Origin of the sequence: Xanthomonas sp. PPL134, assembly GCF_040595915.1 — a bacterium.
Taxonomy (GTDB): domain Bacteria; phylum Pseudomonadota; class Gammaproteobacteria; order Xanthomonadales; family Xanthomonadaceae; genus Xanthomonas_A; species Xanthomonas_A indica.
Genome location: NZ_JAMDLL010000007.1, coordinates 1 through 57,671 on the forward strand (window position 1 = coordinate 1; position 57,671 = coordinate 57,671).

General features: G+C 70.2%; 44 protein-coding genes, 1 pseudogene and 1 riboswitch (1 of these 46 running past the window's edge). Of the genes and pseudogenes, 9 read left to right on the forward strand and 36 right to left on the reverse strand.

What is annotated here, in order from left to right:
• Window positions 1-99 precede the first annotated feature (99 nt).
• From M3U25_RS13515 to M3U25_RS13525, 3 genes are all read right to left on the reverse strand, one after another.
• Entirely contained in the window at window positions 100-1,317 is a 1,218-nt protein-coding gene (locus tag M3U25_RS13515; protein WP_355502068.1) for a histidine-type phosphatase, read from the reverse strand.
• Between the two features lie 44 nt (window positions 1,318-1,361).
• Window positions 1,362-2,375 carry a Ca2+-dependent phosphoinositide-specific phospholipase C gene (locus M3U25_RS13520; protein WP_355502044.1) on the reverse strand — a complete coding sequence of 338 codons (1,014 nt, stop codon included), beginning with the start codon at window positions 2,373-2,375 and terminating at the stop codon, window positions 1,362-1,364.
• Between the two features lie 149 nt (window positions 2,376-2,524).
• Window positions 2,525-5,311 carry a TonB-dependent receptor gene (locus M3U25_RS13525; RefSeq protein ID WP_355502041.1) on the reverse strand — a complete coding sequence of 929 codons (2,787 nt, stop codon included), beginning with the start codon at window positions 5,309-5,311 and terminating at the stop codon, window positions 2,525-2,527.
• On the opposite strand from M3U25_RS13525, the gene M3U25_RS13530 reads away from it, so the two are divergent.
• Window positions 5,310-5,489, forward strand: a complete 180-nt coding sequence (locus M3U25_RS13530) for a hypothetical protein (RefSeq protein WP_355502038.1) — start codon at window positions 5,310-5,312, stop codon at window positions 5,487-5,489. The genes M3U25_RS13525 and M3U25_RS13530 overlap by 2 nt on opposite strands.
• 178 nt (window positions 5,490-5,667) lie before the next feature.
• Here the strand turns inward: M3U25_RS13530 and M3U25_RS13535 are convergent, their stop codons facing one another.
• The 5 genes from M3U25_RS13535 to M3U25_RS13555 form a co-directional block, all read right to left on the reverse strand.
• Window positions 5,668-7,602 carry an alpha/beta fold hydrolase gene (locus M3U25_RS13535; RefSeq protein WP_355502065.1) on the reverse strand — a complete coding sequence of 645 codons (1,935 nt, stop codon included), beginning with the start codon at window positions 7,600-7,602 and terminating at the stop codon, window positions 5,668-5,670.
• Window positions 7,603-7,604: 2 nt separating this feature from the next.
• Window positions 7,605-8,585 (reverse strand): DUF4105 domain-containing protein, encoded by a 981-nt coding sequence (locus M3U25_RS13540; protein ID WP_355502062.1) that lies wholly within the window; start codon window positions 8,583-8,585, stop codon window positions 7,605-7,607.
• A gap of 59 nt (window positions 8,586-8,644) precedes the next feature.
• On the reverse strand, window positions 8,645-9,220 hold the full coding sequence (locus M3U25_RS13545; protein WP_355502035.1) for a helix-turn-helix domain-containing protein: 576 nt from the start codon (window positions 9,218-9,220) through the stop codon (window positions 8,645-8,647).
• An 82-nt stretch (window positions 9,221-9,302) separates the two neighbouring features.
• Window positions 9,303-12,017, reverse strand: coding sequence for a phosphoenolpyruvate carboxylase (gene ppc / locus M3U25_RS13550; RefSeq protein ID WP_355502032.1), 2,715 nt, complete (start codon window positions 12,015-12,017; stop codon window positions 9,303-9,305).
• Window positions 12,018-12,180: 163 nt separating this feature from the next.
• Window positions 12,181-14,742: a prolyl oligopeptidase family serine peptidase gene (locus tag M3U25_RS13555; protein ID WP_355502029.1), complete on the reverse strand. Its 2,562-nt coding sequence runs from the start codon at window positions 14,740-14,742 to the stop codon at window positions 12,181-12,183.
• A gap of 131 nt (window positions 14,743-14,873) precedes the next feature.
• Window positions 14,874-14,974: riboswitch (S-adenosyl-L-homocysteine riboswitch) on the forward strand.
• Between the two features lie 33 nt (window positions 14,975-15,007).
• Between M3U25_RS13555 and ahcY the strand changes: the two genes are divergently transcribed.
• Together ahcY and M3U25_RS13565 are read left to right on the forward strand one after the other, a co-directional pair.
• Window positions 15,008-16,453, forward strand: a complete 1,446-nt coding sequence (ahcY, locus tag M3U25_RS13560) for an adenosylhomocysteinase (RefSeq protein ID WP_355502026.1) — start codon at window positions 15,008-15,010, stop codon at window positions 16,451-16,453.
• A gap of 225 nt (window positions 16,454-16,678) precedes the next feature.
• Window positions 16,679-16,777, forward strand: a pseudogene (locus tag M3U25_RS13565) (type II toxin-antitoxin system RelE/ParE family toxin); the annotation flags it as partial.
• Window positions 16,778-16,793: 16 nt separating this feature from the next.
• Here the strand turns inward: M3U25_RS13565 and M3U25_RS13570 are convergent.
• Window positions 16,794-16,925: a hypothetical protein gene (locus tag M3U25_RS13570; protein ID WP_355502023.1), complete on the reverse strand. Its 132-nt coding sequence runs from the start codon at window positions 16,923-16,925 to the stop codon at window positions 16,794-16,796.
• 140 nt (window positions 16,926-17,065) lie between these two features.
• On the opposite strand from M3U25_RS13570, the gene M3U25_RS13575 reads away from it, so the two are divergent.
• Window positions 17,066-17,833, forward strand: a complete 768-nt coding sequence (locus M3U25_RS13575; protein WP_355502020.1) for a TonB family protein — start codon at window positions 17,066-17,068, stop codon at window positions 17,831-17,833.
• A gap of 80 nt (window positions 17,834-17,913) precedes the next feature.
• Here M3U25_RS13575 and M3U25_RS13580 read toward each other — a convergent pair whose 3' ends face one another.
• The 8 genes from M3U25_RS13580 to M3U25_RS13615 form a co-directional block, all read right to left on the reverse strand.
• Window positions 17,914-19,068, reverse strand: coding sequence for a cytochrome c peroxidase (locus tag M3U25_RS13580; RefSeq protein ID WP_242160686.1), 1,155 nt, complete (start codon window positions 19,066-19,068; stop codon window positions 17,914-17,916).
• Window positions 19,069-19,139: 71 nt separating this feature from the next.
• Window positions 19,140-21,896 carry a TonB-dependent receptor gene (locus M3U25_RS13585; RefSeq protein ID WP_355502016.1) on the reverse strand — a complete coding sequence of 919 codons (2,757 nt, stop codon included), beginning with the start codon at window positions 21,894-21,896 and terminating at the stop codon, window positions 19,140-19,142.
• Between the two features lie 59 nt (window positions 21,897-21,955).
• Window positions 21,956-22,951, reverse strand: coding sequence for a FecR domain-containing protein (locus M3U25_RS13590; protein ID WP_355502013.1), 996 nt, complete (start codon window positions 22,949-22,951; stop codon window positions 21,956-21,958).
• Entirely contained in the window at window positions 22,941-23,435 is a 495-nt protein-coding gene (locus tag M3U25_RS13595; RefSeq protein WP_355502010.1) for a sigma-70 family RNA polymerase sigma factor, read from the reverse strand. The genes M3U25_RS13590 and M3U25_RS13595 overlap by 11 nt, the downstream gene beginning before the upstream one ends.
• Window positions 23,436-23,655: 220 nt before the next feature.
• Window positions 23,656-24,438 carry a TorF family putative porin gene (locus M3U25_RS13600; protein ID WP_355502007.1) on the reverse strand — a complete coding sequence of 261 codons (783 nt, stop codon included), beginning with the start codon at window positions 24,436-24,438 and terminating at the stop codon, window positions 23,656-23,658.
• A complete protein-coding gene (locus tag M3U25_RS13605; RefSeq protein WP_355502004.1) occupies window positions 24,435-26,978 on the reverse strand; it encodes a methyl-accepting chemotaxis protein in 2,544 nt (847 codons plus the stop codon). The genes M3U25_RS13600 and M3U25_RS13605 overlap by 4 nt, the downstream gene beginning before the upstream one ends.
• A 515-nt stretch (window positions 26,979-27,493) precedes the next feature.
• On the reverse strand, window positions 27,494-28,051 hold the full coding sequence (locus M3U25_RS13610) for a DUF3228 family protein (RefSeq protein WP_160948087.1): 558 nt from the start codon (window positions 28,049-28,051) through the stop codon (window positions 27,494-27,496).
• A gap of 193 nt (window positions 28,052-28,244) precedes the next feature.
• Window positions 28,245-29,165 (reverse strand): M14 family metallocarboxypeptidase, encoded by a 921-nt coding sequence (locus M3U25_RS13615; protein ID WP_242160681.1) that lies wholly within the window; start codon window positions 29,163-29,165, stop codon window positions 28,245-28,247.
• A gap of 332 nt (window positions 29,166-29,497) precedes the next feature.
• Between M3U25_RS13615 and M3U25_RS13620 the strand changes: the two genes are divergently transcribed.
• The 3 genes from M3U25_RS13620 (at window position 29,498) to M3U25_RS13630 (ending at window position 32,839) form a co-directional block, all read left to right on the forward strand.
• Entirely contained in the window at window positions 29,498-30,868 is a 1,371-nt protein-coding gene (locus M3U25_RS13620; RefSeq protein WP_242081846.1) for an alpha-amylase family protein, read from the forward strand.
• 362 nt (window positions 30,869-31,230) lie between these two features.
• Window positions 31,231-32,073, forward strand: a complete 843-nt coding sequence (gene metF / locus M3U25_RS13625) for a methylenetetrahydrofolate reductase [NAD(P)H] (protein WP_242160680.1) — start codon at window positions 31,231-31,233, stop codon at window positions 32,071-32,073.
• 160 nt (window positions 32,074-32,233) lie between these two features.
• The gene (locus tag M3U25_RS13630; protein ID WP_355501999.1) at window positions 32,234-32,839 is read left to right on the forward strand and encodes a DUF4124 domain-containing protein; all 606 of its coding nucleotides are present in this window, start codon (window positions 32,234-32,236) and stop codon (window positions 32,837-32,839) included.
• 215 nt (window positions 32,840-33,054) lie between these two features.
• On the opposite strand, the gene M3U25_RS13635 is transcribed toward M3U25_RS13630, so the two are convergent.
• From M3U25_RS13635 to M3U25_RS13650, 4 genes are all read right to left on the reverse strand, one after another.
• On the reverse strand, window positions 33,055-34,017 hold the full coding sequence (locus tag M3U25_RS13635; protein ID WP_355501996.1) for a Nudix family hydrolase: 963 nt from the start codon (window positions 34,015-34,017) through the stop codon (window positions 33,055-33,057).
• A gap of 273 nt (window positions 34,018-34,290) precedes the next feature.
• Entirely contained in the window at window positions 34,291-34,665 is a 375-nt protein-coding gene (locus tag M3U25_RS13640; protein WP_355501993.1) for a glyoxalase, read from the reverse strand.
• Between the two features lie 243 nt (window positions 34,666-34,908).
• Window positions 34,909-37,650 (reverse strand): preprotein translocase subunit SecA, encoded by a 2,742-nt coding sequence (secA, locus tag M3U25_RS13645; protein ID WP_355501990.1) that lies wholly within the window; start codon window positions 37,648-37,650, stop codon window positions 34,909-34,911.
• Window positions 37,651-37,810: 160 nt separating this feature from the next.
• On the reverse strand, window positions 37,811-38,758 hold the full coding sequence (locus M3U25_RS13650; protein ID WP_160948096.1) for a M23 family metallopeptidase: 948 nt from the start codon (window positions 38,756-38,758) through the stop codon (window positions 37,811-37,813).
• Window positions 38,759-38,768: 10 nt separating this feature from the next.
• Here M3U25_RS13650 and M3U25_RS13655 point away from each other — a divergent pair, with 10 nt between their 5' ends.
• Complete coding sequence (locus tag M3U25_RS13655; protein ID WP_242160674.1) at window positions 38,769-39,245, forward strand: DUF721 domain-containing protein; 477 nt, start codon at window positions 38,769-38,771, stop codon at window positions 39,243-39,245.
• Between the two features lie 146 nt (window positions 39,246-39,391).
• Here M3U25_RS13655 and lpxC read toward each other — a convergent pair whose 3' ends face one another.
• The 15 genes from lpxC to mraZ form a co-directional block, all read right to left on the reverse strand.
• The gene (lpxC, locus tag M3U25_RS13660; RefSeq protein WP_160948098.1) at window positions 39,392-40,306 is read right to left on the reverse strand and encodes a UDP-3-O-acyl-N-acetylglucosamine deacetylase; all 915 of its coding nucleotides are present in this window, start codon (window positions 40,304-40,306) and stop codon (window positions 39,392-39,394) included.
• A gap of 369 nt (window positions 40,307-40,675) precedes the next feature.
• Complete coding sequence (gene ftsZ, locus M3U25_RS13665; protein ID WP_010340120.1) at window positions 40,676-41,902, reverse strand: cell division protein FtsZ; 1,227 nt, start codon at window positions 41,900-41,902, stop codon at window positions 40,676-40,678.
• Window positions 41,903-42,197: 295 nt separating this feature from the next.
• Window positions 42,198-43,433 (reverse strand): cell division protein FtsA, encoded by a 1,236-nt coding sequence (ftsA, locus tag M3U25_RS13670; protein WP_010340121.1) that lies wholly within the window; start codon window positions 43,431-43,433, stop codon window positions 42,198-42,200.
• Entirely contained in the window at window positions 43,430-44,284 is an 855-nt protein-coding gene (locus M3U25_RS13675) for a cell division protein FtsQ/DivIB (protein ID WP_242160673.1), read from the reverse strand. Before M3U25_RS13675 ends, ftsA begins: the two co-directional genes overlap by 4 nt.
• Window positions 44,285-44,405: 121 nt before the next feature.
• Entirely contained in the window at window positions 44,406-45,347 is a 942-nt protein-coding gene (locus M3U25_RS13680; RefSeq protein ID WP_355501982.1) for a D-alanine--D-alanine ligase, read from the reverse strand.
• The gene (gene murC / locus M3U25_RS13685; protein WP_355501979.1) at window positions 45,344-46,780 is read right to left on the reverse strand and encodes a UDP-N-acetylmuramate--L-alanine ligase; all 1,437 of its coding nucleotides are present in this window, start codon (window positions 46,778-46,780) and stop codon (window positions 45,344-45,346) included. The genes M3U25_RS13680 and murC overlap by 4 nt, the downstream gene beginning before the upstream one ends.
• Window positions 46,777-48,042 carry an undecaprenyldiphospho-muramoylpentapeptide beta-N-acetylglucosaminyltransferase gene (murG, locus tag M3U25_RS13690; RefSeq protein WP_355501976.1) on the reverse strand — a complete coding sequence of 422 codons (1,266 nt, stop codon included), beginning with the start codon at window positions 48,040-48,042 and terminating at the stop codon, window positions 46,777-46,779. Before murG ends, murC begins: the two co-directional genes overlap by 4 nt.
• The gene (ftsW, locus tag M3U25_RS13695; RefSeq protein ID WP_048490518.1) at window positions 48,039-49,361 is read right to left on the reverse strand and encodes a putative lipid II flippase FtsW; all 1,323 of its coding nucleotides are present in this window, start codon (window positions 49,359-49,361) and stop codon (window positions 48,039-48,041) included. Before ftsW ends, murG begins: the two co-directional genes overlap by 4 nt.
• Window positions 49,361-50,446, reverse strand: coding sequence for a phospho-N-acetylmuramoyl-pentapeptide-transferase (gene mraY, locus M3U25_RS13700; RefSeq protein WP_010344435.1), 1,086 nt, complete (start codon window positions 50,444-50,446; stop codon window positions 49,361-49,363). The genes ftsW and mraY overlap by 1 nt, the downstream gene beginning before the upstream one ends.
• On the reverse strand, window positions 50,436-51,929 hold the full coding sequence (murF, locus tag M3U25_RS13705; protein ID WP_355501972.1) for a UDP-N-acetylmuramoyl-tripeptide--D-alanyl-D-alanine ligase: 1,494 nt from the start codon (window positions 51,927-51,929) through the stop codon (window positions 50,436-50,438). Before murF ends, mraY begins: the two co-directional genes overlap by 11 nt.
• Window positions 51,926-53,410 carry a UDP-N-acetylmuramoyl-L-alanyl-D-glutamate--2,6-diaminopimelate ligase gene (locus tag M3U25_RS13710; RefSeq protein ID WP_355501968.1) on the reverse strand — a complete coding sequence of 495 codons (1,485 nt, stop codon included), beginning with the start codon at window positions 53,408-53,410 and terminating at the stop codon, window positions 51,926-51,928. The genes murF and M3U25_RS13710 overlap by 4 nt, the downstream gene beginning before the upstream one ends.
• Entirely contained in the window at window positions 53,407-55,275 is a 1,869-nt protein-coding gene (locus M3U25_RS13715; protein WP_263391487.1) for a penicillin-binding transpeptidase domain-containing protein, read from the reverse strand. The genes M3U25_RS13710 and M3U25_RS13715 overlap by 4 nt, the downstream gene beginning before the upstream one ends.
• On the reverse strand, window positions 55,272-55,535 hold the full coding sequence (gene ftsL, locus M3U25_RS13720) for a cell division protein FtsL (RefSeq protein WP_010344441.1): 264 nt from the start codon (window positions 55,533-55,535) through the stop codon (window positions 55,272-55,274). The genes M3U25_RS13715 and ftsL overlap by 4 nt, the downstream gene beginning before the upstream one ends.
• Window positions 55,532-56,644 carry a 16S rRNA (cytosine(1402)-N(4))-methyltransferase RsmH gene (gene rsmH / locus M3U25_RS13725; RefSeq protein WP_355502058.1) on the reverse strand — a complete coding sequence of 371 codons (1,113 nt, stop codon included), beginning with the start codon at window positions 56,642-56,644 and terminating at the stop codon, window positions 55,532-55,534. The genes ftsL and rsmH overlap by 4 nt, the downstream gene beginning before the upstream one ends.
• A gap of 14 nt (window positions 56,645-56,658) precedes the next feature.
• Window positions 56,659-57,105, reverse strand: a complete 447-nt coding sequence (gene mraZ, locus M3U25_RS13730; protein ID WP_026144304.1) for a division/cell wall cluster transcriptional repressor MraZ — start codon at window positions 57,103-57,105, stop codon at window positions 56,659-56,661.
• 326 nt (window positions 57,106-57,431) lie between these two features.
• On the opposite strand from mraZ, the gene M3U25_RS13735 reads away from it, so the two are divergent.
• Window positions 57,432-57,671, forward strand: partial view of an NRDE family protein gene (locus M3U25_RS13735; protein ID WP_355501963.1) — the 5' end (the start) only. It continues 546 nt past the right edge of the window; the window shows 240 of its 786 coding nt (coding positions 1-240); the start codon lies at window positions 57,432-57,434; the stop codon falls past the right edge of the window.

A 57,671-nucleotide genomic window follows, 5' to 3' on the forward strand; every position in this document is an offset into this window, starting at 1 on the left:
GGCTTCAGCCGCGACGGGCATTCCCGGGAAAGCCCGTCGCGGCTGAAGCCGCTCCTACGACGAGCAAAAGAGCAAAAGAGCAGAGGGCGTCGAGCCGGCTCAGCCGCGCCGCTGCAGCGCCGCCTGCAGCAACGACTGGAACTTCGGCAGCGGGCACAGCCCGGTCGCCGGATCGCTGCAACCGGGAATCTGCAGGGTCTGCAGCAGCGGCGGGTGGCGCAGGCTCAACGGGGTCAGCGCGCGCAACTGGTCCAGCGACTGCGCCTGGTAGCGCACGCGCACATAGCGCTGACCATCGCGCGGATCGCGCACCTGCTCCACCACCAGGGCGCCGCCCGGGGGCGCGTCGTCGCGGCCGAAGCCGGGCAACTGGAAGTGCAGGTCGAGCAGGCCGCTGAGTGCGGCGATGTGGGTGTCGCTGGCGACCAACACGCTCAGCCGCGGCGCGTCGGCCGCGCCCAGGGTGTCCAGCAGGCGGTGCGCCAGCGGCGCGCCCGCACGCGCGGCCATGTACTGCGGACGCGCGTAGATCTCGAACAGCAAGGCATGCAGACGCGACACCGCGGCGATCCGCGCCGGGGTCGCGCGGCCCCAGCCGACCTGGTCCAGCGGCATGCCCTCGGCGTATTGCAGGATGAACACCTCGGCCGTGCCCGAGGTCAGGTCCAGCGGCCCATGCAAGGCCAGGCTGCGCCCGTTCGTGCCAGGGGTCAGCGACGAGGGCATGTGCACGAAATCGCAGCGCTGCGCGCAGCCGAGGATCTGCTGCATGGTGCGCAGTTCGCGCGCATACGGCGCCAGCACCGCGCCCGGGCCGCCGGTCTGGCGCTGGATCGAGGCCACCGCCGCGGCGGCATCGAAGTCCACCGCGCCGGCTTCCACCGGGCGGAACAGCGGATCGTCGCTGCCCTCGGCCTGGTGGCCGGCCTGCAGATGGCAGCCCGGCGCCAGCGTGTCGGCGAGCACCTGCGCGCTGACGATGGTGCGCTGGTCGGTGTTGGCATAAATGCTGACCGCGCCGTCGGCCGGGCAGCCCTGCGCCGGCAGCACGCCATCGCGCAGCAGCCATTGCCGGGTGTAGTCGCCGCTGCGCGCCACTGCGGTGCGGCCGTGTGCGGTGAGCAGGCTCGGCGGCGTGTCCCACACCGGCCAGGGTTGCGGCGCCAGCGCGGCGGCCGCGGCCTCGCCCGGCAGCGGCGCGCGCACGCCGTGACGGAACAGCATCCACACCTTTTCCACCTGCAGCGCGGGCGCGGCCTTGGGCGCGGGCCGCGCCTGCGCCCCCAGCGTCGCCACCACCAGCACGACCCACACCATCCAACGCAAGCTTGTCTTCATCGTCATCCCCAAAATGGAAAGTCTCACGGCGCCGTCGCGCCGCACGCGGCGGTGACGCGGTCGCAGCGCAGGCCCGTGCTGATGCCGAGCCAGTAGCCCAGCCGCTGCGGATCCGGCGCGCCGGCGTAGTAATCGGTGCTGATCCATTGCGCGCCAGCGTCCAACGCCGCCTGCGCGCGGCGGCCGTCGTGCGCGCGCGCCTCGCGGCCGTCGGCATCGGCGCGGGTGCGCACCACGAACCCCTGCGCGACCAGCGCGCGGATCCGCGGCGCCTCGGCCAGCGGATCCTCGATCGACAGCACCGCGGCTTCCGGCTGGTCCGGCGCATACCAGCCGAACATCACGCGTCCACGCAGCGATGGATGCGCCTGTCGATACAGCGCTTCGTGCCGCGGATTGCCGTCGAGCACGAACAGCAGGCGGCCGCGCGCCTGCGCCACGCGCGGCCAGGCATGCGCCAGCACCGCGTCGCGCAGGCTCGGCGCATCGCCGCGCACGTCGTCGGGCACGATCAGGCGCGCGCGCCCGATCACCTCGGCGATGTCGCGGTCCAGCGCGTCCAGGGCGTTGGCGTCGAAGGCGGAACGGTGCGGCCACAGGCCCGGCACCGGATCGAAATCCACCGCATTGACCAGCACCACCAGCGGCGCATGCCGCGGGTGCGCGCGCGACCAAGCGGCGAGGATCGCCAGGCAGTCGCGGAAGCGCAGGCAATGGCTGGCGTAGTCCAGGCCCGGCTGGTGCAGGACCTTGGCGCCCGGTGCGCGCATGCTCGCGCGGGTCGCCGCATCTGCGCGCGCATACGGCGCGGCGTACAGGCCGCCGTGCGGATCGGCGGCCACGTCGAGTTCGAGTTGCCGCAGCCCCAGCGCGAGTTGGGCCTGCAGCGAAGGATGGCCATAGGCCAGTGCCGGCCATTCGGCGGCGGCGTGCGCCTGCAGGCGCCGCCGCTCCTGCGCGGTCGGCACCGGTCGATAGCTGTTGTGCGAACCGAGCAGTTGCACCTGGTCCAGGCGCAAGCCGTCGACCGGCCGCATGGTCGGCGCGTCCGCCGCACGGGCGGACGCCGGCAGGCCCGCCAGCATCAGGCAGGCGAGCAGGACCGCGAGGCCAACAACGCCCCACCTGCCGCGCGACACAGGGCCGCGCAGCAGGTGGCGACGTCCAGCGTGCGCCAGCACCCGGTTCAGAACGTGTACTTCACGTTCAGCAGCGCGGTGCGGCCGGCATCGACGATGTCGGAGATCGCGGTGCTGTTGCGGCCCACGTGCGCCCAGTAGCTCAGGCGGTTGGTGAGGTTGGCCACCGACAGGTCGGCGCGCAGGTGCTCGTTGAAGGTGTAGCCCACGTGCAGGTCCACGCGCGTGATCGGCTTGACCCACAGGTCGTCCCAGGTCGCGCCGCGGTTGTAGTAGTCGTACACCGAGACGTATTCGCCGGAGTAGTGGTAGGCCAGGTTCACCGACAGCGGGCCCTTCTCGTAGAACACCTCGGCGTTGGCCATCAGGTCCGGGGCGTTCTGGATGCGCTCGTCGTGGAAGCCGTCCATGCCCAGGTCGACGCGGGTGGTCTGGCGGGTGACGTTGGCGCCGATGCCGAAGCCGTCCAGCGGCGCCGGCATGCCCTGCAGGGTCTGCCGCACCGCGGCTTCGACGCCGAGCACCTTGCCGTCGCCGCCGTTCTGCGGACGCACGTAGCGCATGTTGCCGGCGCCGGCGCTGCTGCCGGCATTGGCCGGATCCGAGCCGCTCTCGTAGATGTAGTCGGTCAGGCGCTTGTAGTAGCCGGCCAGCATGGCGTGGCCGCCATGGCCGTTGTCCCACTCGCCGGACAGGTCCACGTTGAGCGACTTGATCGGTTTCAGGTCCGGGTTGCCCTCGGTGATGACCGTGGTGCCGTCGCTGGAGACGTCGTAGTTGGCGCCGCCGCCGAGCTGCACCAGCGCCGGCCGGGTGTAGCTGGTCCACACCGAGGCGCGGTACACCGCGTTGCCGTCGCCCGGGCGGTAGTTCAGGAACACGCTCGGCAGCGGCACGTCGTAGCGGGTGCGGTTGCTGCTGAAGAAGCCGGGCAGCTCGTTGCCGTTGGCGTCTTCGGGCATGGTCCAGAAGGTGTTGCGGATGCGCGTGTGCTCGAAGCGCACGCCCGGGATCACTTCCAGGTCGCCGGTGCGGAAGGTGGCCATCGCATACGCCGAGGTCACCGCCTCGTCGCCGCGCATGGTCGCGCAGTTCTGGTTGTTGATCGCCAGGCTGCCGCAGGTGTCGAAGCTGGCCGCGGTCAGGTGCTGGGCGATCATCGCCTTCAGCCCGCCGTTGCTGAGCTTGACCGTCGGCCATGCGTACTTGCCCGGGTACACCGCATCGTACTGCCCGACCACCAGGCCGGTATCGCGCAGCAGGGTGCCGTCGGTGAACTTGCTGTTGGTCCAGTCGCGCGAGGTGAAGTCGCGGGAACTGTCGACGTACTTCACGCCGAACTGGACGTTGCTCAGCGCGCCCTGGTCGAAGTCGTAGCGCACGTCGAACTTGGCGCCGCCCTTGGTCTGGCCGCTGTAGGACTTGGTCAACTGGCCGTAGCGGCGCGCATACAGGCTGCCGATGTCGCTGGCCTGGGCCTGGATCGCCGGGGTCAGCAGCGGCTTGGGGAAGCCGTCGCTGTCGTAGCCGGAGAAGGTGCTGGCGCCGCCGTACGGGAACTGGGTGGACGCGTACTGGTCTACCCGCGCGGAGATTTCCACGTGGTCCGGGCGATCGTTGTCGCCGTAGCTGTAGAACAGGTTCGGCGACAGCGTCCAGTTGCCCAACTGCTTGTCGGCGCCGAACTGGAAGGTGGCCAGGTCCGCCACTTCCGGGTTGGTCTCGTACCAGTAGCGCACCGCCGCGCGGTTGATCTGCGGCTGGTACACGCCGGTGGTGCCGATCTGCGCCAGGCTGACGTTGGCCGGCACCAGCTGGGTGTAGCCGGTGTTCTGCTCGGTCTTGGCGTAGGCATAGGTGGCGCGCGCGTACAGCTGCAGGCTCGGGTCGACGTGCCAGTCGAAGGACACGTTGCCGCCGTAGCGCTTGGTGTCGCCCGCGGAGTAGCCGATGTTGGCGCCGGTGGCCATCAGCAGGTCCTGCGGATCGTAGCCGGGCGCCGGCTGGCCGCTGGCGGTGGTGCGCGAGAAGTACTTCTTGCCCCAGTCGCCGCGCGAGGCCGCGGCATTGGCCACCTCGCTGTTCACGTAGTGGCGCTCGTCGTAGTACGCGCTGGTGTACACGCCGAACTGGTTGTCGGCGCCGAACTTGGCGTGGAACTCGCCGGCCGCGCCCTTGCCCAGGCCGTCGTCGCCGTAATCGCGCGCACGGCTTTCCATGCGCCCGCTGGCGGTGACGCTGCCGCCCATCGCTTCGCTGTAGTCGAAGCCGCTGGGGGTGCGGTAGTCGATGGTGCCGCCGATCGCGTCGCCGTCCATCGCCGCGGTGGAGGTCTTGTTCAACACGATGGTCTGCAGGCCCGACGGCGGCAGCAGGCTCAACTGCACGCTGCGGCTGTAGGGCAGGCCCTGGGCGACGTTGACGCCGTTGATCAGGTTGACGTTGTACTCGGCGTTGAGGCCGCGCACGGAGGCGAACATGCCCTCGCCGCGCGCGGCGCCGTCGACGCCGCCGAAGTACGACTGCCCGGTGTTGACCACGTTGACGCCCGGCAGCAGGCCCAGCGCCTCGGCGATGTTGTGCACGGCGGTGTACTTCAGGTCCTCGGCCGACAGCACGTTGGCCGTGTTGGTCGCCGCCATCTGCATGTCCGCGGCGTTGTAGCGGGTGACGGCGACGGTGATCTTGTCCAGGGTCTTGGCGCTGGCGTCGGACGCGGGGTTCTGCGTCTCCTGCGCATCCTGCGCCTGGGCCAAGGCCATCGGCGCGACACCGAGCAACGCTGCGGCGATCGCCCGTGACAGGCGTTTGGGAAGATGGATCGAGTGCGACATGAAGAATCCGAACGTAGGCGCGGCCAACGGAAACGTTCCGCAGGCCGGGCATGGAGGAGGGAGAGAGGCCGTGATCGTGATCACGGCGGCGCGCATTGTTCGGGTTGGCGGCTGCAATTTCGTGACAACGATGTCATCCGAAACCATCGGCCGAGGATCCGACACGTTTGCTGCGTAATTCGGCACAACCACAGGGACGCACGCACGCGGCGATGCGCGCCTAGCGCGGCGGACGATGCGATGCGTTGGGCTTGCGCGATGCGCAGCGAGGCGATCGCCCGCGCTGCGCGGCGGCTCCTCCCGCTGGGCACGGCGCGCCACGGCGCAGGCGCGCGCAGCCGCCCGTCGCGGGCGGGTCAGTGCGAGGGCGCGGCGGCGTCGACCTGCAACTGCGCGTGCAGGATGCGGCGGATCTCCAGGATCGCCTGCGGCGTCTCCTGCACGCTGTGGCCTGAGGTAACGACCAGCTCGGAGGCCGCGCCGGGCAGATGCGCGCTGCGGTACGGCACCAGTCCGTCGTCGGAGTCGGCCAGCGGCACCGCCGGATCGCGGCGAGCGATGATGGTGTGGTAGCGCACGCCCGTCGCGATCGGCAGATCCGCCACCGCGCGCACGAACGGATCGGTGTCGCGCAGGTTGTCGATGCTGTTGGGCACGCGGATCGGCATGCCATCGGGGCCGTCGATGCCCTGCAGCACGGTATTGAGGCGGTCGAGCAGCGCCACCGGCAGGCGCACCAGGCGCGCGGCCAGGCGCCCCAGGCGGCCCTCGGCGAAGGAAGTACCGCGCTGCGGCGCAGCGATGAAGATCACCCGGTCCACTTGCGGCAGCGGCGCGAAGCGCAACAGCGGCTGCAACTGCGCCAGCGCCTGCGGATCCAGCGGGCGCCGGTCGGCGCGCGTGCCGATCAGGTCGTTCCACAGCGTGTCGCCGGAGTCGCTGACCAACAATCGCCCGATCACCCCGCCCATGCTGTGGCCGATCAGCACCATGTGCTGCGAGGCCGGCGCCTGCCCCTGCGGATCGAAATGGCGCAGGGTCTGCCGCAACAGCGCATCGATCTGCGCACGATTCCAGGCGATCGGCATGTTGGTCGGGTAGTAGACCTGCCAGATCTGGTAACGACGGCGCAGTTGCTCGTCGCCCATCAGTTCGTTGGCGACGTTGACCCAGGCCTCGGGACTGCTGGCCAGCCCGTGCAGCATCAGGATGATGCGCCGGTCCGGATCGTACGGCTGCATCAGGTACAGGTGCGGCTGGTCCAGCCCGTGCTGGCGCCCGAGCATCGAACGCAGGGATTGCCGGGCGAACCCGGCGCGCGCCAGCCACAGGCCGTAGGCCGCGGTGAAGTTGGCCGCCAGCGGCAGGCGCTGGCCATGCACCTCGACCTCGCCGTCGCGGTACGGGTCGTAGGGCGCCACCACCACGCTGCGGGTGTCCAGCACCTGCGCCAGGCTGTCGCCGTCGAAGCGCAGCAGCACCGTGGTCGGCGCATACGGCATCTCGCTGAAGCCGCTGGCGTGCGCAAGGGCCGCCGCGGACGCGGTCGGATCGCCGACCTTGGACGGGGCGATCTCCGCGACCAGCTCGGCGCCGAAGCCGTCGCGCCGGTAGGTGCTGCGCAGGCCATCGAAGCGCAACGTCGACGCCGGCAGCATCGTGTCCGGCCGCGCCACGCCGCCCGGCAGGCGGAAGCTGCCCATGTCCGCCCGCACCTGCCAACCGGCCGCGCGCAGGGTGTCGTCGTCGTGCAGTTCGCCGCTGGCGCTGCCGGCCCGCCAGCGCAGGAACAGCTCGCCGACCACCTGCTGCACCGCGTAGTTGTAGTAGTCGCGCACCTGGGTCTGCCGGTCCTCGAAGGCGCGCGCGCTGGCCGGCCGCTGGGTGTAGAACAGATACGCGTACGCGTAGCGTGCCGCTTCCAGCCAGGCCTGCAGCGCCGCATCGTCCTGCGCCTGGCCCTGGCGCGAGGTGCGCGCGTTGGCCGCATGCACCCACAGCTCCGACAGCGTCGCCAGCCGCCGCTCCTGGTCCAGCCCCTGCAGTGCACGCAACTGCGTGGCGCAGGCCGGGATGTCCGCCTCGCAGGTCTTGGGATCGAGCGCGAGCACGCGCAGCGTCTCCAGGCTGGCGTCGCTGAGCCTGCCGGTGCTGAGCACGTCGCCGCACTGGGTGGCGATGTAGTAGGCGGCGCTGCGCGACTGCACGCTGACCATCGCGCAGCCGGCGCCGAGCAGCAGTGCGGCAGCCAGCAGCGCGGCGCCCGCGCACCGCGCGAGACGTGCGCGCAGGGTCATGGCGTGACCATGGGATCGTCGCCGGGAATGCCGGCGCGGATGCGCGTGGAGAAGTCGGCGCCAGCGCCGGCCGCGCGTGCGCGCTCGCCGATGCGGCCGCGCGCGCGCAGCGTGGCCAGGCTGTAGCCGGGCACGAAGCCGTGCTGCGCGTAGACGTAGGACGGCAGGTAGCCGGACAGCAGCAGGCGATAGTCCAGCGGCAGCGCAGGATCGAGCTTGCGCGCCAGTTCAAACACGATGGTGGTGCAATTGCTGGTGGCGGTGTTGTAGAAGCGCGGCGTGCGCTGCAGTTGTTGCGCCTGTGCCACGTAGCCCAGGAATAGCTGGCGCAGTTGTGCGCGCGAGAGATTGAGTCGGTACAGGTACACGTCCTCGCCGCGCACGTTGCTGCGCACCGCCAGGATGTCGCGCTCGTCGGCGGCCACCATCACCTGTTCGAAATTGCGGAAGAACCCGGCCAGCGCCGAAAACGCTTCGCCGCGCTCCTTGCGGATCTCCAGCGAGAACACCACCCGGCGGCCGTCGTCGAAGCCGAACGAGACCAGGGTGTGGGCGATCGCCGGCCCCATCCAGTACGACAGCGCCAGGTCCGCCGAGGCGAGTTGCTCCAGGTCGTAGCGCCGGGTCTCCCAGCGCGGGGTGTAGTCGTGGTCGCTGCGCCAGGCGAAGTTGCGCACGTTGTGCAAGGTCACCACCTGCCCGTCCACCTGCGGCTGCAGCAACTGCGCGACATCGTCGGCCCACTCGCGGTTCTGCTGCGGCTGCAGCATCGACCAGCCCACCACCATGCCCGCACAGCCGAGCGCGAACAGCAGCGGCAGCACGCGGTACTCGCGCGGATGGCGAAGGCCCCACAGCGCCGCGGCGCCCAGCGCGGCCCACAGCAGTGCCGAGCCGTAGCGCACCACGGCACCGGTATGTGGCAGATAGGCCAGAAACAACGCGCCCCACAGGCTGGCGACCAGCACCGCCAGCATCGCCACGACGCGCGCCAGCCGCCACGGCCAGGCGCGTCGGCGCGCGGCGCTGTCGGCGCTCACAAGCCCGCCGCCGCCGCGGGCGTGGCCAGGGCGTGACACAGCAGGCGGCAACCGCGTTGCGCCAGCGCCTTGCGTTCGGCCTCGTCGCTGCCGCGCTGGCAGGCGCCAAGCATGTCCATCGCCAGGGCCAGGTCCTGCTCGCCCAGGTCCGCGCGGCACAGGCCGGCGCCGATCGCACGCTGCAGGAACGGCAGCAGGATCGCCATCGCCCGCGTATGCGCCGCGGCGATCATCGGATGCTCGCGCGGCATCGACCGCCAATAGTCGGCCAGCGGCGCCGACATCGCGATGTGTTCGGCGACGTCGTACATCAGCAGGAACAGCCCGTCCGGCCGCGCACCGATCTCGCGCGCGCAGCCCTCCAGGCCGTCCAGGCCACGATCCAGCAGCGCCGCGATCAGTGCGGTGCGGTCGGCGAAATGGCGGTACAGGGTCGCGCGGCCCAGTCCGGCGCGCTCGACCACCAGTTCCAGCGGCGCCAGCACGCCGTGCTCGCAGAACACCTCGTCGGCGGCGTCCAGCAACAGGCGGCGGCGGTGGGCGGTATCGGCTCGCATCTCCATGCGCGGCATTATCGGACGATTTTGTCCGCTTGCAAGCGAATGGCGACGGGCGGCCGCTGGCAGCGGCCGGCGGCGCCTTGATGCACCAGCCTCAGCCGGTGTTCTGCACGCCCTGGGCGACGCCGTTGACGCAGGCCACCAGCGCCCGCAGCAGGTCCTCGTCCTCGCCCTCGGTGGCGCGCCAGCGCTGCAGCAGATCCACCTGCAGCACGCTGATCGGGTCGATGTAGGGATTGCGCAGGCGGATCGACAAGGCCAGGCGCGGATCGTGCTGCAGCAGCGAGGCCTGCCCGGTCAATGACTTCACCCAGCCCTTGGTCAGCGCCAGTTCGTCGCGGATGCGCGGGAAGAAGCGCGCGTGCAGCGGCCCGGACAGGCGCGAGAACATCTCGGCGATGTTGAGGTCGCCCTTGGACAGGACCATGGCGATGTCGTCGAGGAAGGTGCGGAAGAACGGCCAGTCGGCGGCCATCGCGCGCAGCGCGTCCTCGTGGCCGGCGTCCACCGCCGCCTGCAGGCCGCTGCCCACGCCGTACCAGCCCGGGATCACCGCGCGCGCCTGGCTCCAGGCGAACACCCAGGGGATCGCACGCAGGTTGGATAGCGCCGCATCCTGGCCGAGACGGCGCGACGGCCGCGAGCCCAGGGTCATGCGCTCGATCACGTCGATCGGCGTGGCCAGGCGGAAATAGCGCATGAACTCGGCGTCGCCGACGAAGCCGCGGTACGCCTGGCTGCTGTGTTCGGCGACCAGGTCCATCACCGGCCGCCAGCCGGCCTCGCGCGCGTCGGCCGCACGCGGGCGCAGGCTCGACAGCAGCACCGCGCCGGTCATCTGTTCCAGCGAGCGCAGCGCCAGCGCGCGGATGCCGTACTTGCGATGGATCACCTCGCCCTGCTCGGTCACGCGCAGGCGCCCGTCGACGCTGCCGCGCGGCGCCGCTTCCAGCGCACGCGTGGTCTTGCCGCCGCCGCGCACGATCGAGCCGCCGCGGCCATGGAAGAAGGTCAGGCGGATGCCCAGTTCGGCCGCCGCCTCCAGCAGTTCCACCTGCGCGCGCTGCAGGCCCCAGCGCGAGGCGGCGATGCCGCCGTCCTTGCCGCTGTCCGAATAGCCGAGCATCACCATCTGCACGTCGTCGCGCGCGGCCAGGTGGCGGCGGTAGACCGGATCGGCCAGCAGGTCGCGCAGGGTCGCGGTGCCGCCGCGCAGATCGTCCACGGTCTCGAACAACGGCACGATGTCCAGCGGCACCGCACCGTCGGCATCGACCAGGCCGCCGCGGCGCGCCAGCGCCAGCACGGTCAGCACGTCGGCACGGTCGTGCGCCATCGAGATGATGTAGCTGCCCAGCGCGTCGGCGCCGTGCCGCGCGCGCGCATCGGCGAGTGCGGCGAACACCGCGTCCAGCCGCGCATTGCCGTCGTCGTCGGCCGCCGGCAGGGTCTGCTCGCCGCCGGCATAGGGACCGAGCAGGTGCGCCCGCTCCTCCACGGTCCGCGCGTCCCAGTCCTGCGTGTCCAGCGCCGCGGCGACGGCACGCGCATGCACGCTGGACTCCTGGCGCACGTCCAGCCGCGCCAGGTGGAACCCGAAGCTGCGCACCCGCCACAGCAGGCGCCGCACCGCGAACCAACCGGCGTGCAGGCCCTTGTTGGCCTGCAGGCTGTCCAGGATCAACTGCAGGTCGCTTTCCAGTTCGGCCGGCGCGGCATAGGCACCGGGCGCATCGTCCAGGGTCGCCTGCAGCCGCGCACGCATCAGGTCGTTGAGCAGGCGGTAGGGCATGTCGCCATGGCGCGGGCGCGAGCGCGCCGCGGCCTCCGGCAACAGTTGCCGGTAACGCGCCAATTGCTCCAGCAGCGGCGCGCTCACCGCGACCAGGGTGGTCGACTGGCTAAGCAGGCTGGCCAGCTGCCACAGCTCCTTCAGATAGCGCTCCAGCACCGCGCGCCGCTGCGCGTCGAGGGTGGCGGTGATGGTGGCGGCATCGACGTTGGGGTTGCCGTCCATGTCGCCGCCGACCCAGGTACCGAAGCGCAGCAGCTGCGGCAGGGGCAGCGCCTGGCCGTAGGTCTGCTCGATGGCGTGCTCCAGGGTCTCGTACATCACCGGGATCACCCGATACAGCACCTGGGTCAGGTAGAAACCGACATGCTCGCGCTCGTCCTCCACGGTGGGCCGCACCGGCGAGGAATCGGCGGTCTGCCACGAGGCGGTCAGCGCCATGCGGAACCGCGCCGCGTCGGTCGCGCGCTCGCCCGGGGTGCGCAGGCCGTCGAGGTTGTCGACCAGGCTGGCCACCATCAACTGTTCCTTCTCCAGCAGCGCACGCCGCACCGCCTCGGTCGGGTGTGCGGTGAACACCGGCTCGACGTCGATGCGCGGCAGCCAGTCGCGCAGTTCCTCGATGCCGACGCCCTGCGCCTTGAGCCGGCGCAAGGCGTCGAGCAGGCCGTCCGGCTGCGGCGTGTCGGCGCTGCTGCGCTGGTAGTCGCGCCGGCGGCGGATGCGGTGCACGCGCTCGGCGATGTTGACCACCTGGAAATAGGTGCTGAAGGCGCGCACCAGCGCTTCGGCGTCGCGCGGTGCACGCCCGGCGAGTTGCTCGCTCAGCGAGGACAGCGGCGCGGCACGTTCGCGGCGCGCGATCGCGGTGGTGCGGATGCGTTCGATTTCGTCGAGAAACTGCGCAGACACCTGTTCGGCGAGCAGGTCGCCCACCAGGGCGCCGAGCCGGCGCACGTCGTCGCGTAAGGGAAGGTCGGGCGTGGCGAAGACGATGCTGCTGCGGGACTCGTTCATCGGGAAACGCATGGCTCGGCAGTGGGGGCGTCGCAAGCCTAACCGAAAAGGGAGCGCGTTCCCGTCGGCCATGGCGACGGTTTCAAAGCGAACCATTTGCCTTGCACGCCAGTCCCTGCCGCGCCCCGGCCGCGCGAACGCGCAGCCGGGGCGCAGGCACGGCTCAGGGCGACGCGGCGCCGGCCGCAGTCGTGCCCGGGCGTGGCGTGGACTTGGGCGTGGGCACCGGCCCCAGATAGGTGCGCAGCCAGCGCTCGCTCTCGGCCAGCATCTGCAGCACCGACTCGCGCGCACGGTAGGCATGCGCCTCGTTGGGCAGCATCACCAGCCGGGCGGTGCCGCCATTGCCCTTGATCGCCGCGTACATGCGCTCGCTCTGGATCGGGAAGGTGCCGGAGTTGTTGTCCTCGGCGCCGTGGATCAGCAGCAGCGGATCCTTGATCCGGTCGGCGTAGTTGAACGGCGACATCGCCTGGTACACCGGCTGCGCCTGCCAGTAGGTGCGCTCCTCGGACTGGAAGCCGAACGGGGTCAGCGAGCGGTTGTAGGCGCCGCTGCGGGCGATGCCAGCCTTGAACAGGCGCGTGTGCGCGAGCAGGTTGGCGGTCATGAAGGCGCCATACGAATGCCCGCCGATGGCGATGCGATCGCGATCGGCAACGCCGCGCCGCACCACCTCGTCCACCGCCGCCTGCGCATCGGCGACCAGTTGCTCGACGTAGGTGTCGTTGGGTTCGCGCGTGCCCTCGCCGACGATCGGCATCGACGGATCGTTGAGCACCGCATAGCCCAAGGCCAGGAACGCCTGCGGCCCCCAGTAACCGATCGCATTGAAACGGTACGGCGAATCGGTGACCTGGCTGGCGGCGTCGGCGGATTTGAACTCGCCCGGGTAGGCCCACATCAGCATCGGCAGCGGGCCGTCGTGCTTGGCGTCGTAGCCCGGCGGCAGCAGCAGGGTCGCGGTCAGTTCCACGCCGTCCTTGCGCCGGTAGCGGATCTGCTCCTTGTGCACGTCGCGCAACTGCGGCGTGGGATGGGTGAAGCGGGTCAGCGCCACCGGCGCCGCGTCCGCACCGTCGAGCCGATAGAAATTGCGCGGCTCCTGCGGCGTCTCGCAGGTGATCAGCAGGCGTTGGCCGCTGTCGTCGAGCAGCGCCTGTGGCACCGCGTAGTACGGTGCCTGCGACTGGAACAGGCGGGTGCTTTGCCGCGTGTCCAGATCGTAGCGATCCAGGAACGGCCGATCGCCCTGCGGCGAGGCGCCCTCGCCGCGCAGGAACAGGCTGTGGCCGTCGGCGGCGATCAGCAGGCGCGGGTTGCCGGCCGCATCGCGCTCGGTCACCGGCGTGCCCGGATCGGCATAGCGGTCCTCCTGCGAGCGCTGCACCAGCAGCTGCGGTGCCTGCGCGGGATGGTCCGGGGCCACGCGCCACTGCCTGGTCTGGCGCGTCTTCCACCAGAACTCGTCGATCAGGGCCAGATCGCCGCGGCCCCAGACAATGCCGGCGAAACGCGACTGCAGGCGCGCCAGCGTCACCGGCGGCGCCTTGAACGGCGCCGCCTGCATCAGCACCGCGTCGCGCACGGCCGCTTCGCGCGCCGGGTCGCCGCCGTCCTGGGCCTCGGCCCAGACCAGGGTGGCCGGCGCGTCGCTGCGCCAGTCGATGTCGCGCACGCCGGTGCGCACCGCATCGTTGCCGGTCGGCAGGCCTTCCACCAGCGGCAGCTGCGCCACCGTGTGCACCGGCTTGCCGGCGCGGTCGAGCACCTCGATGGTGCGCGGGAAGCCGCTGGCCGGCACCAGGTAGGAGAACGGCCGCTGTAGGCGCTGCGCCAGCAGATAACGGCCGTCCGGCGACGGCGCCAGCGACAGGTACAGGTTGGGGCTGGCGATGCGCTGCACCTGCCCGTCGACGTCGACCAGCGCCGGCTGCGCGCGTAGCTGGTCATCGAACTGGCGCGCATCGGCCTCGTTCTTCAGCAGGTCCTGGTAGGTGCGCAAGGCGGTGGCGCCGCCACCGGCGGTCTGTTGCACCGCCGGCCCGGTCGGCACCGCGTCGGACGGCGGCGCGGCGCCCTGCGCCTGCGCCTGCAGCTGCAGCAGCACCAGCAACTGGCGGCTGTCGGGCATCCACGCATAGCCCTCGCCGGACACCGTATTGAGCCGCTCGGCGACCCGCCGCGCCCGCAGCGCGGCGATGTCCACCACCCACAGTTCGTTGGCGCCGCTGCGCGCATCAACCCGATTGAAGGCCAGATGGCGCTGGTCCGGCGCCCAGGCCATGCCGGCGATCGACAGCGGCGACGGCAGGCCCTCGATCTGCAGCTCGCTGCCGTCGGCGATGCGCAGCAGCCACAGCTTGTCGCCGAAGGCGAAACGGCTTTGCGAGCGGGTACGCGGATGGATGCGCAGCCCGGCGAGCTTGAGTTCCGGCTGCGCGACCTGGGCGATGCCGGGCAGCGCGGGCAACTGCAGCATCGCCGCCAGATCGCGCCGCGGGCTCAACGACAGCTGCGGCGGCCGCGGCGCATCGACGATGGCCTGCAGCGGCGCCGACGGCAGTTGATAGCCGCTGTCGGACGGATCGGCGCTCACGGCAGCCGCCGCAGGTGCCGAGGCCGCGTTGGCGGCGGCGCTGCCGGCCGCGGCCAGGGCCGCGCACAGCAGGCTGAAGACCGGCCTGGCGACGCGGCGGCGCCCGCGCACTGTGATCTGGTTCATCTCTCCCCTCTCCTCGCATCGATCGAACCACCGACGGTAGCAGGGCCGGCGCCGGCCGCCCCCTGTCGATGGTTGGGCCTGATCGCGTGTTCAAGCGCCACACGCGGCAGCCGCTATAATCGGTTACCCCTTGCGCCGAGGGGCGCTGCGACCGGATCGAGACCGGATTTCCCGTCTCCAGACCCCGGCCAGGCTCGGCGCGAGGCTTGAGCGACAACGGCGCCCGGACTTCGCGAGTTTCTCGCCATTGACCGGAGCTTTATCGATGAACGCTGCACTCAAGCACTTTTCCACCGAGGGCGACTACAAGGTCGCCGACATTTCCCTGGCCGATTGGGGCCGCAAGGAACTGGACATCGCCGAGCACGAGATGCCGGGCCTGATGTCGATCCGCCGCCAGTACGCCACCGCCAAGCCGCTGGCCGGCGTGCGCGTCACCGGCTCGCTGCACATGACCATCCAGACCGCGGTGCTGATCGAGACGCTGAAGGACATCGGCGCCGACGTGCGCTGGGCCTCGTGCAACATCTTCTCCACCCAGGACCACGCCGCCGCGGCGATCGCCGCCACCGGCACCCCGGTGTTCGCCTGGAAGGGCGAGACGCTGGAGGAATACTGGGACTGCACCCTCGACGCACTGACCTTCACCCTGCCCGACGGCACCCAGACCGGCCCGGAACTGGTGGTGGACGACGGCGGCGACGTGACCCTGCTGATCCACAAGGGCTATGAGCTGGAGAACGGCTCCAAGTGGGTGGACGAACCGGCCTCCTCGCACGAGGAGCAGGTGATCAAGAACCTGCTCAAGCGCGTGGCGGTGGAGCGCCCGGGCTACTGGACCCGCGTGGTCAAGGACTGGAAGGGCGTCTCCGAAGAGACCACCACCGGCGTGCACCGCCTGTACCAGCTGGCCGAGGCCGGCACCCTGCTGATCCCGGCGATCAACGTCAACGACTCGGTGACCAAGAGCAAGTTCGACAACCTGTACGGCTGCCGCGAGTCGCTGGCCGACGGCCTCAAGCGCGCGATGGACGTGATGCTGGCCGGCAAGGTCGCGGTGGTGTGCGGCTACGGCGACGTCGGCAAGGGCTCGGCGCACAGCCTGCGCGCCTACGGTGCCCGCGTCATCGTCACCGAGATCGACCCGATCTGCGCGCTGCAGGCGGCGATGGAAGGCTTCGAGGTCAACACCGTCGAGGACACCCTCGGCCAGGCCGACATCTACGTCACCACCACCGGCAACAAGGACATCATCCGCATCGAGCACCTGACGCAGATGAAGGACCAGGCCATCGTCTGCAACATCGGCCACTTCGACAACGAGATCCAGGTCGAGGCGCTGTACAAGCTGCCGGGCGTGCAGAAGATCAACATCAAGCCGCAGGTGGACAAGTTCGTGCTGCCCAACGGCAACGCGATCTTCTTGCTGGCCGAAGGCCGCCTGGTCAACCTGGGCTGCGCCACCGGCCACCCCAGCTTCGTGATGTCCAACAGCTTCGCCAACCAGACCCTGGCGCAGATCGACCTGTGGCAGAACAAGGACAGCTACGAGAAGCAGGTGTATCGCCTGCCGAAGAAGCTGGACGAAGAAGTGGCGCGCCTGCACCTGGAGAAGATCGGCGTGAAGCTGACCAAGCTCACCGACGCGCAGGCCGCCTACCTCGGCGTGCCGATCGACGGCCCGTTCAAGCCGGAGCACTACCGCTACTGAGCCATCGGCAAGACATCGCCAGGCAGACAGGAACGGGCGCCGCGAGGCGCCCGTTTTTCGTGCGATCGGCGCTGCGCGCGCGTGGAGGAAAGGGAGCTGGAAATCGTACGGAGCGAAAAACCGCAGACATCGCCACCTTCCGCCAATCCTACTCCAAGCGGCCTTTTCCGGCCAGTTGGCCGACGCGTCTGTACAGCTAGGTCATCTGCACCACACCTGCGCTACGGGGACCTGGCGTTGTATCGCGATGTGGACGTGACCGATACGGTGATCGTGCTGGCCATCCGCGCACAGCGGGAGGCGGGCTATGCGCGCGACGCATAAAACACCAGCGGCGCGATCACGATCTTAGCCACCAGTTGGCGCCGGCCTCCGCAACGCTACGCTGCGCCGATCGCCCGCGATCCGGCAACACGCCTTCACCGCCGTCCTCCATCTCCAGCGCGTTGCGCGGCGGGGTGAACGGTGCCATCGGCAACGCGTTCTGCCCCGCACGGCCAACCTCACTGCCCTCACCAAGCCGACCGACGCCCAGCAACCCTCTCGCCCGCCTGCGGCGCATCCGCACCTGCGCTATCATTGGATGATAATCATTCGCATCAACACGCAGATATGGCGTTCGCCGCGGCCACCGTCCCTTCCCGCTCGACCTGGCGCCACGATGCCCTGCCGCGTGCGCTCGCGGCCGGCATCGCCATCGGCGCGCATCTGGCGCTGGCGTGGCTGCTGTTCGGCATCGCCACGGCGCCACCGCCGTTGCCGCCGCCACAGGAATCGGTGCGGATGCGCCTGACCCTGCTGCCGCCTGCGGCGCCGCCGATGCCGGTGGCGCCGAAGGAGGCGCCACAACCGCGCCCGGAACACGCGGCGGCGCCGCAGGCACGGCGACCGCCGGCCGTGCAGCCCCCGCCGGTGCAGCGCCCCACCGCGCGCCCATTGCCGGCATCGCCGCCGCTGCCGCAGCCTGCGGCCGATGCGCTGGCGCACCACCCCGGCACCGATCCCAGCGCCGCCACTGCCGATGCGCCGCAGGCGGTGGAGGCGGCAGCGCCGTCCCCGCCGCCGCTGCCGCCGGCGGCGCAGGCGGCCGGCACCAGCGACCCGAACTGGGAAGGCAAGGTGCTGGCGCGGCTGCACCAGTTCCGCCGCTACCCGCGGCAGGCGCGCAATCGCCGCCAGGAGGGCGTGGCCTACGTGCGTGCGCGGCTCGACCGGCAGGGCCGCGTGCTGTCGGCGACGATCCGCCACGGCAGCGGCTACGCCCTGCTCGACCAGGAGGCTCTGCAGACCTTCCTGCGCGCGCAGCCGCTGCCGCGCGCGCCGGACACGCTGCCGGACCCGGTCGAAGTCGACGTCCCGGTCGAATTCTTCCTGCGCTGAGCCGGCGCCGGTTTTGGCGCGCGGCAGAGCGGCCCCTGCGCAGGCGCAGCGCATGCCCGCGCGTGCGCAGCGGCGGCTGCCTACAAGGTATCCAGGAACGCGGTGATCGCCTCCAGCTCGCTCCGGTGCAGGTCCAGCGGTTGCAGCAACGGGTCCGGCTGCGGGAACAGCGGGTCGCCCAGCTGCGCCGGCCTGGGCTTGGGCCGCGGCATGCCGACGTTGTACAGGTTGACGATACCGCGCAAGTCGGCGAACCCGCCGTTGTGCATCCACGGCCCGGTCTTGCCGACACCGCGCAGCGAGGGCGTGCGGAACTTGCCGCTGTCGGCGGGATCGCCGGTGACCTCGTAGCGGCCCAGATCCTGCCGCGCGCGGCCGTAGAAATGCAGGCCCAGGTTGTGGAAGCCGTTGTCGGTCAGCGCCGGCCCGCTGTGGCAGTTCATGCAGCGCGCGTGGGTGCGGAACAGATGCAGCCCCCACACCTGCTGGTCGCTGAGCAGGTCGCGGCGCCCCTCCAGGAAGCGGTCGAAGCGGTTGGCGCGCGGGACCAGGCTGCGCTGGTACGCCGCCAGCGCCTGCGCGAGCTGCGGCGCGTCGATGCGCCGCGTCCCGAAGACGCGCTGGAACTGCGCCGGATAGTCCGCACTGCGGTTCAGCCGCCGCAACAGCGCGGCGATGTCGAAATCCATTTCCTTGCGATCGACGATGGGATGCAACGCCTGCTCTTCCAGGGTGCGCGCGCGTCCGTCCCAGAACAGCGGCTGCGCATAGGCCGCCATCGCCACGCTCATCGCGTTGCGCCGCCCGCGCTGGCGGGCGTTGCCGAACGGCACGCTGCGGCCGTCGCCCCAGCCCAGTTCGCGGTCGTGGCAACTGGCGCAGGCGATCTGCCCGGAGCGCGACAGGCGCGGGTCCTCGAACAGCATGCGGCCCAAGGCGATCTTGTCCGGCGTGCCGGGATTGTCCGGCGGCGCCGGGGCCGTCGCCGGCAGCGGCGCCAGCTCGCTCCACTGCGCGCCGTCGGCCACCTGCGGTGCCGGCCACTGCGCGATCGGCTGGGCATACACCCGGCGCAGGCAGGCATAGTCGATCGTCGCTGCGCTCGCCGCGATGCGGGTGCGGCACTGCGCCAACGCCGCATCGGCCTCTGCCGCGGCGGCCGCAGGCGCGGGCGGGACCGCCTGCGGCGCTGCCGCCAGCCCGGCCAGCAGCAGCGCGAGGCAATACCGCCGCACGCGCCTGCGCCGGCCGCGCGCCGCCCCCTGCGGCGCAACGGCCGGCGCCCGCGCCTGCACGCTCTCGCGCATCAGAAGCGGTAGCCGGCTTCCAGCCAATAGCTGCGCCCGGCTTCGTAGTAGGCGGAACTGCCGGCGCCGACGATGGGGTTGGCCCGGTTGAGCACGTTCATCGCCTCCAGCCGCGCGTAGACCTGTTGCGCGCGCGGCAGCTCGACGCTGTATTCCAGAGTGGTATCGAGGCTGAAGGAGCGCGGATAGACCACGTCGGCATAGACGTCGAGGGTCTGTCCCTGGTAGTCGGCGCTGCCGCGCTGCAGGATGTTGCGGAAGCCGGCGCGGTAGCGCAGGAAATTGCTCCACAGCAGTTCGCCGGGTCCCAGCGCACGCCGGGTCTGCGTGGACAGGCGTGCGTTCCACCGGCGCGCGAAGTCGGTGGCCGGCAGGTCGTACAGCCACGTCGGCTGTCCCTTGTACAGCACCAGCGCGTCCGCGGCGTCGTTCCAGCTCGACTGGTAATCGGAGTAGTTGCGCCGGCTGTCGGTGTAGTCGAACGCGAACTGCGCCTGCGTGGTGCTGCCGCCCCACACCAGCGGCGCCTGCGGCGCCACGCTCAGGGTATAGACCGCGCTGCGGCTGCGGCCCTTGTTGACATACTCGTAGACGTTCGTGGCGTAGGCGCCGCTGGCATCGTTGCTGCGGACCGACTGTCGCAGCACTTCGTCGCGGTTGTCGCGGTTGACGTACTTCAGGCCGATCTCCATGCCTGCCCAGCGCTGGTCCACGCCCACCGTCCATTCGTCGGTATGGGGAATGTCGACGTCGGCCAGGCGGTTGCTGGAGCCGCCGCTGGTGCCGGTGACGCTGTCCCAGGCGGTGCGGCTGCTGCTGCGGGTCTTGGTCAGGCCCAGGCGCTCGCGCCCTTCGCGCAGCAGATAGCTGAAGAAGTTGCGCCCGTAGTAGCGGTTGAGGCCGGCACTGAGCACCGTCGCGCGGTCGCCGCGCAGGTCCCACGAGGCGGCCAGGCGCGGCGCCAGCGTGGCCCTGTCCCAGATATCGTCCTGGTCCAGGCGCAGGCCCGGACGCAGGCTGAGGTCGCCGATGCGGATGTCGTCCTGCAGCCACGCCGCCCATTCGTCGCCGCTGACCGCGAACTCGCCCGCGCGGTAGATCGTCAGGCGCCGGAAATACTGTCCGCGGCCGGCGATCAGCGTGCCGGACGTGGCCGCCACCGGCGACAGCGAACAGCTGTCGCTGTCCACGCGCCCGTCGGCGGTGGTGCAACTGGTCGTGGCGTAGGGTTGCAGGTAGGAGAGGTGGTCGTTGAGGCGGGCGTAGTTCGCCTTGCGCCGCTGGTAGGACACGCCGGCCTGCAGTTCGTGGCGGGTCGCGCCCCAGGCGAAGGCTTCGCGGTCGAGCTGGAGCTGGTAGCCGAGCTTGCGATCGTGCTGGTCGACGTTGCCCCAGCTGCCCTCGAAACTGCTGTTGTTGACGCCCCAGTCGTAGGCTGCCGACTTCGCCCAGGCCTTCCAGTAGTTCACCTGGCTGCGCCGCGAGCTCTCCAGGTCGCTGTAGCTGAGCGTGTTGCGCAAACGCCAGGCGCCGTGCTCGGCATTGACACGCAGGCTCAGCACCGGGCCGCCGGACTTCAGGTCGAACCAGGCGTTGTTGGCGTTCTGGATGAAGTAGCGGTCGTCGCTGGGCGCATAGGCGAGGCTGGCGCCAAGCTCCAGGCCGCTCTGGCCGCGCCAGTCCGCGGCCAGGGTGACCGCGCTGTTCTGGCGCGTTTGCGTCTTGCGGTTGCTGTCGCTGCTGCTGAGGTTGCCGGCGGTGTAGCCGCGCAGCGGAATCTCCGAGCGCGTGCGCACCAGCGTGCCGACCAGGCCGAGGCCGGACGCGGTCCGCCCCTCCAGGCGCAGGCCGAACTTGGCTTTGTCGTAGCGCGGCTGGTAGGACGCGCTGGCCGACTGCGCGAAGCTCTGCTCCTGGCCCGTCGGCACGATGATCTCGTCCCAGGCCGAACGCGCCATCCGCCACCAGAGCTTGCCGCGCAGCGCATCGCCGGCCTTGCGGGTCTGCGCATCGACCACGCCGCCGGTGAAGTTGCCGAAGGCCGCCGGTACGTTGCTGTCGTAGACGGTCACGCTCTCCAGCAGATCGGTGTCCACCGCCACGCCTTGGGAGTGGCTGGGCACGTCGGCGAAGTGGTTGGGGTTGTCGAAGGTCGGATCGATGTCGTTGTTGAAGCTCACCCCGTCCAGCAGGAACAGGTTCTGGTAGAACGGCGCGCCGTTGATGCTGATGTCGGCGGGACGGATCTCGCCCATGTTGCGCGAACTGCGCGCGGTCTCGCTGAACTGCACGGCCGGATCGATCCGCAGCAGCGTGGCGATGTCGCCGTCGCCCTTAGGCGCGCCCTCGAGGTAAGCCTGGTCCAGCGCCATTCCCTCCGAGTACGGAAACGTCCGCTGCGCGCCGATGCGCAGCGGCGCGAACGGCAGCGCCGCGGTGCCGGCCGGGGCCGGCACCAGGGTATAGCTGCCATCGGCGCGTGCGATCAGGCGCAGCCCCGATCCCGCCAGCAGGCGCTCCAGGCCCTCGCGATCGTCCACCTGCCCGTGCAGCGGCGGCGCCTGCCGGCCCTCGGTCAGCGCGGGATCGAACGCCAGCGCGATGCCGCGCTGCCCGGCGAAGGTGCTCAGGGCACTGCCGAGCGGACCGGCCGGCAGATCGACCGGGGCGCTGTGCGCGTGGGCGAGGGACGGTGGCACAGCGGCAAGGGCGACGGCCAGCAGGCTGGCGCGGAAGGGACGTGGGAGGCGACGCATGGGCGATGGACTCGACGAAGAAGGATTCGCAGCCTTGCCACGCGAGTCGCGAAAAAGTGTCAGCGCGGTTGCGTAGGCACGCGCTCGCGCGGCGCCAGCGTGGTCCACCAGCCATCCGCCTGCCGCCGCACGCGCACCGGATAGGTCGCTTCCAGCAGCGCCAGGCTGCGCTCGGGATCGTCCACCGGGAACGCGCCGGACACCCGCAGCCCGGCGATCGCCGGATCGCAGCGCAGCACGCCGCGGCGGTAGCGGCCCAGTTCGCGCAACAGCTCCGCCAGCGGCCACGCATCGGCGACCAGCATGCCGCGCGTCCAGGCGGCGGCTCCCGGCGCGATGGCCCGCAGCGCGCCGCAGTGGCGGCGATCGAAACGCAGCGCCTGCCCGGCCGGCACCCGGCAAGGACGCGCCGCCGCGCCCGGCTGCGCCAGCACCGCGCCCTCCAGCACCGCCACGCGCGTGCCGCCGGCATCGGCGCGCACCTCGAAGCGCGTGCCCAGCGCCTGCAGCGCGCCATCGGCGGTGGTCACCCGGAATGCGCGGGCGGGGCGCTGCGGGTCGGCCGCGGTCGTCACCAGGATCCTTCCATGACGCAGGCGCAGCAGGCGCTGCTGCGCGCCGAAGGCCACCTGCAGCGCGGTGTCCGTGTCCAGCTCGAGCAGGCTCGCATCGTCCAGGCGCAGCCGCCGGCGTTCGCCGACCGCCGTCTGCAGCGTCGCGCCGGCCGGCGACCGACCCAGCCACTGCCAGCCCAGCCACGCGCCGGGCGCCAGCAGCAGCAACGCGCCCACCGACTTGATCGCCGCGCGGCGCCCGCCACGCGATGGGCGGTCCAGCACCGGCCGCGCCAGCGCCGCCGGCACCGCTGCGATCAGGTCATGCAGGCGCTCCACGCGCGCCCAGGCACGCGCGTGATCAGGGTGCTGCGCACGCCAGCGCGCGCATGCGGCGTGCTCGGCCTCGCCGGCCGCGTCGTCGCCGAGCCGGACCAGCCACTCCACCGCCTGCTCCAGGACACGCGGATCCAGCCCCGCGTCCGCCGGCTCAGGGCGCATGCAGCAGGCAACCGAGCAGGGCGCGCTTCATGTGCCGCTTGACCGTGCTGAGCGACACCCCCAGCCGGCTGGCGATCTCGGCGTAACCGAGCCCGTCGAACTGCGACAGCAGGAACACCCGGCGCGCCTGCGCGGGCAGGCCGTCGAGCATCGCATCGATCGCCTCCAGCGCCTCGCGCACCAGCGCCTGCTGTTCGGCCGACGGCATCGCTGACTCCGGCAGCGCCGCCAGCCGTTGCAGATAGGCGCGTTCCAAGGATTGCCGCCGGCACCAGTTGGCCATCACGCCCTTGGCGACCGTGGTCAGATAGGCGCGCGGCTCGTGCAGGCAAGCAAGGTCGCGTCCGCTGAGCAGGCGCGCGAAGGTGTCCTGCGCCAGATCGGCGGCGACGTCGCGGCAGCCCAGGCGCCCGGCAAGCCAGCGCTGCAGCCAGGGCTGATGATCACGGTAGAGCTGACCGAGCGAATCCCGATGGAGAAGCATGCGACCCCCGAGCGAAGCGGCATGGGGCCGCTTCGACGCGCGTGGCTCGCCCCCAACAAAAGAAAACGATTCTTATTTACTTTAGCGACCGGCGTCAATGCCTGGCGGCGTGGTCCGGCGTCGGCCTCGTCCATGCGCAGCGCATGGCGCGGAGGGCGATCGCACCAAGGGCTTCGGAAGCGTCGGCGCACGCCGCTGCCGGCGACGGGAGTGGCGTGCGCTACAGGGTGAAACTGCGCTTGATGGTGAACGCCCAGGCGCCGTCGATCGGGTTGGAGACATGTACCCGGCCATCCCCATCCGCCACGCCCGTGGTGTAGCGGCGATAGACGCCGGCGCTGTTCCAGGCGCGTGCGTAGCTCACGCCGAACTCGGTGCCGCGCCAGGTGCGGCTCAGGCCCACGCGCGCGTCGGTCCAGCCGTAGTCGGCAAAGTTGCGTACGTGCTGGTGGCCGGCATGCACGCTCACCTGCCAGTCCGAGGCCAGCGGCAGCGTGGCGTCCAAGGCCAGATAGCCGGAGCCGCGCGAGTGCCGGCCCTGGCCGACGCCCAGCGTGGCGCTGTTGTAGCCGAAGTAGTCGCGCGTCCAGGTACTGGCGTAGGACAGCTCGAGCGTGCGCCAATGCGCGGCGACGATCGCCTCGCCGTAGTCGTAGCGGGTGCCGCTGGCGCTCATGCGCGCGCCGGGATAAGCGTAGTGGTACACGCCGGCGCGCCAGCCCCAGTCGCCGTGGCTGGCCGCGTAGCCGGCGTACACGTCCCACTCCACGTGCCCGCCTTCGATGAAGTACGGGCTCACTCCCGAGGCCCAGGTCCCGGCGTACCAGCCGCTGTCCGCGGCCAGGTCCAGCCCGCCCTGCAGCACCGGCCGGCCCCAGCTCTGCTCGAATCCGCGCGAGACGTAGTTCGAGGTCGCCGCCAGATTGGCGCTGGCGGTCCCGGCCCAGGCCGGCGCGACGACGCCCAGCGCCAGCAGCAGCGCAGCGCTGCGCACCGCCCTCACGACACCCGCTCCAGCCGTGCCCGAACCGGTGTGGCCTGGCCGCCCGACGTGGGCGCCGCGAGCTTGAACAGCGCCACTGCGCGCTGCAGTTCCCCGGCCTGATCCTCCATCGCCCGCGCCGCCGCCGTGGCTTCCTCGACCAGCGCGGCGTTCTGCTGGGTCACCTCGTCCATCTGCACGATGGTCTTGCCCACCTGTTCGATGCCGGCGCTCTGTTCCTGCGACGCGGCGGCGATCTCGCTCATGATGTCGGTGACCCGGCGCACGCTGGCCACCACCTCGCGCATGGTGTCGCCGGCGCCGTTGACCAGCGCGGTGCCGTCGTCGATCTTCCCGACCGAGGCGTCGATCAGGCCCTTGATCTCGTGCGCCGCGGTCGCCGACCGCTGCGCCAGCGCGCGCACCTCGCTCGCCACCACCGCGAAGCCGCGGCCCTGCTCGCCGGCGCGCGCCGCCTCCACCGCCGCATTGAGCGCCAGGATATTGGTCTGGAAGGCGATGCCATCGATCACGCTGATGATCTCGGCCATCTTCTTCGAGGCCGCGGCAATGCCGGACATGGTCTCCACCACCTGCTCGACCACGGTGCCGCCGCGCGAGGCCACGCCGGCGGTGTCCTGCGCCAGGCGGTTGGCCTGGTGCGCATGCTCGGCGTTCTGCTTCACCGTGGAGGTCAGTTCCTCCATCGAGGCCGCGGTTTCTTCCAGGTTGGCGGCTTGTTGCTCGGTGCGGCGCGACAGGTCGTCGTTGCCGGCCGCAATTTCGCCGGCGGCGGTGTTGATCGCGGTGGTGGCCTGCTGGATGCGGCCGACGATGCCGGTCAACTGCTCCACGGTGGCATTGGCGTCGTCGCGCATCTGCGCGAACACGCCATGGAATTCGCCGTGCATGCGCGCAGTGAGGTCGCCCTGGGCCACGGCACGCAGCAGCGCCGACAAGGCCGAGAGGTTGCCTTCGGTCAGTTCCATCAGGCGGTTCAGCCCGACCACCATGCCGCGGAAGTCGTACTGGAAGCGCTCGGCGTCGCCGCGCCGGGAGAAATCGCCGGAGGCCGCGGCCTGCGCCAGTTCGGTGATGGCCTGGTTGATCGCCTGCAGGCTGCGCTTGGTGGTGCGCATCGCCTCGGTGATCGCCGCCTTCTCGCCCGGCAGCGCCTCCATGTCCACCTGCATGTTGCCGATCGCGTACTGCGACATCACCTCGACCAGGCGCCGCTGCACGTCCACGTGCGCGGCGACCAGCGCGTTGGTGTCGTGGACCATGCGCCCGTACTCGCCGGGGAAGCGCGCGGCGTCCATCCGGTAGCTCATCTCGCCCGCGTCATGGCGCTGCGCCATCTCCGCCTGCGCCTGCATCACCGACTGCAGCTGCGTCTGCATGCTGCCCATCGCGTCCAGCAACTGCCCCAGCTCGTCGTCGCGACGGTGGCGGACCTGGCTGTCCAGGCATCCGGCGGCGACCGCGGAGGACACGCGCACCGCCTCGGCCAACGGATCGAGCACCTGCCGGCGCAGCAGCAGGTACAGCGCGCCGCTCAGCATCAGCGCCGAGAGCAGGCCGACCGCGGCGATGGTCCACAGCAACGCACGCGCCTTGGCCATCACCAGCGCGTACGGCACCGAGATGCCTAGCGCGAACGCCTGTGGCGCAGCGCCGATCTTCAGCGGCACGAACACGTTCAACGCATCCTCGCCGTCGGCGCGACGATGGTCGAACACCACCTGGCCCTTGGCCACGCGCGCGAGCATGTCCTTGCTCCAGGCATCGTTGCGGGTCTTGCCGACCTGCTGCGGATCGCGGCTGGCCATCACCATGCCCAACGGCGACAGCAGGCTGGCGTGGCCCTCGCCCATCGGCCGCAACGCGGCGATGCGCTGCTGCAGCGTATCGAGGGTGAAGTCGACGGTGACCACGCCCAGGAAGCGGCCGTTCTCCAGGATCGGCGTGGCCAGCGTGGTCATCAGCGTGTCCTTGCCGGCCACCGGGTAGTAGTACGGCTCGATCACCACCGGCTTGTGCGTGTTGCGCGCCAGCAGGTACCAGTCGCCGTCGCCGGGCTTCTCGTAATCGCGCAGCGCCTCGCGCACCAGCTTGCCGTTCTGCCGCGACCACCAGGTCATGTAGCGGCCGGTGGCGTCGTGCCCCTCGGCACCGACGAACGCCTTGTCGTTGCCGTCGAACGCATCCGGCTCCCACATGGTGCTGATGCCCAGCCACTGCGGATGCGCATCGAGTTGGCTGCGCAACACCGCGGTGGCGGTGGCACGCGACAGGCCGCCGGCAGCGTGCTGCACACGGAAGCTGTTGGCCAGCGCCTCGCTGGCATCGAAGGCCACGCCGATCTCGCGCGAGACGCGCTGCGCTTCCAGTTGCGCCAGGTTCTCGATGCTGGTGCGCGAGGTCGACAGCAACGCATCGCTGCTGCGCCAGTAGATGATCATCGCGGTCAGGCCGAAGCAGGCCAGCGCGAGCAGGCCGGTACCCAGCATCAGGCGTTTGGCGACGCTGCCGCGACGGCGATGCGGCGACGGAGTGGACATGACGGCTTCCTTGGCAGGGGGAGGGAATGCGGTCGCGGAGAACGCGCCGCGCAGCACAACCCACCGCGGCGCACGGCGCGAGCGCGCGTGTCCGTTGCCGATGACCTGCTGCCCGGGACGCCTTCCCCACCGGCCACGACGCGTCGCCGGAAATCGCTTCCCAGCACTGCTGCGTATGGCCCACCCTCTCGCTATCGTCCTGCCGTGCGCAAACTTGATGGCCATCCCGTGCTGGCCGGATGAACGGACATGGCTCCGCCGTGAAAGTGGTCAATAGCGCGCTGTTTACTCTTGCGCGCGTGCGCCAGTGAACAGGCATGCACACTGATGCAGCACGGCGTTGCCGGCTTCGGCAAGGTACAAGACGCAGGACCACAGACGTAACAGCGCATGGAGCCGCCGCAGGCAAGCGGCGATCACACCTGCGCTGTGACCGGCGCAAGCATCATCGTCGCGCACTCATCGATGCATGCGTGCAACCTGCTCGCTGCGCGCAGATGGCGCGCGCATAGCGCTTACGGCCGCCAGTTGGCGTTGTGCTCCCAGAACGCCACGCTGCGCCGGTAGGCGTCGCGATCCAGCGCCACGCCGGAGCCGCCCTCCTCCACGCCCAGCGCATTGCGCAGCATGGTGATCGGCGCCATCGGAATCTCCTGCGGCTCAGCGGTGTACAGGCAACCAACCACGCCCCAGTCGGCCTCGATCGGCGCCCCCTCGTGCGCGAGTTGCTCGCGGCTGTAGAGGATCGGCAGCAGATAGGCGGCCACCGGCGGCTCGACGCCTTCGAACCAGCGCACCAGCACCGGCAGTTCCTCGCGGCTGCGTGCCTCGTAGCCGGAGCGCAGCAGGCGCCGGTTGGCGTCGGTGATCGGCACGGTCAGGCAGCGCGTCGAGGTCCAGTTGCGATGCACGTGCAACTTGCAGAACGGCGCGTAGCCGTCCAGCACCTGCAGCGGCGCGTGCGTGTTGAGATGCTGCTCGAACTGCTCCGGCGTGCAGTCCTGGATCGCGTTGCGGCGGCCGTCGCGCGGAAATAGGCGGGTGCGGGCGAACGGCGTGAGGACGATGGACATGGCGTGCATGGCGAACGAGGGCGGACAAGCGTAGCGCGCGGCCGGGACCATGCCCACCACTGCCACCGTCACCGCGCCGGCAACCCTCGGCATCGAGCGCCCCCGTAGAAGCGGCTTCAGCCGCGACCAGGCCTTCCCGGGAACGCCGGTCGCGGCTGAAGCCGCTTCTACGGAGCGTGCAGCCGGCTTGCGCCTACGGATGCGCCAGGGCGTAGTCGATCGCCGCGCGCACCGCCGCCACCTGCGCGGCATTGCACTGCTGCGGCGTGGCGCTGGCGCTGTCCGGGTACACCTCGGTGGTGGTGGTGTAGCGCGCGTCGGTGATGCCCGCGCACAGGCCCAGCCGCTTCACCGGGTAGTTGATGACCCCCGGCGCCGCCAGCGGCGTGCCGATCAATGTGCCGGCGGCGTCGGCCGGCGCGATGTGGGTGACCTGCGCCACCGCGGCCAGCACCGCCTGCTGGAAGGCCGGCTGCGGATTCTCGCTGTCGCCGACCAGGTAGAAGCCGTCGGGAATGCCGCCCGGTTCGTATGCGATGCCATCGCGCGCGGCCAGCGCCGGGCGGAACTCGGACTCGTCGCTGTCGGTGGTCTCGTGCAGGTCGATGTGCATGCGCACCCGATCGCGCAACGGCGCGACCAGACGCAGCAGCGCCGCCGATTCCTGCGCCGGGCTGTCGGCGCGGAACGAACGGTTGGGATCGATCGCATCGGCGTTCCAGCGGTGGATGCGCTCGTACGCCCAGGGGCTCACGCACGGCGCCAGCAGCACGTTGGCGCGGCCGGCGTAGTCCTGCGCGTGCTGCTGCGCGAACTGCAGCGCGCCGTGCACGCCGCTGGTCTCGTAGCCATGCACGCCACCGGTGACCAGCATGCACGGCAGCGCGTCGTCCCAACCGCGGCTGCGCAGCGCCAGCAACGGATAGCGCTCCTGCGCGTACGCCAACTGCCCGTACTCGACCACGTCCCAGTGCCCGCGCAGGTCTTCGATGGCAGCGACCACTTCGTCCTGGTAGCTACGCCGGCGCGGCTGCCCGGCCAGCCAGGCCGCCTTCTCGGCGGCGCCCCAGGGCACGCCGGGGGTTCCGATCGGATAGAAGGCTGCGCTGGTCATGGTGCGGCTCCGCGTCGACAGGTGAGGGCGGCGACTGTAGCAAAGCACATGGGCCGCGATGCGACATGTGCCAAGAATGCAGCGCGCACGGTGCTCCCACGCGGAAGCGGATGCCGATCCCGCTTTCTTGCGCTGTCGCCATGAATACGTATGTAGCGCACGCATGTTGCGCCGCGATGCGCGCTTAGCATCCTCCCGCCGCACGCCTGCCCCGCGGCGACGTCACGCCCTGTCCTGCAGGCGCCTTGCCTGCGCCCACGCACCGAGGAGATCGAACGATGCGCGTTCCATCCGCTGCAAATCGTCTGCTACGCCTGCACCGCTGGCGCAGCCTGCTGGTCGGCCTGCTGCTGTTCCTGGCCACCGCCAGCGCCCAAGCCGACGTCATCCTGCATGCGTTCAACTGGCCCTATGCCACCGTGGAAGCGCGCGCCGCGCAGATCGCCGCCGCCGGCTACCGCAAAGTGCTGGTGGCGCCGGCCTACCGCTCGCAGGGCGACGCCTGGTGGGCGCGCTACCAGCCGCAGGACATGCGCCTGATCGACAACCCGCTCGGCGACACCGATGCCTTCGCCAGCATGGTGCAGGCGCTGAAGGCAGTGGGCGTGGAGACCTATGCCGACGTGGTGCTCAACCACATGGCCAACGAAGCGGCCACGCGCTCGGACCTGAACTACCCGGGCAGCGCGGTGCTCGGCCAGTACGCCGCCAATCCGCAGCGCTATGCTGCGCTGCGGCTGTTCGGCGACCTCTCGCAGAATTTCCTCAGCGCCAGCGATTTCGGCCCGGCGCAGTGCATCACCAACTACAACGATCCCTACCAGGTGCGCACCTACCGCATCTGCGGCGGCGGCAGCGATCCCGGCCTGCCGGATCTGGTCGGCAACGACTGGGTGGTGCAGCAGCAGCGCAACTACCTGCTGGCCTTGAAGGCGCTGGGCGTCACCGGTTTCCGCATCGACGCGGCCAAGCACATGACCTTCGACCATCTGAACAAGGTGCTCGATGCACAGGTCCGCTCCGGCGTGCTGGTGTTCGGCGAAGTGATCACCGGTGGCGGCAGCGGCAACTCCGACTACGACCAGTTCCTGGCGCCGTATCTGCAGGCCACCCCGCACGCGGCCTACGACTTCCCGCTGTTCAACTCGGTGCGCAATGCCTTCGCCTACGGCGGCAGCATGGACCTGCTGGTCGATCCGGGCGCCTACGGCCAGGCACTGCCGGGCGCGCGCGCGGTGACCTTCGCCATCACCCACGACATCCCCAACAACGCCGGGTTCCGCTACGCGATCATGGACCCGGTCGACGAGACCCTGGCCTACGCCTACCTGCTCGGCCGCGACGGCGGCGTGCCGATGGTGTACTCGGACAACAACGAGAGCGGCGACAACCGCTGGGTCAACGCCTACCAGCGCGACGACCTCAAGCGCATGGTCGGCTTCCACAACGCCGCGCAGGGCCGCGACATGCAGGTGCTGGCGCACGGCGCCTGCTACCTGCTGTTCCGCCGCGGCGACCTGGGCATCGTCGGCATCAACAAGTGCGGCACCACCGTCACCGCCGCGGTGCCGATGAACGGCAGCGTGCTGCGCTGGAACGTCGACTACACCGATGCCCTGGGCTCCGGCAGCGTGGTGCGCATCTCCAGCGGCAGCTACACCTTCAGCCTGCCGCCGCGGCAGGCGCGGATGTGGAAGCGCTGAGCGTCCGCATCCGGCCGATGCGCCCGCGCGGGCGCGTCGGCCTAGGGCGTGTCGCCAATTCGCGAGTATTGCCGCGTTGGGTCTGGCAGGCCCGCGGCGGCGTTGCACGGCGCAGTGCCTGACTGGCCGTCAGGTCAAGCCGCGCGGCGCCGGCCGCGCGCCTGCCATGCCCAACCCGAAGCGCCGCGATTGCGCGCGTCATGGCCGCGTCGTCGTGGCCCGGCATGCTCGTGGATTAGTGACACGCCCTATCCGGCGACGGCAGCGCGACGCCGGCCGCGACCATTCCCAATCACCCGCAATCTTGCACATCCATCCGGATGAAGAGATATACTGACCGCACCGCCCGCTGCGTTGCGCCCATGACCGCCATCAGCTTCGAGTTCTATCCGCCCAAGACCGACGAGCAGCGCGCGCAGCTCGACCGCACCGCTGCGCGGCTGAAGGCCTACGCTCCGGAATACGTCTCCTGCACCTTCGGCGCCGGCGGCTCGACCCTCAGCTACACCTCCGAGACCGTGCGCCACCTCAAGCAGCACCACCGCTTCGAGGCCGCCCCGCACCTGTCCTGCGTGGGTGGCAGCCGCGAGGAGATCCGCGAACTGCTCAAGCTGTACCGCGCGATCGGCTGCCGCCGCCTGGTCGCGCTGCGCGGCGACCTGCCCTCCGGCATGGGCCACCCCGGCGACCTGCGCTATGCCGCCGACCTGATCGCCTTCATCCGCGCCGAGCACGGCGATGCCTTCCACCTGGAAGTGGGCGCGTATCCGGAGACGCATCCGCAGGCCAACGACGCGCTCAGCGACCTGCGCCACTTCAAGGCCAAGGTCGACGCCGGCGCCGATGCCGCCATCACCCAGTATTTCTACAACGCCGACGCCTACTTCCACTTCGTCGACGCGGTGCGCAAGCTCGGCGTGCAGATCCCGATCGTGCCCGGCATCATGCCGATCTCCAACTTCAGCCAGCTGCGGCGCTTCTCCGAACAGTGCGGCGCGGAAATCCCGCGCTGGATCGGCAAGCGCATGCAGGCCTACGGCGACGATGCCGAGGCCATCCGCGAGTTCGGCGCCGACGTGGTCGCCACGTTGTGCCAACGCCTGATCGACGGCGGCGCGCCCGGGCTGCATTTCTACACCCTCAACCTGGCCAAGCCGACCACCAGCGTCCTGGCGCGCCTGCGCGGCGCCATCGACGCCGGCTGAGCGGCGCGGTCGCTGCCGCTCGGGATTGGGGATTGGGGATTGGGGATTCGCCAAAGCGGGGCCGCGTGCCGCTGTTGCCAATCCCGAATCCCGAATCACCAATCCCGGCGTCACCACCCATTCGCTCCGCGGTCACGCCGGCTGCGGCTACCCTGCGCCGATGCGCGCTCTTCCGCCGATGCTGCTGCTCCTGTGCCTCTGCGTGTTCGCCACGCCCGCCGCGGCGCAGCGGGTGAACCGCTGCAGCGGCCCCGACGGCACCACCGTGTTCAGCGATCGGCGCTGCGAGGACGTCGGCGCGATCGACCGGCTGCCGCCACCGGCCGCACCCGGCAACGTCGATGGCAGCGCCCGCGCCCTGGCGCCGCCGCAGTGCGTGCGCCGGCTCAGCGTATTGGCGCAGCAGATCCGCACCGCGGTGGAAACCCGCGACGTCAACCGGCTGTCGGCGCTGTACTGGTGGAACGGCGTCTCCGACGCCGGCGCGCAGCGCGTGCTCGACCGGCTGGACGCGATCGTGCGCCGCCCCCTGGTCGCGATCGTGCCGGTGTTGCCGGGCGACTCGGCAGAGAACGCCAACACTACGCCCGCCGCGACGGTGGCCGTGCCGATGCCGGGCACGCCGGACAGCGACGGCACCGGAGGCCCTCCGCGGGCGCACGCGACCGGGCTGCGCCTGCAGCAGACCCTGAGCGGTAGCATCACCCCGGCGTCCACCGTGCTGGGGCTGCGCCGGCAGTACGACTGCTTCTGGATCAGTTTCTGAGGAGCCGGGATTGGGGATTGGGGATTGGGGATTCGCGACGGCGGCTCCCTATACGCACCACCCCACCCTCGCGCAGGAGCGGCGCCAGCCTCGTCGGAGGATCACTGTGGGAGGGACGTCAGTCCCGACGCATTGCGCCATGGACAGCGCCCCCCTTCGCGCGTCACGGCTGCATGACAGTCGACTCCTGCGGGAAGCGGTTGCTGCCGCCCGACTCACGCCACATCGGCCGCCAACGGCCATAGCCCGCGGATCGCGGCGATGCCCTGGCCGCCATGGCGGCGCGCCTCGGCCACCTGGGTCGGCGCCAGGCCGCCGATCGGATAGATCGGCAGGGCAACCTGCTCGCGCAGGCGCTCGAACGCCTCCCAACCCAACGGTGCGGCGCCAGGATGGCTGGCGGTGGCGGCCAGCGGCCCGACCACCGCGAAATCGCAGCCAATGCGCTGCGCCACCTGCAACTCTTCGAGGCTGTGGCAGGACGCCGCCACGGGCTGTCCGGCAGGCAACGGACGCGCCTGCCACTGCGGCAGCTGCTCCGCGCCCAGGTGCACGCCCACGCCCAGGTCCTGCGCCAGCGCCACGTCACGATTGACCAGCACCTGTGCGCCACGCGCCGCGCACAGCGTCGCCGCGGCCCGCGCCAGCGGCAGCCACTGCTCGGCCGGCGTGCGCCGCGCGCGCAACTGCACGCGGCGCACGCCGGCGTCCAGCGCGCGCTCCAGCGCCGCCAACCACGGGCCCGGTTCGGTCGGCTCCGGGGTCACCAGGTAGCAAGCGGGTTGGCGCAGCATCGCCACCACCGGCTGGTCGGCCGGCGGCATCGCGTAGCGGCCCAGCTTGTCGGCGCTCACCCAAGTCAGCGCCTGGCCCTCGCGGCCGCGCGGCGTGCCCTTCCACGCCGACACCTGGCGCACTTCCAGGCGCAGGCGCTTGTCCGGGTAGCGCTGCGGCACTTCCATCAGCCAGTCGCCGACCACGGCCTCGATCCCCAGTTCCTCCTGCAGCTCGCGCACCAGCGCCTGCTCCGAGGTCTCGCCGGGCTCGCGCTTGCCACCGGGGAATTCCCACAGGCCGGCCAGGTCGCGGCCCTCGGTGCGGCGGGTCAGCAGGATACGGCCGCGCGCATCGGTGATGACGCCGGCAACGACATGAATGGATCTGAGCGGTTCGGACATGGCGCAAGCTTGCCGTTTCCGGCAGCGCCAACGCAATCAACCGGGGTTACATCGGTGCCGACTCGGCGTCGGAGCGCGGCGACCGCATCGGCGGGTATGCCCGCAATGTCGATGCGCGGCGCGGCAGTACGCCTGACGCAGGGACCTGCCAGACCGTCATCGGACACGGCACGCGTGCGCCCCGATCCGCATGCCACGCTGCGTGGCGCGCCGCCCACGGCGCTGCCGCGGCATGCATCGCGAGGCTGCTGCGTTTCTGCGTCCGACCGCCGCTCAGGCGTCCAGGCCGTGACCGATGCGCCACAGCACGCCGCTGGGGTCGTGCAGGGTGAAGTCGCGCATGCCCCAGGGCCGGGCCTCGGGATCGCCCAGGCGCGCACCATAATGGCCGGCCAGATCGGCCGCATGCAGCCGCCGCCACCAGGCATCGGCGTCCTCCACCCACAGATGCAGCACCAGGTTCTGCGCCAGGCCTGCGTGATAGAAATCCTGCAGCAGGAACGCGCAACGGTCGCCGTGGCGGAAGCAGAGCAGGCCGTCGCCGAGCGGCTCGGGCGCAAATCCCAGCGCCGCGTAGAACCGCGCCGACAGCGCGACATCGCGCGCCGGCACGAACACATTCAGTTCCAGGCTGGCGGACAGCTGCATGGCAGGCCTCGAGAGGCAATGGCGAGATCGGCCACCCTACGCGCCGCAGGCGCGATGCGCCACGCCGCCGAGCGCATCGTCCCGCGTCCTTCCCAGAAACAGAACGCCCCGCGCGAGGCGGGGCGGTTCGCAAAAGCGTGGCCAATGCCGGCAGCGCGTCCGGGACACGGCCCCTTCAGCGAGGGCCGCGCCGAGTCTGCGACGCCAACCGCGAGGCTGCTGCGCGATCGCGCAGCAGCGCGCTCAGCTCAGCTGGCCGTGGCAGTGCTTGTACTTCTTGCCGCTGCCGCAGGGGCACGGATCGTTGCGGCCGACCTTCGGCGCTTCGCGGGTCACCTGCGCCACGGTCGGCGCCGCGGCGCCGCCGCCCTGCACCTGCTCGGCTTCCTCGTCGGCACCGTAGCCGCCGGCATCCTGGTGCTGGAACTGCGCCTGGCGCAGTTGCGCCTCCATCTGCTGGCGCTCCTGCGCCTCCAGCGCCGCCACTTCCTCCTCGCTGCGGATGCGCACCCGCGCCAGCAGGGTCACCACTTCGCGCTTGGCGTGCTCCAGCATCTCCGAGAACAGCTCGAAGGCTTCCTTCTTGTATTCCTGCTTGGGCTGCTTCTGCGCGTAGCCGCGCAGATGGATGCCCTGGCGCAGGTAGTCCATGCGCGCCAGGTGCTCCTTCCAGCTCTGGTCGAGCACGGTGAGCATCACGTGCTTCTCCAGCGCGCGCATGGTCTCGCCGCCGATGGCCGATTCCTTCTCGCGGAAATGGCGGTCCACTTCCTCGCGCACCTTCTCGACGATGCCGTCCGCGTCCAGTTCCTCCTGGCGCTTGACCAGGTCGCTGATCGACAGCGACAGGCCCAGCTCGCTGGCGAGCGTGGCTTCCAGGCCCGGCAGGTCCCACTGGTCGTCCACCGAGTTCGGCGGCACGAAGCGCGACACGATGTCGTAGATCACGTCGTCGCGGATGCCGTCGACGTTCTCCTTCACCGACTCGGCGTCCAGCAGCTCGTCGCGCTGGGCGTAGATCACCTTGCGCTGGTCGTTGTTGACGTCGTCGAAGTCGAGCAGGTTCTTGCGGATGTCGAAGTTGTGCGCCTCAACCTTGCGCTGCGCCTTCTCGATCTGCCGGCTGACCAGCTTGTCCTCGATGACGTCGTCTTCCTTCATGCCCATCATGCGCATCGCCTTCTGCACCCAGTCCGAGGCGAAGATGCGCATCAGGTTGTCTTCCAGCGACAGGTAGAAGCGCGAGGAACCCGGGTCGCCCTGGCGGCCGGAGCGGCCGCGCAGCTGGTTGTCGATACGCCGCGACTCGTGACGCTCGGTGCCGATGATGTGCAGGCCGCCGGCGGCCTTGACCGCGTCGTGGCGCTCCTGCCAGGCCGCCTTCAGGCGCGCGCGCGTGGCCTCGTCCGGCTCCTCGCCCAGCGCGTGCAGTTCGGCCTCCAGCGAGCCGCCGAGCACGATGTCGGTACCGCGGCCGGCCATGTTGGTGGCGATGGTGACCGCGCCCGGCTGGCCGGCATTGGCCACGATCTGCGCTTCGCGCTCGTGCTGCTTGGCGTTGAGCACCTCGTGCTTCACGCCCGCCTTGCGCAGGTGCTCGGACAGCATCTCCGAGGTCTCGATCGAGGTGGTGCCGACCAGCACCGGCTGGCCGCGCTTGGCGCAGTCCTCGATGTCGGCCAGCACCGCATTGAACTTGCCCTGGCGGTTGAGGAACACCTGGTCCGGCCAGTCCTTGCGGATGGTCGGGCGGTTGGTCGGGATCACCACCACTTCCAGGCCGTAGATGCTCTGGAATTCGTAGGCTTCGGTATCGGCCGTACCGGTCATGCCGGACAGCTTCTTGTACATGCGGAACAGGTTCTGGAAGGTGATGCTGGCCAGCGTCTGATTCTCGCGCTGCACCGGCACGCCTTCCTTCGCCTCCACCGCCTGGTGCAGGCCGTCGGACCAGCGGCGACCCGGCAGGGTGCGGCCGGTGAACTCGTCGACGATCACCACTTCGCCGTCGCGCACGATGTAATCGACGTCGCGCTGGTAGATCGCGTGGGCGCGCAGCGCCGCATTGAGGTGGTGGACCACGCTCAGGTTCTGCGCGCCGTACAGGCGGTCTTCCTCGTCGGCGAGGATGCCGGCGGCGCGCAGCAGTTCTTCGGCGTGCTCCATGCCCGCTTCGGACAGGTGCACCTGCTTGCCTTTCTCGTCGACCCAGAAGTCGCCCTCGCCCTCTTCCGACTCCTGCTTGACCAGCTGCGGCACGATGCGGTTGACGCGGATGTACAGTTCCGGCGACTCGTCGGCCGGGCCGGAGATGATCAGCGGGGTGCGCGCTTCGTCGATCAGGATCGAGTCGACCTCGTCGACGATGGCGTAGTTGAGCCCGCGCTGGAAGCGGTCGGCCTTGGACAGCGCCATGTTGTCGCGCAGGTAGTCGAAGCCGAATTCGTTGTTGGTGCCGTAGGTGATGTCGGCGGCGTAGGCGGCGTGCTTGTCGCTGTGCGGCATGCCCGGGTACACCACGCCCACGGTCAGGCCCAGCCAGTTGTACAGCTTGCCCATTTGCGCGGCGTCGCGGCGCGCCAGGTAGTCGTTGACGGTGACCACGTGCACGCCCTTGGCTTCCAGCGCGTTGAGGTACACCGGCAGCGTCGCGACGAGGGTCTTGCCCTCGCCGGTGCGCATTTCCGCGATCTTGCCCAGGTGCAGGACCATGCCGCCGATCAACTGCACGTCGTAGTGGCGCATGCCCAGCACGCGGCGGCTGGCCTCGCGGCACACCGCGAACGCTTCCGGCAGCACCTTGTCCAGGGTCTCGCCGCCGGCGATGCGCCCGCGCAGTTCCGGGGTCTTGGCCTGCAGCTGCTCGTCGGAGAGCTGCTCCATCTCCGGCTCCAGCGCATTGATCTTGGCGACGATACGGTGGAGCTGGCGCAGTTGGCGCTCGTTGCGGCTACCGAAAACGCGAGTAAGCAGACTGTTGATCATTGAAGGAACCGGTTGGAAAGGAACGCCTCGGCGGCCCGATCCCAGGGAATCGACGGGCCGCAAACGAAACAGGGCGCGAGGCGCCCTGTCGATGGCAAAGCACATTGTAGCTTGGGGCGGGGTCCGGCGATTCAATGCCGGCACACCGCCCCTGCCGGACTCAGCCGCGGCCGCGGCGGCCCACCGGAATGGCGCCATCGCCGAGGAACTTGGCCGGGTTCACCACCACCCCGTCCTTCCACACCTCGAAATGCACGTGGGCACCGGTGGAACGGCCGGTGGAGCCGGCCTTGGCCACTTCCTGGCCGACCCGCACCAGGTCGCCGACCTTCACCGACAGCCGCGAATTGTGCGCGTAGCGGGTGACATAGCCATTGCCGTGGTCGACCTCGACCACATTGCCGTAGCCGCCGCGCACGCCGGAGTAGCTGACCACGCCGTCGGCCACCGCCAGCACCGGGTCGCCGACATTGGCGTGGAAGTCGATGCCCTTGTGGTTGCCGGTGCCGCGGCCGAACGGATCGGCGCGGCCGCCGAAGGCCGAGGTGATGTAGCTGTTGCGGATCGGCATCCGCGAAGGCACCGCGTTCTGGTCCAGCTGATGGTCGAACAGCAGCGATTCCAGCACCGACAGCTGCTGGCCGGAGGTGGCGAACTGCTGCTGCAGCCCGTCCAGTTCCTTGCCGAGCTGCTGCGCCGGCATGTCGTGGCTGGGCTCGTCGTCGCCGCCACCGACGCCGACCGGCTGGTCGAAGTCGAACTCGCCGTCCTGCAGCTTGCCCATGCGGGTCAGGCGCTCGCCGAGCGCATTGAGCCGGGTCGCCTGCGCCTGCAGTTCGCCCAGGCGCGCGGCCAGGGCGTTGACCTGGGTCTGCGCGTCGCGGCGCACCTGCGCCAGCTCCTGGTCCTGCCGCTCGAGCTTGGCGCGCAGTTGCGCCGAACCACCCCACCCGGCCGCAGCGCTGACGCCGATGCCGAGTACCATGCCGAGGCCGAGCACGGTACCGAGCGCGGCGAGGGGACGGCGATCGGCGAATTCGCGCAATCGCCACGGCAACGTCTTGACCCCCTTTTCACTGGAACGGATTACGATCTTCTTGAACGTCATATGAGTTTTCATGTCTAAGCGAAAGTCCGGCGAAGGCCATACCGCCACGCCGCAGCCGGCACTGGACGCCGCACTGGCGGACAAGGCGGGCGACCCGTTGCGCCGTGCCTTGTGGCTCGACGCGCTGGACCGGCAGTTACGCCCCCATCTGCCGCCGAACCTGGCCTCCCGTTGCCGGTTGGCCAATGTGAACGGCGAGCAGCTCGTTTTTCTCGTTGAGTCTCCGGTCTGGCACGCCCGGGTCAGGCTGGCCGAGGCCGACATCCTTGCTGCGGCCCGTTCCCTCGGGCTGAAAGCCACCAAAGTGACCGTCAAGACTGCGACTGCACCCGCGCATTCCCCAATGCAGCAGGCAAGAAGCACGCCAGCTCCGGTTTCTGCGGCCACGCACAAGGGCTTGCGCGAGGCCCTGGCTTCCCTGCAGGACGTCGTCTCCACGACGCCCGATGCGACCACGGGCTCCGACCGTGGCCGTCGACGTACGTAGACAGACACGCCGCGACCGACGCATCCTAGCGGGCGCCAGGCGTCAGGTCGTTACCGATTCGTTAAATCGGCGTTAAGGGGAGAAGAAGAACCGGCCGATTGCCGATTCCGTGATACCCACCCGGCCGTTGGCCGGACTTAACGGGTTCAGGCGTAAGCCGCGGCCCCGTAGGCCACCGGCGCCTGCTGCGCGGCGGATTCGAAGCTGACCCACTCCCACGCCGCCTGTTCGGCGAGCAGGGCGCGCACCAGCTTGTTGTTCAGCGCATGACCGGACTTGTAGCCCTCGTAGGCGCCCAGGATGGGGCCGCCTGCCAGGTACAAGTCGCCGATCGCATCGAGGATCTTGTGGCGCACGAACTCGTCGGCGTAGCGCAGGCCGTCGTCGTTGAGCACGCGGAACTCGTCGAGCACGATGGCGTTGTCCATCGAACCGCCCAGGCCGAGATTGCGCTCGCGCATGTACTCCAGGTCGCGCATGAAGCCGAAGGTGCGCGCGCGGGAGATTTCCTTGATGTAGGCCATCGTCGAGAACTCGATTTCCTGGCGCGACTGCTTGGCCGGGATCATCGGGTGGTCGAACTGGATGGTGAAGCCGAGCTTGTAGCCGCCGTCATAGGGCACGAAGCGGGCGATCTTGTCGCCGTCGCGCACTTCCACCTCGCGCTTGATGCGGATGAAGCGCTTGGCCTTGCCCTGCTCGACGATGCCCGCCGACTGCAGCAGGAACACGAACGGACCGGCCGAGCCGTCCATGATCGGCAACTCGGCCGAGGATAGTTCGACGATGGCGTTGTCCACGCCGAGGCCGGCCATCGCCGACATCAGGTGCTCCACCGTCTGGATCTTGGCCTGGCCGCGGCTCAGGCCGGTGCACAGCGTGGTCTCGGTGACCAGCTCGGCATCGGCAGGCACGTCCACCGCCGGATCCAGGTCCACACGTCGGAACACGATGCCGTGGTCGGCCGGTGCGGGGCGCAGGGTCATGTAGACCTTGTCGCCGCTGTGCAGGCCCACGCCGGTGGCGCGGATCGTGTTCTTGAGGGTGCGTTGCTGGGTCATGGCAGACAGTCTGGGAACGTCTGTTCGCACGGGAACTGAACAGACAACGAGAATATCACGCGTTTAGCCAAATTTTAACAAAGCGGTCACAGCATCCCATGGGTGCAACGCTGGCCCGTACCGGCGTCGCCGTCGCAAAAACCTGCCGGGTCGCGAGGACCCGGCAGCAAGGGAAACGGCGCGCCGGCCAGGGAGGCGCTCCTGGACGGCGGTATTGCGGGCCGGCGTGGACGCCGGCCGATGACGCGGACCTCAGTCGGCCTGGCGGCGCAGGGCGGGCCGCTTGCTTGCGAAGCACCGCTTCGCGAGCGGCCCCGCGCCCGGCCATGGAGCCCATCCGCGAGCCGGACGGCTGCGCCAGGGACGGCATCAGTCGGCCTGACGGCGCAGGAACGCAGGAATATCCAGGTAGTCGCTCGGCAGATCGGCCGCGGCCGGTGCCGGTGCGGACGCCGCCGCGCTCATGCCATCGCCGCTCGGACGACGCAGGCCCAGACCCATCGCACCGCCGACCGCCTTGGACACGGCGTCGCCGCCATGCTCGAAGTCGCCGAACTCCGGCTGGCCGGTGGTGGCGTTGCGCACCAGCTTGATCGGCGCGCGCTGTTCCGGGCGCTGCGACTGGCGCGACACCGCACGGTTCAGGCCGGTGGCGACCACGGTCACGCGCACTTCGTCCTGCATGTCCGGATCCAGCACGGTGCCGACCACCACGGTGGCGTCCTCGGAGGAGAAGCCCTCGATGGTGCGGCCGATCTCGTCGAACTCGGCCATGGTGAAGTCCGGGCCGGCGGTGATGTTGACCAGGATGCCGTTGGCGCCGGCCAGGTTGACGTCGTCCAGCAGCGGATTCTGGATCGCCGCTTCGGCGGCGGCCTGGGCGCGGTCGTCGCCGCGGGCCGAGCCGGTGCCCATCATCGCCAGGCCCATTTCCGACATCACGGTGCGCACGTCGGCGAAGTCGACGTTGATCAGGCCCGGACGCACGATCAGGTCGGCGATGCCCTGCACCGCGCCCTGCAGCACGTCGTTGGCGGCGCGGAACGCCTGGATCATGGTGGCGTTGCGGCCGAGCACGGTGATCAGCTTTTCATTCGGAATGGTGATCAGCGAGTCGCAGTGCTGGCTCAGTTCCTCGATGCCCTTCAGCGCCACCTGCATGCGGCGGCGGCCTTCGAACGGGAACGGCTTGGTGACCACGGCCACGGTCAGGATGCCCATTTCCTTGGCCAGCTGCGCCACCACCGGCGCGGCGCCGGTGCCGGTGCCGCCGCCCATGCCGGCGGTGATGAACACCATGTCCGCACCCTGCAGCGCGTCCATGATGCGCTCGCGGTCTTCCAGCGCGGCCTGGCGGCCGACTTCCGGGTTCGCGCCCGCGCCCAGGCCCTTGGTGACGTTGGTGCCGAGCTGCAGCTGCAGCTTGGCGCCGCAGTTCTTGATCGCCTGCGAGTCGGTGTTGGCGGTGATGAATTCCACGCCGTCCACGCTGCTGCTGACCATGTGCGCGACCGCGTTGCCGCCGCCGCCGCCCACGCCAACGACCTTGATCACTGCATTGGGTGCCATCTTTTCAATCAGTTCGAAATGCGCCATGTCCGTTTCCTCTTTGAGCTGTGAATGGGGAATCGGGAATGAGGAATCGGATCGCTCCGTCCGCCTGCCCGACACCCGCATTTCAGCGAGTGTTGTTGTTTGGAAGCTGGGAATGGGGAATCGGGAGTGGGGAATCGCAACAGCGCGTCTCCAGCCCGGGACCTTTTCCTCAGCGGAATTGCAAAAAAACCACGCCTACCTACCTTCTCTCACCGCTCTCCACCGATCTCACCACAGCACTGCCTTTGCTTTTGCTCTTACCCATTCCCAATTCCCGATTCACCATTCCCGGCTCTCAAAACTCGCCGCGATACCAGTTCTTCAACTTCTTGAACAAGCTGCCGGCGCGGCCGGTCGGCAGCGACGGGCGGCGCGGGTGTTCGATCTGGCTGCCCATCAGCAGCAGGCCCACGCCAGTCGCGTGCACCGGGTTGCCGACGACTTCGCCCAGGCCGGTGACGTGCTGGGGAATGCCCACGCGCACCGGCATCTGCACCATTTCCTCGGCCAGTTCGACCACGCCTTCCATCTTCGAAGCGCCGCCGGTGAGCACCATGCCGGCGCGCACCAGTTCCTCGAAGCCGGAACGGCGCAGTTCGGCCTGCACCATCTCGAAGATTTCCTCGTAGCGGCCCTGCACCGCCTGCGCCAGCGAATGGCGCGGCATGCGCCGCGGCGGGCGGTCGCCGACGCTGGGCACCTGGATGCTTTCTTCCGCGGTGGCCAGCTGCGCCAGCGCGCAGGCGTAGCGCACCTTGATCTGCTCGGCTTCCGGGGTCGGCGTGCGCAGCATGTGCGCGATGTCGTTGGTGACGTGGTCGCCGGCGATCGGCAGCGAGGCGGTGTGGCAGATCGCGCCCTGCACGAACACCGCCAGGTCGGTGGTACCGGCGCCCATGTCCACCAGCACCACGCCCAGCTCGCGCTCGTCGGCGGTCAGCACCGCCACCGAGGACGCCAGCGAGGACAGGATCAGGTCGTCCACCTGCAGGCCGCAGCGCTGCACGCACTTGCTGATGTTGGCCGCGGCCGACTGCGCGCACACCACCAGGTGCGCGTGCACCTCCAGGCGCACGCCGGTCATGCCGACCGGGTTGCGAATGCCTTCCTGCGAATCGTCCAGCACGTACTCGCGCGGGATCGCGTGGAGGATGCGCTGGTCGGCCGGGATCGCCACCGCCTTGGCCGCTTCCAGCACGCGGTCCAGGTCGTTCCAGGTCACCTCGCCGTCGCGGATCGGGACGATGCCCGGCGAGTTCTTGCACTGCACGTGGTTGCCGGAGATCGAGGCGTACACCGAGCGGATCTCGCAGCCGGCCATCAGCTCGGCTTCCTCGATCGCGCGCTGGATCGACTGCACGGTGGATTCGATGTCCACCACCACGCCGCGCTTGAGGCCGCGCGACTCATGCGAACCGATGCCGATCACCTCGATCGGATTGCCGGGCGAGTATTCGCCGACCAGCGCGACGACCTTGGAGGTGCCGATGTCCAGTCCAACGATGAGGGATTTGTCGCCTTTGCGGTTCATGTCTTGGAGCCGGGAATAGAGAATCGGGAATGGGGAAGGGAGAAGAGCGGGCTCTCGCGACGGGGCGGAGGGTCGGCCAGTGCCGCATGGCGCGTGGGCTGGGCCGGCGCCGCGGGCTTCTTCTCCTTGCCCGGCTCCTTGCTCGGCTCTTTGCTCTCGGGCACCCATGCCACCGTGAATCCGTTGGTGTAGCGCAGGTCGGCGCGTGCCAGCGGCGGCTGGCCCGGCTGCAGCAGTTGCGGCAGCACCCGGGCGAAGCGCTCCAGGCGGGCGCGTGCGTCGTCGCGGCCGACCACCACCTGCACGCCGTTGCCCAGCGCCAGCGACCAGCTGCCGCGCGCGTCCAGGGCCACGCCCTGCACCGGCAAACCGACCGGCGCGAACAGCGCGCGCGAGGCGTTGTACAGCGCGACCACGTCGGCGGCCTTGGCATCCGGACCAGCCAGGTGCGGCAAGGCCACGTCGCGCAGTTCGTTGGGCAGGGCGAAGATGCGGCCCTGCTCGGACAGCATGCGGTCTTCGCCCCAACGCGCGAACGGACGGTGCTCGACGACGCGCACTTCCAGCACATCCGGCCAGCGCTTGCGCACCCGCGCACTCTCCACCCACGGCAGGCGCTCGATCGCGTCCTGCGCATCCTGCAGGCGCACCGCGAAGAAGCCGCGGCGCGCATACGGCAGCACCACCTGGCGCAGTTGCTCGGCGGACACGCGCTTGAAGTCGCCGCTGACCTGCAGCCGGCTCAGCGGCCAGCGCTCGGCGCCGACCCAGCCGTTGAGCACGGCCACGATCGGCAGCGCGACCAGGGCCAGCGCCAGCAGCCAGGCGAGGATGCGCAGGGAGGCGTTCATGGGCGCACCGTCCGGTGCGCAGGAATGGGGAATCGGGAATGGCGAATGGGCAAAGCGCAAGCGGCCGCGCACGCGGCACCGCTCTTGCCCATTCCCCATTCCCGATTCCCGATTCCCCGCTTCACAGCGTCTGCTCCAGGATGCGCCAGCACAGGCCGGCGAAGTCCACGCCCAGTTGCGCCGCGGCCTTGGGCACCAGCGAGTGGCTGGTCATGCCCGGAGCCGTGTTGACCTCGATCAGCTGCAGGCCGCGCACGCGGTCGCGCATCACGTCCACGCGGCCCCAGCCGCTGCAGCCGGCGGCGGCGAACGCCTGCAGGGCGAGCTGGCGGATCTGGGTCTCGTCCTCGCCGTCCATGCCCGGGCACAGGTACTGGGTGTCCTCGGCGATGTACTTGGCGTGGTAGTCGTACCAGTCGCCGGCGGGGACGATGCGGATCGACGGCAGCGCGATGTCGCCAAGGATGCCGACGGTGTATTCCTCGCCCTGCACCATCTGCTCCATCAGCAGTTCGCCGTGGTAGTCGGCGGCGAAGGCGCGCACCGGCGCCAGGTCGGCCTCGGCCAGCACGCGGAACACACCGACGCTGGAACCTTCGCAGGCCGGCTTGACGAACAGCGGGTAGCCCAGCGCGGCCGCCGCCGCGGCCAGGTCGGCCTGGGCGTCGATGCGGGCGAAGCCCGGGGTCGGCAGGCCGGCGGCGATCCACACCTGCTTGGTGCGGATCTTGTCCAGGGTCAGCGCGCTGCCGAGCACGTCGGGGCCGGTGAACGGCACGTGCAGCGCGCGCAGCAGGCCCTGCAGCACGCCGTTCTCGCCGTCGCCGCCATGCAGGATGTTGAACACGCGGTCGACCTCGCCGGCGCGGATGCGCTCGAGCAAGGCCGGGATGCCGTCCACCGGCTGCGCGTCGACACCGCGGCTGCGCAGCGCCTCGAGCACGTTGGCGCCGGAGTTCAGCGACACCTCGCGTTCGCTGGAGCTGCCACCGAGCAGCACGGCGACGCGGCCGAACACGGCCGGGTCGGTGACGCGCGGCGGCGGCAGGGTCTGTGCGCTCATGCGTCCGCTCCGCCGGCGAAGCCGTGCTGGGCGATGTGCTGGGCGACGTAGCCGATGTCGCCCGCCCCCATCATCAGCAGCAGGTCACCGTCCTGCAGCACGTCCGGCAGCACGCTGCCGAGTTCGCCGACCTGGCCGACCACGACCGGCTCGCTGCGGCCACGCGCGCGGATCGCGCGGGCCAGCGAGCGCGCGTCGGCCCCCGGGATCGGCGCCTCGCCGGCCGGGTAGACCTCGCTGAGCACCAGCGCGTCCACTTCCGACAGCACCGCGGCGAATGCGTCGAACTGGTCGCGGGTGCGGCTGTAGCGATGCGGCTGGAACGCGACCACCAGGCGCTTGTCCGGCCAGCCGCCACGGGCGGCGGCGAACACCGCGGCCAGTTCGCGCGGATGGTGGCCATAGTCGTCGACCACGCGCACGCGCGCGCCGGCGGCGGTGGTCACCTCGCCCAGGTCGTTGAAGCGGCGGCCGATGCCGGCGAAGCCCTGCAGCGCACTGGCGATCGCCTCCGGTGCCACGCCGAGCTGCCAGCCGATGGCGGCGGCGGCCAGGGCGTTGAGCACGTTGTGGCGGCCCGGCAGCGCCAGGGTCACCGGGATGCTGCTGCCTTCCGGCAGGCGCAGGGTGAAGCGCATGCGTGGGCCGTCCTGGACCACGTCCTCGGCGCGCACGTCGGCGTTCTCGCTGAGGCCGTAGCTCATCACGTGGCGCGGCGTCTTCGCCGCCAGCGCGGCCACTTCCGGATCGTCGATGCACAGCACCGCCAGTCCATAGAACGGCAGGCGCTGCAGGAACTCGGCGAACGCGGCCTGGACCCGGGCGAAGTCGTTGCCGTAGTTCTCCAGGTGATCGGCATCGATGTTGGTGATGACCGAAATCAGCGGGTTCAGGCGAAGGAAGCTGCCGTCGCTCTCGTCGGCCTCGGCCACCAGCCACTGGCCACCGCCGAGCTTGGCGTTGGCGCCGGCGGCGAGCAGTTGGCCGCCGATCACGAAGGTCGGGTCCAGCCCGCCTTCGCTGAGCACCGCCGCGGCCAGGCTGGTGGTGGTGGTCTTGCCGTGGGTGCCGGCCACTGCAATGCCGCGACGGAAGCGCATCAGCTCGGCCAGCATCGCCGCACGCGGCATGATCGGAATGCGCTGGCTGCGCGCCTCCATCAGTTCCGGGTTGTCCTCGCGGATCGCGCTGGACACCACCACGCAGTCGGTGCCGAGCACGTTGGCGGCCGAGTGCCCGCGCATCACCCGTGCGCCGAGCTTGACCAGGCGCCGGGTCGCCGCGTTGTCGGCGTTGTCCGAGCCGGAGACTTCATAGCCCAGGGTCAGCATGACCTCGGCAATGCCGCTCATGCCGGTACCGCCGATGCCGACGAAATGCACGCGCGGGAACGCGCGGACCAGATCGCCGGTGTCGTGGAGGCGGCGGATCATTGTTGGCCTCCTGCGGAGGCGGGATTCGGGAATCGGGATTCGGGATTAGGGAAAAGCGAAGCGCTGGCGGCGATCCGCGCCTGCCGCGTGTTCGTGTCTGCGTGTGTCACTGCGTGATTCTGCCCTTGATTGTGCTTGTACCCATTCCCCATTCCCGGTTCTCCATTCCCGGCTTCTTCGAGCACGATGTCCGCGATGCGCTCGGCGGCGTCGGGCTTGGCAAGCTCGCGCGCGGCCTCGGCCATCGCCAGGCGCTGGGCGGGCTGTGCCAGCAGGTCGCGCAGCACGCGCTGCAGGTGGTCGGCGAGGGCGTCGTCCTGCTTCAGCAGCACGGCGGCGCCGCGCTCGACCAAGTATTCGGCGTTGCGGGTCTGGTGGTCGTCGACGGCGGCGGCGAACGGCACCAGCACGCTGCCGATGCCGACCGCGCACAGTTCGGCCAGGGTCGAGGCGCCAGCGCGACACACCACCAGATCGGCCCAGGCGTAGGCAGCAGCCATGTCGCCAATGAAGGCTTCGACGCTGGCGGCGACGCCGGCGTCGGCGTAGGCGCGCGCGGCTTCCTCGCGCAGCGCTTCGCCGCACTGGTGGCGCACCTCGACGGCCCCGCCGAGCGCGGCCAGCGCCTGCGGCAACGCCTGGTTGAGCACGCGTGCGCCCTGGCTGCCGCCCAGCACCAGCAGCCGCGGCGCGCCGTGGCGCGCGGCCAGGCGCTGCGCCGGCGGCGCCAGCGCGGCGATCTCGGCGCGCACCGGGTTGCCCACCGCTTCCTCGCGCGTGGCGAAGCTGCCGGGGAAGCCGGTCAGCACGCGTCGTGCGACCCGCGCCAGCACCTTGTTGGTCAGGCCTGGCGCACGGTTCTGTTCGTGCACCAGCAGCGGCAGCTTGAGCAGCCGCGCGGCCAGGCCACCGGGACCGGCCGCGAAGCCGCCGAAGCTGATCACCGCGCGCGGCGCACGCCGGCGCAGCACGAAGCCGGCGGCGCGCACCGCGCGCATCACCCGCACCGGCGCGCCGAACAGGGCCAGTGCGCCCTTGCCGCGCAGTCCACCGATCTCGATGGTGTCCAGCTCGATGCCGTGTTCCGGCACCAGCCGCGTTTCCATGCGCCCGGCCGCGCCCAGCCACACCACCGGCACGCCGCGCGCGCGCAGCACCTTGGCCACGGCAAGCGCGGGGAAGATGTGTCCGCCGGTACCGCCGGCGAGGATCATCACCGGTGCGGCGGAGGCAGCAGCGGAGGCGGACGCCGAGGCGCTCATCCGAGCCTCCCAAACGTGGGTTCGACGCGCGGCTGCATGCGGCTGGTGCCGCGCCCCGGAGCGCCGCCCTGGATCGCCGCGGCGACCGCGCTGGCGCTGGCCTCGCGCGCGGCGTGCAGGTCCTCGGCGTTGTCCACGGTCTGCTTGACCGGCATCGCCGCGTCGCTGCGCACCAGCGCCACCTGGCGCTCGGCGCGGTTGAGTTCGTAGGACACGCGCAGCAGCAGGCCCATCGCCACGCAGGTCATCAGCACGCTGGAACCGCCGGCGGAGATCAGCGGCAGGGTCAGGCCCTTGGTCGGCAGGATGCCCAGGTTCACGCCGACCGAAACGAAGCTCTGCAGGCTGATCCACAGGCCGATGCCGAAGGCGATGTAGCCGGAGAAGTGGCGCTTCATCTCCACGCAGCGCATGCCCAGCCAGAACGCACGGCCGACCAGCAGCGCGTACAGCGAAATGATCAGGCACACGCCGACGAAGCCCAGCTCCTCGGCGATGACCGAGAAGATGAAGTCGGTGTGCGCTTCCGGCAGGTAGTTGAGCTTCTGCACCGAGCCGCCCAGGCCGACCCCGAACAGTTCGCCGCGGCCCACCGCCATCAGCGCGTTGGACAGCTGGTAGCCGGAGCCGAGCTGGTCGGCCCACGGATCCAGGAACGAGGTGATGCGGCGCAGGCGGTACGGCTCGAGGATCGCGATGAAGGCGAACACCGGCAGGCCGATCACGATCGGCATCGACATGCGCGGCAGGTTCACCCCGCCCAGCACCAGCATGCCGGCGGTGATCGCCAGCAGCAGCGTGGAGGAACCGAAGTCCGGCTGCAGCAGCAGCAAGCCAACCAGCGCCACCGCCACGCCCAGCGGCTTGAGCATCGCCGGCCAGGTCGCGTTGACCTCGTCGCGGAAGCGCACCAGGTAGCTGGACAGCCACACGATGTACAGCACCTTCACCGCTTCCACGGTCTGGAAGCGCGAGATGCCCAGGTTGATCCAGCGCCGCGCGCCGTTGACGGTGCTGCCGAGACCGGGCACGAACACCACCAGCAGCAGGCCGAAGCAGGCCAGCAGCAGCAACTGGTTGTACTGCTCGATGTTCTTCAGTTCGGTGCGCATCGCCCAGATCGCCAGGCCGACACCGCCGGCCAGGAACAGCAGGTGGCGGCTGAGGTAGTAGAACGGGCTGGTGGTCAGTTCGATCGAGCTGGAGCCGACCATCACCACGCCCAGCGACGCCAGCGCCACCGCGGCGCCGAGCAGCCACGGGTCGTAGCGGCCACCGATGGCCTCCAGGCGGGTCGCTTGGCGGGCAGCGTCGTTCATCAGCGCACCTTCAACGTGGCCAGGCCGACCAGCACCAGCACCACCGAAATGATCCAGAAGCGCACGATCACCCGCGGCTCCGGCCAGCCCTTCAGCTCGAAGTGGTGGTGGATCGGCGCCATGCGGAACACGCGCTTGCCGGTGAGCTTGAACGAGGCGACCTGGATCATCACCGACAGGGTCTCGATGACGAACACGCCGCCCATGATCACCAGCACCAGTTCCTGGCGCACGATCACCGCGATGGTGCCCAGCACCGCGCCAAGCGCCAGCGCGCCGATGTCGCCCATGAACACCATCGCCGGATAGGTGTTGAACCACAGGAAGCCCAGGCCCGCGCCGGCGATCGCCGCGCAGATGATGATCAGTTCGCCGGCGCCGGGGATGGTCGGGATCTTCAGGTAGGCGGAGAACACCGCGTTGCCCGAGGCATAGGCGAACACGCCCAGCGCGCAGGCCACCAGCACGGTCGGCATGATCGCCAGGCCGTCCAGGCCGTCGGTCAGGTTGACCGCATTGGAGAAGCCGACGATCCAGAAATACGCGATGGCGACGAAGCTGATCCCGGCCAGCGGCAGCGCGATCGACTTGAACATCGGGATGTAGAAGGTGATCGCCGCCGGCACGTCGGCGGTGTAGTACAGGAACAGGCCGGCAGCCAGGCCGAAGATCGACTGCAGCAGGTACTTCCAGCGCGACTTCAGCCCGTTCGGGTCGCGGCGCACGATCTTGATCCAGTCGTCGTACCAGCCGATCACGCCGAACGCCAGCATCACCGCCAGCACCAGCCACACGTAGCGGTTGCGCAGGTCGCCCCACAGCAGCACCGACAGCAGCACGGTGAGCAGGATCAGCGAGCCGCCCATGGTCGGGGTGCCGGCCTTGGAGAAGTGGGTCTGCGGGCCGTCCTGGCGGATCGGCTGGCCGCCCTTGAACTGCGCCAGCTTGCGGATCACCGCCGGGCCCAGCCACAGCGACAGGAACAGCGAGGTCAGCGCCGCGAGGATGCCGCGGAAGGTCAGATAGCCGAACAGCCCGAACATGCTTTCGAGCTGCTGCAGCCAGCGGGCGAGTTCAAGCAGCATGCGGCGCCTCCTGTGCCTGGTTCAGCAGCGCACGCACCACGGTGTCCATGGCGCTGCCGCGCGAGCCCTTGACGAGGAGCGTGGCCGCGGCCGGCTGGAGCGCGCCATGGGACGGCGCGCCGGTGGTCTCATGCATCTGCTTCACTTCCTGCTCTTGATCCTGCGTTTGTCGCGTGCCGGCCACGGCCGCCAAATCGCGCTGCAGCGCCTCGATCAGCGCCGCGTGGCTGTCGAACACCCGGCCGTTCTCGCCGAAGGCCTGCGCGGCGTGGGCACTGAGCGGACCCAGCGCGTACAGCCGGGTCAGCCCGGCGTCGCGCGCGCGGCGGCCGCCGCTGGCGTGCAGCGCTTCGGCGCCGGCGCCGAGTTCGCGCATGTCGCCCAGCACCAGCCAGCGCTCGCCGCCGGCTGCGGCCAGCGCGTCGATCGCCGCGGCCAGCGAGCCGGGGTTGGCGTTGTAGCTGTCGTCGATCAGCACCGCGCCGTTGGGCAGCACGTGGGTGATCTGCCGACCGGGGACCGGCTGCACCTGCGCCAGGCCGCCGGCGATGCGTGCCGGCGCCACGCCCAGCGCCAGCGCCAGCGCGGCGGCGGCCAGGGCGTTCTGCAGGTTGTGCCGGCCCGGCAGCGGCAGCGTCGCCTCGACATCGCCACGCGGGGTGGTCAGCACGAACTGGGTGCGGTCGGCGGCCATGCGCACCTGCGCGGCACCGATCTCGGCGCCCGGCTGCAGGCCGAAGCGCAGCACCTGCGGCCGCGCCTCGCCCGTCGGCAGGCGCTGCTCGAACCACAGGCCGAAGGCATCGTCGGCATTGATCACCGCAGTGCCGTCGGCCGGCAGCGCGGTGTAGATGGCGCCCTTGGTCTGCGCCACGCCGAGCAGGCTGCCCATGCGCTCCAGGTGCGCGGCGGCGATGTTGTTGACCAGCGACACCTGCGGCGGCGCGATGTCGGTGAGATAGGCGATGTCGCCCGGCTTGCCGGCGCCCATTTCGTAGATGGCATAGTCGGCGTCGTCCGGCGCCTCGATCACCGCCAGCGGCAGGCCGATCTCGTTGTTGCGGTTGCCGGGGTTGGCGTAGACGTTGCCGCCGTCGATGCGGCAGGCGTGCTGCAGGATCGCCAGCAGCAGTGCCTTGACGCTGGTCTTGCCGTTGCTGCCGGTGATCGCGGCCACGCGGGTGGCGCGGCCGCGCTGCATGCCGGCGGCGATGCGCGCCAACGCCAGCTCGGTGTCGGCGGCGACGATCTGCGGCAGTTCGATCTGCGGCTGCACGCGCTCCACCAGCAAGGCGCTGGCGCCGCGCGCGGCGGCATCGGCAACGAAGGCGTGGCCGTCGAAACGCTCGCCACGCAGCGCCACGTACAGGCTGCCTGCGGACAGGCTGCGGGTGTCGTGGCTGATCGCGTCGATCGCCACGTCGTCGCCGTGCAGCTCGGCGCCGGCCCAGTGCGCGATCATCGACAACGGCAGGCGCTTCATCGGGCCGCCTCCGCCGCATGCGCGCGCAGGGCCTGCGCGGCGACCTCGGTGTCGTCGAACGGATGACGCACGCCGGCGATCTCCTGGTAGGGCTCGTGGCCCTTGCCGGCGATCAGCACGATGTCCTCGGCGCCGGCGGCGGCGACCGCCATGGCGATCGCCTGCGCGCGGTCGCGCTGCACCTGCACCGTCTGCATGCCGTCGAAGCCGGCCAGGATGTCGGCGACGATGGCATCGCCGTCCTCGCCACGCGGGTTGTCGTCGGTGACCACCACGCGCTCGGCCAGGCGCTGCGCGATCGCCGCCATCTGCGGACGCTTGCCGGTGTCGCGCTCGCCGCCGCAGCCGAACACGCAGGTGATGCGGCCCTGCGCGTGCGCGCGCAGGCTCTGCAGCGCCTGCTCCAGCGCGTCGGGGGTATGCGCGTAGTCGACCACCACCAGCGGCTGCGCACCGTTGCCGCCGAGCCGGTTCATGCGCCCGCGGATCGGCTGCAACTGCGCCAGGGTGGCGGCGATGCGCACCGGTGCCACGTCCAGCGCATGCAGCGCGCCGGCCACGGCCAGCAGGTTGTCGACGTTGAAACGGCCCAGCAACGGCGACTGCAGCGGATGCCGCTCCTCGCCGATCGCCAGGGTGAAGCCGATGCCGCGCGCGTCCAGGCGCAGCGCCTCGGCGCGCACCTCGGCGCCGTCCTGGCCGCGCGAACTGACCGCGATGCGGCGCAGCGCCGGGTCCAACTTGGCCAGCAACTCGCGGCCGAACGCGTCGTCCAGGTTGATCACCGCCGACTTCAGCCCCGGCGTGGCGAACAGACGCGCCTTGGCCGCGCCGTAGCCGGCCATGTCGCCGTGGTAGTCGAGATGGTCGCGGGTGAGATTGGTGAACACCGCCACGTCGAAATGCACCGCGTCCACGCGGCCCTGGTCGAGCGCGTGCGAGCTGACTTCCATCGCCACCGCCTGCGCGCCGGCGTCGCGCAGCTGCGCCAGCAGCGCGTGCAGCGGCAGCACCAGCGGCGTGGTGAAGCCGGTCGGCTGCACCTGCCCGTACAGGCCGGCGCCGAGCGTGCCGATGCTGCCGCTGCGCGTGCCCAGCAGGTGCCAGGCCTGCGCCAGCAACTGCACGGTGGAGGTCTTGCCGTTGGTGCCGGTGACCCCGACCATGGTCATGGTCTGCGACGGATGGCCGTGGAACTGGTCGGCCATCGCGCCCATGCGCGCGCGCAGGCCCGGCACCGCGATCGCGTCGGCCGGCGCCGGCAGCTCGGCCGGGGCCGGCGGGTCGTATAGCACGGCGACGGCGCCGTTGGCGCGCGCCTGCTCGACGAAGCCCAGGCCGTGCGCGCCGAACCCGGCGATCGCCACGAAGGCATCGCCCGGGCGCACCGCGCGGCTGTCCATGACCAGCCCGGACACCTGCACATCGTGCGACAGCGCCACACCCGGCAGCAGTTGCGACAGCGACATGGCGCGGGTCACTGGCGTGTCTCCTGCAGCGGTGCCGGCAACGCGGCCGGCGCCGGCGGCGCCACGGCGCGCGCGCTGGGCAGCGCGGCATCGACCTCGGCGGCGGCGTCGGGCACGGTGGCCGGATCCGGCTCCACCGGTGCCGGCGGCGGCGCATGGCCGCTCTTGCCGGCGGCCTGTGCGGCCAGCCACGACTGGATATCGTCCGGCGGCACGTCCATCAGGCGCAGCGCGCCTTCCATCACGTTGTGGAACACCGGCGCCGACACCAGGCCGCCGTAGTACTTGGCGCCCTGCGGGTCGTTGATGACGATGACCGTGGCAAAGCGCGGGTTGCTCGCCGGCACCAGGCCCGCGAACAGCGCGTTGTAGTGGCCGCGCTCGTAGCCGCCGGGGCCGGCCTTGCGCGCGGTGCCGGTCTTGCCGGCCACGTGGTAGCCCAGGATCGCCGCGCCCTTGGCGCCGCCCTGGGTGACCACGGTCTCCATCATCGCCACCACTTCCTTGGCGATCGCCGGGTCCAGCACCTGCTTGCTGTCCTCGTGCTGGCCCTTGACGAAGGTCGGAGTGACCAGGCGGCCGCCGTTGCCCAGCGCGCAATAGGCACGGGCGATCTGCAGCGGCGTCACCGACAGGCCGTAGCCGTAGGACATGGTGGTCTTGGACGAACCGCTCCAGCGCGCCGGCGACGGGAACACGCCGGCCGATTCGCCGGGGAAGCCGCTGTGCGGGGAGCTGCCGTAGCCGTAGCTGTGGACCTGGTCGTAGAAGGTCTGGTCCGGCAGCTTGGCCGCGATCTTCGCCGCGCCGATGTTGGAACTGCGGGTGATCACCCCGGTCACGGTCAGCACGCCGTTGTTGCGCGGCACGTCCTTGATGGTGAAGCGGCCCACGGACATGTAGCCGGGGTTGGTGTCGATCAGCGTGTCCTTGGTCACCACCCCGGCCTTGAGCGCGGTGGAGATGGTCAGCGGCTTCATCGTCGAGCCCGGCTCGACCAGGTCGGTGACCGCGCGGTTGCGGCGCACGTCCGGGTTGACCCCGTTGACCGCATTGGGGTTGTAGGTCGGCAGGTTGACCATGGCCAGGATCTCGCCGGTGGCCACGTCCATGATCACGATCGAGCCGCCGGCGGCCTTGTTCTCGACCAGCGCGTTGCGCAGTTCCTTGTAGGCCAGGAACTGGATGCGGCGGTCGATGCTCAGGGTCAGGTCCTTGCCCGGCTGCGCGGGCTTGACCAGGTCGATGCTCTCGACGATCGCGCCCTTGCGGTCGCGGATCACCCGCTTGGCGCCCGGCTTGCCGCGCAACCAGGAATCGAACGCCAGCTCCAGTCCTTCCTGGCCGCGGTCGTCGATGTTGGTGAAGCCCAGCACGTGCGCCATCGCTTCGCCCTGCGGGTAGAAGCGGCGGAATTCGCGCTGCGAGAACACGCCGGGAATGCCCAGCGCGACCACCGCATGCGCCTTGTCCGGATTGATCCGGCGCTTGAGGTACATGAACTCCTTGTCCGCCTTCTGCGACAGCTTGGCGGTCAGTTCGTCGACCGGCAGCTCCAGCGCCTGCGCCAGCTGCGGGATGCGGTCCGGGCTGCGCAGCAGTTCCTGCGGGTTGACCCAGATCGATTCCACCGGCGTGGACACCGCTAGCGGCTCGCCGTTGCGGTCGGTGATCATGCCGCGCGAGGTGGCGATCGGCAGTTCGCGCAGGTAGCGCGCTTCGCCCTGGCGCTGGTAGAAGTCGCTGTTGATCAGCTGCACATAGGCCGCACGACCGATCAGCGTCACCGAACACAGGCCCAGCGCCGCGCCGACCAGCGCCAGGCGGCCGCGCAGGTTGAAGTTGCTGCGGGGGCGGTTGCGGCCGGTCTTGTTCACGGGCGCACCACCACGATGTCGCCAGTCTCGGGGAACTTCATCCCCAGCCGCTCGCGCGCGACCTGGTCGACGCGATTGCTCTCGGCCCAGGTCGCCTGCTCCAGTTGCAGCCGGCCGAACTCGATGTTCAGTTCGTCGCGGTTGTGCTCCAGCCGCGACAGCTCCACGAACAACTGGCGATGGCGATGGCGCATGTACACCACCCCGATCGCCGAGGCGATGGTGCAGGCGAGCAGCACGAGCAGCAGCAGCCGGCTCATGGGGCGCTCCTGTGGAGCGCGCCATGAGCCGGCGGGAATGGGGAAACGGGAATGGGGAATGGGGAAGAGCCGGTCGACTGCGCACGGAAACCTTCCGTCCCGGGAAGCGCGCTCTTGCTTTCGCCTTTACCGATTCCCGATTCCCGACTCCCGATTCCCAGCTTCTCGGCCACCCGCAGCACCGCGCTGCGCGCGCGCGGGTTCGCCGCCAGTTCGTCGGCGTCGGCCTTGATCGCGCCGCCGTGCAGGCGCAGGGTCGGCACGAAGGTGGTGGCTTCGGGCAGGCGGCGGTTGCTCGGCGGCGCCTTGGCGTGGCGCTGCATGAACTGCTTGACGATGCGGTCTTCCAGCGAGTGGAAGCTGATCACCGCCAGGCGGCCGCCGGGCTTGAGCCGGGCCAGCGCCGCGTCCAGGCCGGTCTCCAGATCGGCCAGCTCGCGGTTGATGTGGATGCGGATGGCCTGGAAGCTGCGCGTGGCCGGATGGGTCTTGCTGTCGCCGCGCGGCATCACGCCGGCGATCAGCTCGGCCAGTTCGGCGGTGCGGGTCAGCGGCTGCTTCTCGCGGCGAGCAACGATGGCGCGGGCGATGCGCCGGCTCTGCCGCTCTTCGCCGTAGGTCCACAGCACGTCGGCGATCTCGCGCTCGTCGGCGCGCGCCAGCCACTGCGCCGCGCTCTCGCCGGCCTCCGGGTCCATGCGCATGTCCAGCGGGCCGTCCTTGCCGAAGGAGAAGCCGCGTTCGGCCACGTCCAGCTGCGGCGAGGACACGCCCAGGTCGAACAGCACCCCGTCCAGGGCGACCGCGGCGTCCCAGTGGCCCAGTTCGGCGAAGCTGCCGCGATAGATGGACACGCGCGCGTCGGCGCCGAACGCATGTTCGGCTTCGGCGATCGCCTCGGGGTCCTTGTCCATCACCAGCAGCCGGCCTCCTGGGCCGAGTTTGTGCAGCACCCCGCGCGCGTGTCCGCCACGCCCGAACGTGCCATCCAGATAGATTCCGTTTTCGATCACCTGCAGCCCGTCCAGGACCTGCGCGAACAACACCGGCACATGCGCCGCCGATGGTTGCGACACCGGGAGGTGACCGGCCTGCGCCTGTCCGCGCATCCGGACACCCCGACTCACAACTTCAGATCGAGCAATCCATCGCCCAGATCCTCGTCAGACAACGTCTGCTGGATCAGTGCGCGATGAGCCTGCTCGCTCCACAGTTCGAACTTGTCGCCCATGCCCAACAGCACGGCGCGCTTTTCAATGCCCACCGCGGCGCGATGGCTCGGCGGAATGGTGATGCGGGCGTTGGCGTCCAGCTCCAGCGCGGCCGACGAACCCACCAGCTTCTGCTGCAGGACCCGCACCACGCGCTGGGTGTTGGGCTTGGCCATGACGTCGTCACGGACCCGCTCCCACTCCTTTTCCGCATACAGCCACAGGCAGCCGGCCTCGAACGGGTTGTAGGTCAGCACCAGCCGATTGCCGCTCACGCGCGCGACGAGGTCGCGGTACGCGGTGGGAACCGCCATACGCCCCTTGTCGTCCACAGTGATTGCGGTCTCGCCCTGAAACACGACGCCTGCACCTTTCCGAATCCGCCTGGGCGGTCATTGAACCACGAAAAACCACAAAAAACCCGGTTTCCCCTCAAGTGCCCACCTTAGCAGTGCGCAACGGGTTGTCAACAACTTTGCGAGCGGCAAATCGCTAGCGGGATCAATGGTTTGCAACGATCTTTAGAGACTTGTTCAAGGCTTATCCACAAGTTACTGTTTCGTCTCAAATTTTGAGATTGAACGGAAATTCAGGCCTGTGTACGGGGCGTTAAGGCGGTCGTCACCGGCCGTCGACATGCCCCCTGCACTCGCGCCGCGTTGCGCAAGCGCGCACACTGCGGCGCATGTGTCTGGTCGTTCTCGCGCACGCTGCGCACCCGCGATGGCGCTTGCTGCTGGTCGGCAACCGCGACGAATTCCACGCCCGTCCGACCGCGCCGCTGCAGCGCTGGCCGGCCCCGGCACAACGCCTGCTGGCCGGACGCGACCTGCGCTCCGGCGGCACCTGGGTGGGACTGGACGACGCCGGCCGCTGCGCCGTGGTCACCAACGTGCGCGACCCGCTGGCGGCGATGTCCGGCGCC

Excerpts from the sequence above, each read along its gene's own strand:
- M3U25_RS13515 (WP_355502068.1), bottom strand. The coding sequence starts at position 1,317 with ATGGTGTGGGTCGTGCTGGTGGTGGCGACGCTGGGGGCGCAGGCGCGG.
- M3U25_RS13520 (WP_355502044.1), bottom strand. The coding sequence starts at position 2,375 with ATGCGGCCGGTCGACGGCTTGCGCCTGGACCAGGTGCAACTGCTCGGT.
- M3U25_RS13530 (WP_355502038.1), top strand. The coding sequence starts at position 5,310 with ATGAAGAATCCGAACGTAGGCGCGGCCAACGGAAACGTTCCGCAGGCC.
- M3U25_RS13525 (WP_355502041.1), bottom strand. The coding sequence starts at position 5,311 with ATGTCGCACTCGATCCATCTTCCCAAACGCCTGTCACGGGCGATCGCC.
- M3U25_RS13540 (WP_355502062.1), bottom strand. The coding sequence starts at position 8,585 with ATGCTGGCGGTGCTGGTCGCCAGCCTGTGGGGCGCGTTGTTTCTGGCC.
- M3U25_RS13545 (WP_355502035.1), bottom strand. The coding sequence starts at position 9,220 with ATGCCGCGCATGGAGATGCGAGCCGATACCGCCCACCGCCGCCGCCTG.
- ppc (WP_355502032.1), bottom strand. The coding sequence starts at position 12,017 with ATGAACGAGTCCCGCAGCAGCATCGTCTTCGCCACGCCCGACCTTCCC.
- M3U25_RS13555 (WP_355502029.1), bottom strand. The coding sequence starts at position 14,742 with ATGAACCAGATCACAGTGCGCGGGCGCCGCCGCGTCGCCAGGCCGGTC.
- ahcY (WP_355502026.1), top strand. The coding sequence starts at position 15,008 with ATGAACGCTGCACTCAAGCACTTTTCCACCGAGGGCGACTACAAGGTC.
- M3U25_RS13570 (WP_355502023.1), bottom strand. The coding sequence starts at position 16,925 with ATGGCACCGTTCACCCCGCCGCGCAACGCGCTGGAGATGGAGGACGGC.
- M3U25_RS13575 (WP_355502020.1), top strand. The coding sequence starts at position 17,066 with ATGGCGTTCGCCGCGGCCACCGTCCCTTCCCGCTCGACCTGGCGCCAC.
- M3U25_RS13585 (WP_355502016.1), bottom strand. The coding sequence starts at position 21,896 with ATGCGTCGCCTCCCACGTCCCTTCCGCGCCAGCCTGCTGGCCGTCGCC.
- M3U25_RS13590 (WP_355502013.1), bottom strand. The coding sequence starts at position 22,951 with ATGCGCCCTGAGCCGGCGGACGCGGGGCTGGATCCGCGTGTCCTGGAG.
- M3U25_RS13595 (WP_355502010.1), bottom strand. The coding sequence starts at position 23,435 with ATGCTTCTCCATCGGGATTCGCTCGGTCAGCTCTACCGTGATCATCAG.
- M3U25_RS13605 (WP_355502004.1), bottom strand. The coding sequence starts at position 26,978 with ATGTCCACTCCGTCGCCGCATCGCCGTCGCGGCAGCGTCGCCAAACGC.
- M3U25_RS13610 (WP_160948087.1), bottom strand. The coding sequence starts at position 28,051 with ATGTCCATCGTCCTCACGCCGTTCGCCCGCACCCGCCTATTTCCGCGC.
- M3U25_RS13615 (WP_242160681.1), bottom strand. The coding sequence starts at position 29,165 with ATGACCAGCGCAGCCTTCTATCCGATCGGAACCCCCGGCGTGCCCTGG.
- metF (WP_242160680.1), top strand. The coding sequence starts at position 31,231 with ATGACCGCCATCAGCTTCGAGTTCTATCCGCCCAAGACCGACGAGCAG.
- M3U25_RS13630 (WP_355501999.1), top strand. The coding sequence starts at position 32,234 with ATGCGCGCTCTTCCGCCGATGCTGCTGCTCCTGTGCCTCTGCGTGTTC.
- M3U25_RS13635 (WP_355501996.1), bottom strand. The coding sequence starts at position 34,017 with ATGTCCGAACCGCTCAGATCCATTCATGTCGTTGCCGGCGTCATCACC.
- M3U25_RS13640 (WP_355501993.1), bottom strand. The coding sequence starts at position 34,665 with ATGCAGCTGTCCGCCAGCCTGGAACTGAATGTGTTCGTGCCGGCGCGC.
- secA (WP_355501990.1), bottom strand. The coding sequence starts at position 37,650 with ATGATCAACAGTCTGCTTACTCGCGTTTTCGGTAGCCGCAACGAGCGC.
- M3U25_RS13650 (WP_160948096.1), bottom strand. The coding sequence starts at position 38,758 with ATGACGTTCAAGAAGATCGTAATCCGTTCCAGTGAAAAGGGGGTCAAG.
- M3U25_RS13655 (WP_242160674.1), top strand. The coding sequence starts at position 38,769 with ATGTCTAAGCGAAAGTCCGGCGAAGGCCATACCGCCACGCCGCAGCCG.
- lpxC (WP_160948098.1), bottom strand. The coding sequence starts at position 40,306 with ATGACCCAGCAACGCACCCTCAAGAACACGATCCGCGCCACCGGCGTG.
- ftsZ (WP_010340120.1), bottom strand. The coding sequence starts at position 41,902 with ATGGCGCATTTCGAACTGATTGAAAAGATGGCACCCAATGCAGTGATC.
- ftsA (WP_010340121.1), bottom strand. The coding sequence starts at position 43,433 with ATGAACCGCAAAGGCGACAAATCCCTCATCGTTGGACTGGACATCGGC.
- M3U25_RS13675 (WP_242160673.1), bottom strand. The coding sequence starts at position 44,284 with ATGAACGCCTCCCTGCGCATCCTCGCCTGGCTGCTGGCGCTGGCCCTG.
- M3U25_RS13680 (WP_355501982.1), bottom strand. The coding sequence starts at position 45,347 with ATGAGCGCACAGACCCTGCCGCCGCCGCGCGTCACCGACCCGGCCGTG.
- murC (WP_355501979.1), bottom strand. The coding sequence starts at position 46,780 with ATGATCCGCCGCCTCCACGACACCGGCGATCTGGTCCGCGCGTTCCCG.
- murG (WP_355501976.1), bottom strand. The coding sequence starts at position 48,042 with ATGAGCGCCTCGGCGTCCGCCTCCGCTGCTGCCTCCGCCGCACCGGTG.
- ftsW (WP_048490518.1), bottom strand. The coding sequence starts at position 49,361 with ATGAACGACGCTGCCCGCCAAGCGACCCGCCTGGAGGCCATCGGTGGC.
- mraY (WP_010344435.1), bottom strand. The coding sequence starts at position 50,446 with ATGCTGCTTGAACTCGCCCGCTGGCTGCAGCAGCTCGAAAGCATGTTC.
- murF (WP_355501972.1), bottom strand. The coding sequence starts at position 51,929 with ATGAAGCGCCTGCCGTTGTCGATGATCGCGCACTGGGCCGGCGCCGAG.
- ftsL (WP_010344441.1), bottom strand. The coding sequence starts at position 55,535 with ATGAGCCGGCTGCTGCTGCTCGTGCTGCTCGCCTGCACCATCGCCTCG.
- rsmH (WP_355502058.1), bottom strand. The coding sequence starts at position 56,644 with ATGCGCGGACAGGCGCAGGCCGGTCACCTCCCGGTGTCGCAACCATCG.